Genomic DNA, 57,671 nt, shown 5'->3' with positions numbered 1-57,671 from the left:
CATCACCATAGCCATAGCCATAGTCATCATGATGCGCCTGTAGGTCGTTCAAATGATGGTTAATACCAGTGCTCAGCCTACTCAGTCTACCCAACTTGGACAGCTACTGATGCTGGCATCGAGCAATTTGCCGATTGGTAGTTATACCTATTCGCAAGGTGTGGAGTCAGCGATTGAGTCAGGGGTTGTCTCTGATGAAGCCAGTACGCTTACATTTATGCAGGACTATCTAGCGCTTGCAGTGATTGGCTACGAGTTGCCCGTATTAGGGCTAATAATGTGCGCGCTCAGCCAAGGTCATGAAGCGCTAGCGACAAATCTAGCACATGATTATCACGCTGGTCTCGAGAGTAAAGAGTTTGTACTGGAGTCGCAGCAGTTGGCACAAGCGATGGTGTCTTGGCTAAACGAAGTATTGAATCTTGGCATACCGGCCGAAATACCTGAAGATGGATTTTTGCCGCTATTTGCTCATATTGCTCAGCATTGGCAGCTGCCACTAGCGCAGTCAATGACTACTTATGGATTTGCACAATTAGAGAATATGGTACTCGCTGCTGTGAAGACAGTGCCGCTAGGACAAATGGCAGGTCAGCGTATCCTGTGGCAATTGCAAAGCGATCTGGGTGCTCAGGTTGATGCTCTAAGCGCTAATGTGCAACAGGCTTTCGATGCTTTAATCACATCGATAAATACTATGGATACCTTAGATACAAGTGAAGAACCAGACTGTCAGCAGCTATGCCAAGACCTCTATGAATCGCTTAATATCTCTAATAACTTGCCCAATTTGGCTATTCTCTCAAGCATGCATGAGGAGCAATACAGTCGGTTGTTCCGCTCATAACTGTACTTTTATTTCTATTTATACTTATTAATATACAAACTGTTTTAGGAAATTAATATGTCTCTAACTCCGCTCAAACCAAAAAACTCTAATGTTGCATCAGATGTACAAACTGATAGTGATAGCCAGAAACCATCTTCTGCCTTATCGTGCTTACGCCTTGGTATTGGCGGGCCAGTTGGTAGTGGTAAGACTGCTTTGACATTAAGACTATGCCAAAACCTGCGTGATACGGTCAATATGGCAGTCGTGACCAATGACATCTATACCAAAGAAGATTCAGAGTTTCTGACCCGTAAAGATGCCATGCCTGCTGAGCGTATCCGCGGTGTAGAGACGGGCGGCTGTCCGCATACAGCTATTCGCGAAGATGCTTCTATTAATCTGACTGCGATTGCTGAGCTACAAGCGACTTTTGAAGGTTTAGAGTTGATTATTATTGAGTCAGGTGGCGACAATCTAGCCGCAACATTTAGCCCAGAGTTGTCTGATTTGACCTTGTACGTCATTGATGTCTCTGCAGGCGATAAGATACCTCGTAAGGGTGGACCTGGCATTACCAAGTCTGATTTGTTGATTATTAATAAGACTGACCTTGCACCAATGGTTGGTGCGTCGCTTGAAGTGATGGAACGCGATGCCAAAAAAATGCGTGGCGACAAACCTTTTGTTTTTAGCAATATGAAAACGGGTGATGGGCTAAATGAGATTATCGCCTTTATTAAAGAACATGGCATGCTTGCCTAAAGAGCAGATGAGCTTTTACCATTAAAACATAAAGAATAAGGAAAAACCGCATGACACAGTATACAAAAGGTCTTCACATCGAAAAATCTCGTTTTTCACAAGTGCTCTCAGCTCGTCACATCGTTTCTGGTTCGGCTGTGATGATGGCATCACTAATGCTACCGTCATTGGCGCAGGCGCATTCAGGGCATATTCATTCGACTACCGCGCAAGCGTCATCGTCTTTAGGTACGTTACAAGCAGGACTGATGCATCCAGTGACTGGCCTTGATCATCTGTTTTTGGCCGTAGGTATGGGCATGTTGTTTTATGGGCTACAAAAGCAGCGCTTAGGCATGATGTCATTGACCGCAGGGTTGTCATTAGGCGCGATATTGGGCACGGCTGGCGTACTGATTGGCGGTATCGCGTTTGCTGCATCATCTGGGTTGATTGAAGTGGCGATATCACTGTCGGTAGTCGTATTGGCTATGGTCTTAATGAGCCAAAAAAGTAGACAAGAGGCATTCTCTGCGCAGACTCATACAGCACGCACGCCAAGCATTCAGCAGCTGTCATTGTTTGGTTTTGGTGGTTTGGCGGTGTTTCATGGCATGGCACATGCGATGGAAGTACCAGCGAATGTAGGTATGAGCGGACAGCTGGGTTTTTATGCAGGGATGATGGTCACGATGCTAGCGCTATATGCAGTTGGTACGCTGATTAGTCAACAGTTGCAGCAACGCTTTAGTGATAGCTTATGGTTACAGCGCGGGCTAGTGCTGCTAGGATTGAGCGCCGTATTCGCACCCGTTTTAGTATAAAGCGCGCTTTGCAGTACGAGTACGATGTTTGTAGGTTCGATAGTTGTGACTGATTTTATCTAGCTATCGAACAACATAAAAAATGCGCCCCCGATCAAAAGGTCGGGGGCGCATTTTAGTTTTGATAACCGACTACAGCATATCTCAAAAGACAGCTTGTCGTATCAACTACATTGCTTGCTGCTGTTGTTGCTGAGCAGCTAGCAAGTCTTGGTAGCTAACTTCTTTGTCAGTTACTTTACCTTGAGCGATCAAATAATCTACTACTTGGTCTTCTAGTACGACAGACTCAATGTTAGCGCGCTGCTGCTTGTCATTGGTGTAGTACTCGATGACCTCGCTTGGATCTTCGTAGTTTTCAGCGGCTTCTTTGATGAAGGTTTCTACACGCTCTTGATCTACTTCTAGGCCTTTAGTATCGATAACACGGGCAACGATGATGCCAAGACGGGCAGCACGTAGCGCTTGCTCTTCAAATAGCTCATTTGGCAGCATGTCTTTATCGAAGCTATCAGCATTTGCGCCGAACTGCTGAGAAAAACGTTGCATCATCATGTTGCGTTGACGCTCGATTTCTTGCTCTAGCATAGCGTTTGGTACATCAAACTCGTTCTTTTCTAATAATGCGTCAAAAGTCGCTTGCTTAACTTGGCTACGCGCAGCGTTTTTGATTTCGCGTTCCATGTTTTTGCGTACGTCTTCTTTCAACTTCTCAACGCCGCCTTCTTTTACGCCGAATAGCTCAAGGAACTCTTCGTTGATTTCAGGTAGCTTAGATTTTTCAACCAATTTTACGTTGATTTTGAACTGAGCTTCTTTACCAGCTAGGTTCTCAGCTTGGTAATCTTCTGGGAAAGTTACGTCGATAGTTTTTTCTTCGCCAGCTTTCATGCCTTTGATACCAGCTTCAAAACCTGGAATCATTTGGTTGCTACCGATAACTAGTTTGAAGTCTTCAGCAGAGCCGCCTTCGAATTTTTCGCCGTCGATAGAGCCTTCAAAGTCAAAAGTCACTTGGTTGTCTTTCGCAGCCATGCCCTTTTTCTCAACGAATTCTTCACGTTGCTTTTGTAGGTTTTCGATCATAGTATCAACGTCTTCTTCACTCACTTGTGCAGTGTGACGCTCAACTTCGATCTCATCGATACCTTGTACGTCAACTTCTGGGAAGATTTCAACAGTGGCTTGATATACCAAGAAATCGTCTTCAAGTTTTACGTCGTCGATGTTAGGCATGCCAACAGCGCGGATGTCTTCAGATTTGATCGCTTCAAATACAGTATCACGGATGACATCGTTGATAACTTCTTGTTGAATGCCAGCACCGTACTGAGAGCGGATGTGTGACATAGGGACGTTACCTTTACGGAAACCGTCAATCTTGGCAGTTTTCGCAACTTGGCGAATACGGCCTTCAACTTTGTTTTGAATTTTTTCAACGGGCACTTTAACCGTTAGCTGGGTTTCTTTATTAGATAGCTTATTGGTTGTGACTTGTAAATCTGTAGCCATGTTAATTACACCTTTAGGATTAAGTAGTACGTTTGATTAATGAAATAGTACTTAGGGTTAAATTGTAATAGACAGACCGCGCCTCAAATTACGAGCATGTACGACGGGCTGCCGTTGAAATAAATAGGGGATAGCGATAGCGCACAACGTCAAATTCAGTGCCAGTAGCAATCGCCGCTGATACCAAAAGGTGAACCTGCTGAGGTTGTCCATGCTATCAAATATCGATAATAAACCGTTAATGCACCGCATAATAACGCTTTTTGGTGAATTATACAGCCAAATAACGGATTTCAACAAAATTTTAAAAGTAGAACAGTATAATCTATCTGTTTATTAAAGTAAAAATTATCTCTTTGACAGCATGTTTCCTTATGTTGCTTACTCTTGTATGGCTTAATTTTATATAAAAATTTAGCCAGATTCGTATTCAATAAATCAGATAACGGACAAGAAACAGCGATAAGGTTGCAAGCGCATTATGAGCATTGAGCGCGCTTACGGATAGTTATGGATAGAACAGCTACAAATACTTATAAAGGTAGCTGCGCCAATAGCTGTTGGATTGCCTGACCACGATGGCTGATGCTGTTTTTATCAGCAGCGCTTAGACTAGCCGCACTGGCTTGCAAGTCAGGTAACCAAAACAATGGATCATAGCCAAAACCGCCGTCACCATGTAGCGTATCCAAGATTTCGCCATGCCATAATCCTTGGGCGACAATCGGTAGCGGGTCATCGGCATGACGCACCATTGCCAGTACGCAAACGAACGTACCTTTAATAGGAGCATCTGGCTTCGCTGCTCGGATAGGCTGCAAGTCAGCGATGAGCTTTGCATTGTTTTTGCCATCATTGCCGTGCTCGCCTGCATAGCGAGCAGAGTAAATGCCGGGTGCATTGCCCAATGCTGGTACGCACAAGCCTGAATCGTCGGCAATCGCAGGCAATCCGCTGATACGGCTGGCATGACGCGCTTTGATAATGGCGTTTTCCACAAAGCTTAGACCATCCTCGATGGCGTCTTCGATATCGAGCTGACCTTGCGGGACAATCGTCACGTCCAAGTTCGCTTCGGCAAATAATCGTTTAAACTCAGCCAATTTGCCCTTATTGTTACTAGCCAGTACCCATTGGTTGCCAGATGTCGGATGGGTAGCAGTTAACGAGGTATCAGTGGTGCTCATAGAGTCAGTCCATTATATAAAGATGATGAAAAACTATCATTCGAGTGGGCTTTATTTATCTTTTGTAGCGCTAATCGATAAATTATTTGACGATTGAAGTAGTTATACTAATAATGATAACGCATGAGTTTGGAGTGCGTGCAATTCCTGCTTAATAAATAACCAATCGCTATGTAGATTGTACGGGCTATAACATTTGGTAACTGATATTATTGGTTGCTATTGCTATAATAGGAGACAAGCTACAGTGAATTATATCTTATGGCTTGTGAATATTAAGTTAATAAAAGTCTATAAAGTCAGAGACTTGGCTTTTTGACGAAGAATAATAGCAATAAGTAACCGACAGGTTGATTTTGGATTCATAATGATACGTGATATTGTATTGAGCAGTACTGTGTATCAAGCGATAAAGTTCATTTCAAACAATAAACTCAGCCAATTTAGTCTGCTATTTTATAGTGTTTTTTGCGGTGTAAAAATAGCGTAAAATTCAGTTTCTATAAGCAAGTTTTTATAAACTAACGGCTAAACAGCAAGGATAAAATAATTATGTCAAACATTACTTTACCAGACCTACCATATGCAAAAGACGCACTAGAGCCACATATCAGTGCCGAGACGCTAGAGTATCATCACGACAAGCATCATAATGCATACGTGACTAAGCTTAACGATTTGCTACCAGGTTCTGGTCTAGAAGATAAAACATTGCCAGAAATCATCGTAGCGACTGCTAAAGATGACAGCAAGCAAGGTATGTTCAACCAAGCAGCTCAAGTATGGAACCACACGTTCTACTGGAACTGCATGACGCCAACGAACGGCGGCGGCGAACCTACTGGCGATCTAAAAGCAAAAATCGAAGAAGATTTCGGTAGCTACGACAAGTTCCGTGAAGAGTTCAAAAACGCAGCATTGACTCAGTTTGGTTCAGGTTGGGCATGGCTAGTTGCTGATAAAGTCGGTGGCAAATTGTCAATCGCCAAAACGGCTAATGCTGACACCCCACTTGCACATGACCAAGTCGCTGTATTGACTTGTGATGTATGGGAACACGCGTACTATGTAGATTATCGTAACCGTCGTCCTGACTATGTTGACACGTTCCTAGACAAGCTAGTGAACTGGGATTACGCAAACGCAAAATATAAAGGTCAAGATGCTGGCGTTGAAGAGTAATCTTTAACGACTAGGTATTTGATTGAAAAAAGGGACACCGCGAGGTGTCCTTTTTTTTGTGGTAGCTTTCTATATAGCTTTCTATTTCGATATTTGATTAAAACATATTTTTGATAGAGCATCGCCATTACGATATTAGGCGATACCGCCATTTGCGCCGATATTTTGTCCAGTAACCCAAGCGGCTTCTTCACTGACCAAAAATGCTACCACATGAGCAATATCGACTGGTTCACCGATACGATTAAACGGTGACATGCTAGCAAGTCTCTCTACCGTTTCATCTGCTTTACCTTGATGAAATAGCTCAGTGTCAGTAGGGCCAGGAGAGACTGCATTGACTGTAATTCCTCGCGCGCCAACTTCTTTAGAGAAGATTCTGGTCAGCTGATCTATGGCACCTTTGGTAGCACAGTAGGTGCCGTAACTAGGTAGCAGCATACGAGTGGTCGTACTTGAGAGGTTTACAACACGACCACCGTCATTGAGTTTAGTCGCGGCTTCACGCAATGTATTGAACGTGCCTTTTACATTGATAGCAAATATACGGTCAAAGTCTTCATCGGTGGTCTCGGCAATGGGTTTATTAATCATTATACCTGCGCTATTGACCAAAATATCTGGCTTACCAAACGCGCTGATAGTGGCATCAAACATTGCTTCGACTTGCTTGGTATTGCTGACATCAGCTTGAACGGCAATGGCTTCACCGCATGCGGATTTAATCTGACTTACGATATCATTGGCTGCTGAATCATCATTTGCATAATTAATGACGGTTTTAGCCCCTGATTCTGCAAGTGATAAGGCTATCTGTGCGCCGATACCTTTTGATGAACCGGTTACAATCGCGACTTTATTTTTTAGTGTTGTCATCGATACTTTCTCCAATAGTATAAGTGAATATCAGTACGCTTATATTGCGTTTTGACTGATATTTTTTGATTCATAGGATTATAATACCAAACCCAAAATATATAGTATAATCCACTTATGACTATACCAATCCATAACCTAGAAGAGCATGACTTTGGCAAACACTCAAAGACCGAGAGTAACCCCAGAGCCCGCCTACGCCTGCTTATCTTATACCAATATAGTATAGGCAAAGCCACTAACGATATTGCCAAAGATCTTTGTATTCACCCTCAAACTGCCAGGCGTACCTTGAAACGATATCATGAACGAGGACTTGAGAGTCTCTATGATCGTCATCGCAAAGGTCGGCATAGTAAACTGGCAGAAGCAGACACAGACGCTTTTAAAGCCATGATAGTCTCTGAACAAGACAAGCGAGCTGGCGGTCGTTTGACCGGTAAAGATATTCAGCAATTGGCTAAAGAACATTACAACGCCCACTATACCGTCAATGGTATCTACGAGCTGCTTAAACGTATTGATATGAGTTGGATAAGTGCTCGTAGTCAGCATCCAAAAGCAGACCCACAAGCTCAAGACGCTTTTAAAAAAACTTTATAGCACAGGTTGAGGCGTCCCTACCTACTGAGGTAAGCCTAGATCACGTAGATATATGGTTCCAAGATGAAACTCGAATAGGACAACAAGGGTCATTGACCAGAGTTTGGCATTACCGCGGTGAGCGACCTCGACTGATCAAGCAGCAGCAGTTTAATTCCGCTTATCTGTTTGGTGCCTTTTGTCCAGCGACAGCAGAGGCGGTAGGTTTAGTATTGCCTTCAGTCAATAAACATACAATGTTATTGCATATGCTTGAGATTAGTAAAGCCGTACCAAAAGGACGCCATGCGGTCGTAGTGATGGACGGTGCATTGTGGCATCAACCAAGCTTGAATCAGGGCAATGTCACTATGCTTAGATTACCGCCTTACTCACCTGAGCTTAATCCCTCTGAAAGAATATGGCAGTACCTTAAGCAAAATGAGCTATCTAATCGTTGTTATGAAAGTTATGAGGCTATTGTCGATGCTGCTTGCTTGGCTTGGAATAATCTGCTTAAACAGCCACAGAGGTTTCGGTCTTTAACTACTCGTACTTGGGCGCAACTTTAATTATTGGGATTGGTATAAGTTACCAGTGTGCAAGACGAATAAGTAGAGCGATTCTGTATGCTTGTTTTTAGATAAGTTTATCTATTGTGTCTATGCAGATGTAAAGCATAAAGGTTAAGAGGTTAGCGTTGAAAGGGAGTTTTTAGCTATTGAGGGTTTGGATAAGAAAAGGACACGGTGAGGTGTCCTTTTTTAGTTTGATATATAAGTTTGAGCTATCATGTCTTTAAACCATAATTGCAAGCTGACTATGAATCAAGGTCGAAAAGCTGTTCATGAACTAAATTATTAAAGTCTTCATCACTATGTCCAAGCTCCTTGTAATTAGCCTTAGCTGCTACCTTATCGTATTGAAGATAATCAATAGAAGCCTTCCTTATTTTGGGAATTGAAGAAAACTTTGAACTTTTCAAGGACTGAGCAGCCCATGCACCCCATTCTGCTGCCTTCATTATGTTAGCAACGAGCAAGAAAGCTTGTTCTTCTGTTAATGATTCAGATAAATAGCTGTCAATATCAGATACATTTCTTGAAAAATTATTTGCTATATTATAATCACCTGACCCCGCCTGAATATATGCTTCTTCTAAATAAAGTTTTGTTATTTCTTTATTACCTGACATGTGTGATATGAAGCTAATACTGAAAATGTTTTTCTGAAAAAGTTCAGTCAATTGATCTTTAAAATGGTTAATCACGAATTTTTCGCCACAGCTTTCTAGTATAGAGCTCAACACCATAGATGGATGAGAGAGTTCAGAGTCATTATAAGTTAGATCTAAGTTCTTTATTTTTTCGGAGATAACAGATCTCAATCTATCGTAAGTAACTGGTTCTAAGTTCAATAACAGAGAACCGTTAACTGATACTATTTGTAATATAAGTCCTGAGCATTTTGAGTCTGAACATTTAGATTCTATAACATATTTTTTCAAGCAGCTTGACAGTTGATCATCTTTTAAATGGGCGAGTCCATTTAAGAAAAAGCCGGAATTTTTATTAAGATCAGAGTTAGAGTTTAAATATTTATCTAAAAGTTTATTAACAAGATATGGAAATGTTTCCTGATGAATATTTAGTATTTCCTTTTTGACGATATCAGCTATTTTGCTTACGCTACTTGATGGGAAAAAATGCTGATCATCTAAACGAGCTAAAATATTGTCTACTAACTGAGTAGTGGTAAGTATAGGCTTAGATAAAAAGCGATTTATAGATTCATAGAATACAAATCTAGCTTCTTCTGCTGAGGCACTGTGTCCAGATGGATGAGCCGATTTATTCCTAAGCTGCCGAAGAATATTAAGAAAACTAGTGTCTAGCTTGGGAATTAATGAGTTTGAAGCTAGTTGCTCAATTAAGTAGTTCTCATAAACGTCTTGTTCATGAATTTTATTTTGAGCTTCATCATATATTCTTTTTGCTTTTTTATTTACTTTACCAAGCTCACCGAGTTTCTTAACAATATCATCAAAAAGAGCTAAATATGTTAGTACAATACAAGCTCTATATGCATTAGCCATATAACAAGACATAGCTTCTTTCATGTAGTCTTTAACTTGATTATCTTCGATGCTACTTATCAATTCTTCCATATCGTGTAAATGGGGCATTTTTTCTCAATCCTTAGACTAATGTTTCAACTATATATTGTTGTATTGTTAGGCCTATAGCACCTCAAACCCAAACTGACTCAACGCTTCTCGCAGCATCGCAATATTATAATAAGCGTGTGCATTGACGGTATTTTGAAAGAAAATATAGAGCGTATCAAAGTGCTGACGCTGATTAGCAATCGCTTGCGCCCAGTCCTGCATCTCAGCTTCGCTATAGCGATAATCATGGCGATCGGCCGCACTCATCGCATCCCACCAGTTTAGGTTATTGCCATGCATCCGAAGATAGCCAGTGCGTTCAGTGAATATCAACCGTGACGGCGGTAATCCGCTGACCTTAGGGTAATCAACACTACACCAAATGAGTCCTTGCCGCCGAAAGCTATCGACCACTTGCGGTGTGTGCCAGCCGTTATGACGAAACTCAACGGCGAGTGGATAGTCTTGAAACCAACTGACAAGCTCTGCCAGATAGAGACGATGCTCGCGAGTACGATCAAAGCCGTGTGGGAACTGGAGTAATAATGGCGCTAGAGCATTTGCTTCGATAAGCGGAGATAAGGCGTTTAGAAATGCTTGTGCGTGTTCGGCAGTGCCTTTACGTGCATGAGTAAAGTCTTGATGCAGTTTGACGGCGAACTTTAACTGGCTGTCGGCTTGTACATAAGCTTTATCAACAATACCTGCAAAGGCTTTTTGCCCGATAGGTGCGTAAAAGCTGCTGTTGATCTCGACCGCCCCGTATTGCTTGGCATACTCACGTAAGAAGTCTGTCTTCTTGGTGCCAGTAGGATACAGCGTACCGAGTAGGTCGGTATCGCTATAGCCACCAGTGCCAAGGTAAATACGCGGGGTAGGGGAACTGTCCATGTTGACCACTCACTGCCGTTTTGGGTAATAAAGTTTGCTACGATATCTGTTTTCAGCTGCTATTCGACAAGCTAATTTTTACGCGACCAGAGCCACTCAATTAATGCCAATAGTGCGTCGTTGTCTGTGTCAATGTTGTCGGTACTACTGTTCAAATCACCATTACTCATTTCGCGCATAATAGCAGCGCGCCCATCATTAAACAGCGATTGCGCATAGCTGGTCGCTTCATCGACGCCCATTAGTTTTACATAGGTAGATTTGTCTAGTTTTTCATCGCTACCCGCAGGCTTACCAAGCGTATCAGTCGTCATCGTGACGTCTAGCACATCGTCTTGGACTTGAAACGCTAGACCGATATGTTGCGCGCATTCTTGCAATGCCATGCGCTGCGGGGCAGTTGCACCAGCACAGACGCCGCCCATGAGCATCGCCGCTTCAATCAATGCCCCTGTCTTGTCACGGTGGATGGCTTCCAAATCATTCTGCGCGATACTGATGCTGGCTTCGGCATTGAGATCTAGCATTTGACCCGACACCATGCGTCTGGCGCGCGGCGCAAATATTGCCATGAGCTGACTTGCGATATTTGCATTAAATGGCGAAAAAGTTGGCATCTCTGCGGTTAATACTTCAAATGCTAGCGTTTGCAATACATCTCCTGCCAGCAGAGCCGTTGCTTCATCAAAGGCTATATGCGCGGTCGGCTGCCCACGGCGCAGCTCATCATCGTCCATACACGGCAAATCATCATGCACCAACGAATAGGTATGCAATAGCTCTACTGCCAATGCGGCACGGCGCGACATATCATAGTCTGAGTCGTTTTCTAGTAGCGCGTCCAGATCAGTATCGAGAGTGTCGATATCATCATTAAGCTCGTCTGTACGTTCATTATTACTGCTATTAATACTGGCAAAAGCGCTGGCAACCATCAGTGGGCGTACCAGTTTGCCTTGACCCGTCATGACATAACGGCAGGCATCTACTAGCGGGCTAGGAAGCTTGGCATAATCAAACAACACCTCAATATCTTGCGCCAATTGCTCGCGCACAGCACCATGAAACTGCTCAGTGCTTTGAAAAGAGACAAAGTTAGAAGGGATAACGCCAGTAGAGGTAGTGCTAGAAGTAAAGGAAACAGTCATAATCCAACCATTTATCAGGGATACAGTAAAACTTATTAGGGATAAGATAAAAACGCTATTAGTGTAGCATGATAGGTCTTATCGCTTATGTGACACACGGTATCAATTGATTGTTTTTTGCGTTTTTCTACCGAAGTTTATTTAAAAACAGTGCAATCTTAGCTGCAATATAACGACAAGATTTCGTTACCGATGGATGATGTCACTCTCTGGTTGAATATGTTCTGATAAAAGAGCAAGCTAGGCTGGCACGTTCATCTTATTACCGTAGAAAAATGGTACTAAATACTAGCACTGACCAAGTAGCATCGATCAATTGGCACTTATTAAGTAGCGCTAACGGACTATCATTCTAAAGATATCGTGCATTGAGCCAACAACACGAAATAAATCTAAATTAACAATTCAGTATACATTTATTCACTAAAACACTTTTAGCGCAAGGTAAATGCTTGCAAGTGATTTAAGAGTGACTTGCGAGTATGGTATTAGCTTGTGACAGTTAGGGGCATAATCCCCTACACTAATTGACGTGAAAATGGTCTGATGATGACCCTACTGGGTTTTTTCTCAGGATGTTCAATCGTCGATACCGAGTGTTAGACCAAGTCTCAGTCAATATTTTGAACATCAGTACCTGCAACAGCAGTATATAAATGAAGCGTCATATGATGTCATGCAAGAGACGCAAAATACGTGCATCATGATGAACGCTGGATAATAAAGACATCTTCACTTGTGAGCTGGTTATATGTTTGTCTTTATAACATGACAAGCGCACAGTGCTATTACCCATTTTACTAACAGTAACTGGCTATTTATTTTAATTCAAAACGTAGCTTTCGTTATATAGAAAGGAGTTTCAAATGGTATACCAAGGAAATCGCATCACGGTGACAATGCTAGAGGATGGCATCGCCAACATGCAGTACAACGCCGAAAATGAGAGCGTGAACAAATTTGATGCCGAAACCAACAAGCAGTTTGGTGAAGCAGTTAGTGCGTTAGAAAAAGCCGACAACGTAAAAGGTCTTATCGTTACTTCAGCCAAAGGCGTGTTTATCGCTGGTGCTGATATCACAGAATTCGTCGGTTCTTTCAAAAAATCAGAAAGCGAGATCAAAGATTGGGTCGTTCATGTTAATGACGCTTTCAATCGTTTTGAAGACCTACCATTCCCTAAAGTTGCGGCTATCAATGGCGCGGCAATGGGCGGCGGTTGTGAAATGACTTTGGTTTGTGAATACCGTGTCATGAGTGACAAAGCCATCATCGGTTTGCCAGAAACTCAGCTAGGTATCTTCCCAGGTTTCGGCGGTACAGTTCGTAGTACGCGTATCATCGGTATCGATAACGCACTTGAGCTGATCGCGACTGGTAGCCCAAAGAAAGCATTGGCAGCATTAAAACTAGGCTTGGTTGATGCGACGGTTCCTGCTGATGACTTGCAAGATGCAGCAATTGACCTAGTCAAAAAATGTATCTCAGGTGAGCTTGATTGGAAAGCAAAACGTGAAGAGAAATTGGCTCCAGTTAAGCTAAACCAGCTTGAGCAAGCGATGGCGTTCAACAGTGCCAAAGGTGCTATTTTCGCTAAAGCCAATCCTAAGCAATACCCAGCACCAGCAATCGCTATCGAAACGATTGAAAAGCACGTTAATTTATCACGTGACAAAGCAATCGAAGTAGAAGCGGCTGGTTTTGCAAAAGCGGCTAAAACCCCACAAGCAGAAAGCTTGGTTGGTTTGTTCTTAAACGATCAATTAGTTAAAAAGTTAGCAAAACAGCATAGCAAACAAGCACATGACATCAACGAAGCCGCTGTACTAGGCGCTGGTATCATGGGTGGCGGTATTGCTTATCAAGCAGCCAGCAAAGGCTTGCCAATCATCATGAAAGATATCAAGTCTGAGCAATTAGACCTTGGTATGGGCGAAGCAAGCAAACTGCTTGGCAAAATGGTAGAACGCGGCAAGATGACCCCAGCAAAAATGGGTGAAACCTTAAGCCGTATCCGTCCTACTTTGAACTATGGTGATTTTGCTGAAACTGACATCGTTATCGAAGCGGTCGTAGAAAATCCAAACGTGAAGCGTGCGGTACTTAAAGAAGTAGAAGGTCTAGTAAAAGACGATTGTATCCTAGCGTCAAACACCTCGACCATCTCTATTACGTTCCTAGCAGAAGCGCTTGAGCGTCCAGAAAACTTCGTTGGTATGCATTTCTTCAACCCAGTACATCGTATGCCATTGGTAGAAGTTATCCGCGGTGAGAAATCATCTGAAGAAGCCATCGCGACTACGGTTGCCCTTGCTTCTAAAATGGGTAAAGTGCCAGTAGTAGTTAACGACTGCCCAGGTTTCCTCGTAAACCGTGTATTGTTCCCATACTTTGGCGCGTTTGACTTGCTACTGAAGCAAGGTGCTGATTTTGCTCATGTCGATAAAGTTATGGAAAAATTCGGCTGGCCAATGGGTCCTGCATACCTAATCGACGTAGTTGGTCTAGATACGGGCGTACATGGCGCAGCAGTGATGGCAGATGGTTTCCCAGATCGTATGAAGCCTGATTATAAAGGTGCGATTCAGTATCTATATGAGAACGAGCGTCTAGGTCAGAAAAACGGTGTTGGTTTCTATAAGTATGAAATGGACAAGCGCGGCAAGCCAAAGAAAGTTGCTGATGAAGCCACTTATGAGCTGCTAAAAACCACAACAGACAGTGAAAAACAAGAGTTTGATGATCAAGCGATCATCGACCGCACTATGTTAGCCTTCTGTAATGAAACAGTACGCTGCTTAGAAGACAACATCGTGAGTACGCCAAGCGAGGCCGATATGGCGATGATTATGGGCGTAGGTTTCCCTCCATTCCGTGGTGGCCCATGCCGTTATATCGACCAAATGGGTCTAGATAACTACTTGGCACTATGTGAAAAATACGCACATCTTGGCAAAGCTTATGAAGCGCCACAAAAGATTCGCGACATGGCAGCCGCAGGCGAGACTTTTTACGCAACAGCGTAATAGTCAGTCATTACTAGGATGAAGTGCAGTACGTTTGCTATTTTGCATGAAAGCAATTGAGACATGAATCGTCTCCAATAGCGAACGTACGATCATAGTTGATTCAGTTTAAGACTATTACGAGTAAATCAAGCGCAAATGTACCTATTGTACTTTGAGTGGGATTAACAAGGTAATAGTCGTAAATTGGGTTGACTACACTGACAATAAAAATTGAAAAGGAATATGGTATGACAACTTTAAGTCCAAAAGATGTGGTCATCGTAGATGGCGTACGCTCGGCAATGGGCAAAACCAAAAACGGTATGTTCCGTCATGTACGTGCTGACAGCATGTCAGCGGAACTAGTACGTGCGCTAGTAGAACGTAATGACTTTGATACCAATGATATCGAAGACATTATCTGGGGTTGTGTCAACCAGACGCTAGAGCAAGGCTTGAACATCGGTCGTAACATCGGTTTGCTAGCTGGTATCCCAAAAACTGCTGGTGGCCAAACGGTTAATCGTCTATGTGGTTCTTCTATGCAGGCGCTACATACTGCTGCTGCACAAATCATGACCAACCAAGGTGATGTATTCATCATCGGCGGTGTTGAGCATATGGGTCACGTAGGCATGATGCACGGTGTTGATTTAAACCCTGCTGCTTCTAAGCATTATGCAAAAGCGTCAAACATGATGGGCTTGACTGCTGAAATGCTAGGTCGTATGAACAACATCACGCGCGAAGAGCAAGACGCGTTTGGTCTTGAGTCACATCGCCGCGCATGGGCTGCAACGGTAGAGGGTCGTTTTGACAATGAAATCATCGGTATCGAAGGTCATGATGCTGCTGGTCGTCTGCAACTATGTACGGTTGATGAAGTGATTCGTCCAGATGCAACGATGGAGCAAATGCAAAAGCTACGTCCAGCGTTTGATCCAAAAGGCGGTACAGTAACAGCGGCAACGTCATCTGCATTATCTGACGGTGCGTCAGCAATGCTAGTAATGAGCGCACAAAAAGCCAAAGATCTAGGTCTAAAGCCACGTGCTCGTATTCGTAGTATGGCTGTGGCTGGTTGTGATGCCGCTATTATGGGTTATGGTCCTGTACCTGCTACCCAAAAAGCATTGAAGCGTGCTGGCATGAGCATCGATGACATGCAAACCATCGAGCTAAACGAAGCATTTGCTGCTCAAGGTCTATCGGTATTAAAAGGTCTGAACCTATCTGACAAGCAAGACATCGTTAACATCAACGGTGGTGCCATTGCTCTAGGTCATCCACTAGGATGTTCGGGCGCTCGTATCACAGTGACATTGCTAAACGCAATGGAGCAGTCAGATACTGAAATCGGTCTAGCGACAATGTGTATTGGTCTTGGCCAAGGTATTGCTACTATTATCGAGCGTGTTTAATCTTATTTATATAAACAAGATTATTTGAACACTTAATAAATAGCTACTCGCTAACGAAAAACCTCTAGTCATAACGGCTGGAGGTTTTTTTATAGGTTAAATTAATGGTTGGTAAGCTAATAAAACACGGATTCAAAAAACACAGTATTACAGCGATTAAAAATTATCTCCATTGACGCATTCATGAAACTATGACTAAATAAGAGAAACATGAACCATGGCACTGTTTATGATAATTCTAAAATAGTTTTTAGTTGCAACTGTCAGCCGTACAAGGAGTGTACTATGTCTACTATGATTAATGATCGCACCTATCGAATCGCTCGTGAGAATACCCAAGCGATGATTGTCGATGTGCAAGAACGCTTAACGCCGCATATCTATGACCACGAAAATATCGTCAAAAAAACCGTTACCTTGATTAAAGGGCTGCAAGCGCTCAATATTCCAATCATGCTCAATGAACAATATAAAAAGGGCTTGGGCGATACCTTACCAGAGCTGCGCGACGTACTTGAAGGAGATAATGCCAAGAGCTTTGAAAAGGTTACTTTTAGTGCCTGTGATAATAATGATTCATGGCACCATCTAGCGCAGCAGAACCGTAGTACTGTTCTGCTTTTTGGTGCTGAGGCTCATGTCTGTATTATGCAGACGGCCCTGGATTTATTGGATAATGGTATGCAGCCTGTCATCATTGGCGACGCGGTGGGATCTCGTTTTCCTTATGATAAAAAGCAAGCAATTCGTCGTATTCGCCGTGCGGGCGGGGTAATCAGTACTGTCGAATCAATCTTATTTGAGCTGTGCCGTAGCAGCGAAGATCCTGCGTTTAAAACCATTATTAATTTGATCAAGTAGGTGGCTAATATCTAGGTGCTTAAAGGCTTGGATAAATGTCAATTTAACCATTTATCTTCTAATTTATAATAGATAGCGCTTGGTAAAATAAGCGCTATTTTTTTGGTAACGGTAATAGTCTTTTAACCATTGTTAGATATCAAACTAACTATAATATCTTGAACAATGAAATTTAAAATCGCCAGAACTCATAAATATTTAAAACCAATAACTAGAGAAAACCAGAGAAAATCAATGTCGCAAGCCAGCTCTATATCACTCACTAATTCCAAATCTACTTCACATATCGACATCGACGATGTCACTCATTTCTTATTGGAGTTAGATGCGCTCAAACGCGTGAATCGCCGTAGCTATGTGACACAGACCTCTCGTAAAGAAAACTCTGCCGAACATTCTTGGCATTTAGCGATGGCCTGTTGGTCGATTGCTGAATTATTTGCGCTAGACGTCAATCATGAAAAATTGCTGAAGATGGCATTGGTTCATGATTTGGGTGAGATTGATGCGGGCGATACTTTTTTGTATGCCGATACCCGTACTGATGCACACGTCGAAGAGCGTGCAGGCATTGCCAGATTGCAACGTGAGCGAGGCAATGGCATTAGTGATTTGAGTAAGGTTTGGGAAGCGCAGGAAACAGGAAGTAGCAAAGAAAGTCAGTTACTCAGAGTGGTCGACCGCTTATTGCCGTTTTTGCTCAATCTAAATACCAACGGTAAAACGTGGATTGAGCTTGGCGTTACGCGCTCGCAAGTGGCAGGTGCGCATGCATTTATCAAAGACAGCTTTCCTCCTATTCATGATTGGCTCTCACATAATATTGAGTATGCAACTCAGCAAGGCTGGCTGATTGATGCGTAAATCTGCATAAGTAGCAGGCATAAAAAAGCCCAATTAAGCATGATAATTTACGCTTAACTGGGCTGATACTTTAAGTGCTTTTATACAAGCATGTTATTAAGCGTTTGCCATTCCTAGCAATTGACCCATTTGCACGACGCTATTGGCTTGCATACCATCTAGCCAGTCAGCCTTTGCTGCTTTTGGTAATACTACGATAGCCGTTGAGCCTAGATAGAAGCGTCCGAGCTCTTCGCCTGCTGCAAACTGCATGTCATGATCAGACTCGAATATGTCGTCAGTACGAGCAATCTTGCCTGTCGCGACGGTTTCGATACCAGCGACAATCATAGCACCAACCATCACGACAGCTGCTTTGCCGTACTTGGTATCAAACATACAGACCAGACGTTCATTACGTGCAAACAAGTCCGGCACGTTAGCCGCCGTAGTATTGTTGACCGAAAACAGTGTACCAGGTACATAGCGAGTCTTGGTCAATGTGCCAGTAAACGGCATATGCACACGGTGATAATTGCTAGGTGCTAAGTAGATAGTTGCAAAACTACCATCAGCGAAATAACTGCCATCTTCACTATCAGCAAGCAATTGGCCGACATCATAGTGACGGCCTTTGGCTTGTAGTAGTTTATGGTCTTCGATTTGTCCTAGCTGAGAAATAATACCGTCCGCAGGACTCACGATGCCGTTTACAGTAGCGTCGATGGTACGAGCGTCTTCTTTTAACTCACGGGTAAAAAAGTCATTAAAACTTTCATAAGCGTTAAGGCTTTGGCGCTCGTACTCGTCTAAGCTGATATTATAAGCTTTGGCAAAGCTACGGATAAAGGTGCGTTTGACATAAGGGTGACGGCTGGCGGCCAAACGTCCAGCGACTTTACTGAGCTTTTGCTGCGGCACAAGCTGTTGTAAGGTGGTAAATACATTCATAATAAGGCTACCAAAATAAGGTGTAATGTAAGAAATAATAGTTAAGTTAATGACGGTATTTTATCATGGACAGCATATTATTGTATGGCCATAATCTGTTAAGGAATTAGTAAATGAAAGCACTCATACAACGGGTGAAGCAGGCTAGTGTGGTCGTCGATCAGCAGTGTATTGGTGAGATTGGGCATGGGGTATTGGCATATATTGGCTTAGGGCATGAAGACGATTTTGCCGCTGCACAGCGTATGATTGACAAAATATTGACCTATCGCGTTTTTGAAAATGACGATGATCCTGCTAAATTTGGTAAACTGGATAAAAACGTTCAGCAGGTTGCTGGTGGGCTATTATTAGTTTCACAATTTACCTTGATGGCAAAAACAGACAAAGGTCGCCGACCAGACTTCGGTGGTGCGATGGCACCTGCTGCGGCGCAAGCGCTATTTGAACAACTGGTCGATTATGCCAAAACTAAGCACCCAAATGTGGCAACTGGTCAGTTTGGTGCTGATATGCAAGTGTCGAGCGTCAATGATGGGCCGCTCAATTTTTTACTAGAAATCTGATTTTAGAGTGTCATCAAGCTGTCATAATTAATCCGTTTAATAGGTAGAGACTGGTGAGTATATATCGCCTTTTTACATGCTAGATTTTGTCCGCTAACACCGAGAATGTCCTATGTATAATGAGCAAATTTTGATTGTGGAAGATGAGCCTGCGATTCGTGAAATGGTTGTCATGACGCTAGAAATGGCTGGGTTTGATAGCTTGCAAGCGGCTGACGTGTCAGAGGCGCATCAGCAAGTGGTCGATCATAGACCGTCACTGATACTGTTAGACTGGATGTTGCCGGGTGACAAGAGCGGTGTGGATTTTTGTCGTATGCTTAAAAACGACGAGCTACTCTCTGAAATACCAGTCATTATGCTAACGGCAAAAAGTGAAGAAGACAGTAAAGTTCATGGTTTAGATGCAGGCGCAGATGATTATATGACCAAGCCTTTTTCGACTCGTGAGCTGATTTCTAGAATCAAAGCCGTACTACGCCGCAGTAGTGCTATGAGTAGCGATAAACCTATCGAAATTGGACAGTTAAGTTTAGATACCAAGAGTCAGCGCGTGACAGCTGCAGGTAAAATCGTTGATGTTGGGCCTACAGAGTATCGCCTATTAGCATTTTTTATGAGTCACCCTGAGCGCGCCTATACACGAACGCAGCTGCTCGATCAGGTATGGGGCGGCAATGTATATATCGAAGACCGAACCATTGATGTGCATATCAAACGTCTACGTAAATTACTACGACCTTATGACTGTGATACATTGATACAGACAGTACGTGGAACAGGCTACCGATTTTCTAGCCTGATTGAGCCAAGTTAATCTTGTACAAATAATGCCGCAGCAATATAAAGGCCGCGGATAGTGGTAAGGATAAAAAATGGACAAGATAGCGCCAGCACAGAGTGAGCAATCAGCTCTATTAGAGCAAATATCTACTCAAAGTACAGCGGAGCAACTCAAAAAAATCGGCAGTGCACTACGAGCCTTGCGCGATGCAGTGATTTTGCTCAACAATCATGATGGACTAGAATGGTGGAATCAGGCGGCACAAGACTTATTGCTGCTACAGCCAGAAGATAAAGGTCAAAATATTTTTGACTTTATTACTATACCTGAGTTCCGCCAGTATTATGAAGGTACAACGATACCTAACGACGGCGTCCATATAGAATCATGGCGAGATCCTAGTCGCTACTTAAAGTGTGAACTGACCCCTTTCGGTGATGAAAAACTGCTGTTTGTATATGATGTGACCCGCTTGCGGCACTTAGAGCAAATGCGTCAGGATTTTGTCGCAAATGTCTCGCATGAGCTTAGAACACCATTGACGGTAATGATGGGCTACCTAGAAAATTTCTCCGATCAGCCAGATATGCCGCCGCAATGGCGTCGCGGTTTTGAGCTGATGACCCAGCAAACAGCCCGTATGAACAGAATTGTGAACGATTTACTGCTACTGTCTAAGATTGAAATCGAAGAGTCACACGAGCTGCATTACATAGATATGACTAAGCTACTGACCAATATCTACGACGATGCACAGGCTTACAACCAAGCGTACAAACACATCATTCATTTGCATATAGATACGTACGATGGGCTGTACGGGTCAGAGATGTACTTGAATAGTGCGCTATCCAATTTGGTAATCAATGCAATCAAATATACGCCAAAGGGCGGTAATATCACTATCAGCTGGACAAGGACGTCTGATGGCTGCCGTTTCGCGGTCGAAGATGATGGGATCGGTATTGCGTCAGAGCATATCGCCCGTTTGACAGAGCGTTTCTATCGTATCGACAAAGGTCGTAGCCGTGCAACAGGTGGTACGGGGTTGGGATTAGCGATTGTAAAACACGTACTGCACCAGCACGAAGCGCAATTGCAAATCGATTCAGTAGAAGGGGAAGGATCGACATTTAGTGTGGTATTTCCCTCAAATTACGTCAGATCCGTCACAGCCAATTAATATGACTTCTAGTCTGTATTAGCGTTGTTTTTTCGGCTTAAGTTTTTTGATTAATCTAAACCTATCATTATTTCAAATTAGGTTAACGACATACTTTTCTGTGTTCGTTAATCCTTTTGCAAAAGCGGATAAGGATTGACCGCACTGCCATTAATATAGATACCATAATGGACATGTGTTGGTGTTCCTTTTGCATTACCGCTATCACCCACATAACCTATTACATCGCCCTGATTGACCCAGTCATTGGGAGAGATGTCAGCATAGTCTTCTAAGTGGGCATAGTAATGTCCTGCGCCACCAGGTCCTACCACCACAACCACGCGTCCACCCAATGTGTTCTCACCAACCTTGCTTACTACGCCTTGCGTGGTCGACTGTACGGGAGTGTTGCGCGGCGCAAAGATATCGATACCTTCGTGGGAGCGGCCTTGACTACGTGCCGCGCCCCAAGTGTCTGTCAGGTTTCGTTCTGGTAGTGGACTGGGTAAGCTGTTTTCTGTCGGCAGTTCTTGTTGCAATAGACTCAATTGCTGCCATTTGGCAACCACAAATGACTGCGTTTGTTGACTGATACTGGGTAGTAGCTTATCAAAGACAAATAACAGTGCTAGCAATACGATAGCCTTAATCAATAGGCTTATTAAACGACTAAAAAAAGAAGGTCTGGGAGGCTGGTTATTTCCATCTGCTAGCATTGATGTCTCATATATATTTGATGTCATTTGAGTTTTGATTATAAAAGCTTCGTCTAACAACGTATGTATCGCATTGTTATCTATCGTTTTTACCCCCATAGATATTCTTATGGTTAAGAATATAGACAGCAAATATAGTTTTATCTACTTAACATTTCTGCTGAGCATAGACAGTTGCTACTGATGGTTAATACTTTATGAATGATGCTTTTAAGCCTACTGATATTTCTGCCACGCGCGAAACAGCGCTGGTTATCGATACTGAAACAGATCAGGGCAGTGATCCTAGACCTATCCAAGTTGCTACTATCAATGTAGCAACTGGCTTTGAATGGATGAAATACTTTAACAGTGGTCGATCTATCTCACCCATTGTCATAAAGGTGCATGGTATTACCGATGATGATGTGGCTGGACTTGAGCGCTTTGAGTTGGAGCAGTTTGAATTACCAGAGTACTTGATTGGTCATAACGTACGTTTTGATTGGCGAGTGATTGGCAGTCCTTCTGCTAAGCTGATTTGTACAGTGAGACTTGCGCGGGTAGCTTTTCCAGAATGGCGCGCTTACGGTCAGTCTAAGTGTATCGAGCAGTTATTGGGCAAGGGTGAAGCGAGTGCAATGACGATTGCCGCTCATGACGCGCTTGGCGATGCTCGAATGTGCTATTTGCTGTATCAGGCATGCTGCGAGCGTCTAGAGATTGCGCCGACAGACTTTGCAGCGGCACATGCTATCTCTAATAAAGCGACCCCTGTGAGCAAAATGCCGTTTGGTAAACATAAAGGCAAACCTATCAAAGATGTGCCTATCAGCTATGTTAAATGGATGATAGGCAATATTCATAATATGCAGCCGTCGCTGTATTCGGCACTGACTAAACGCTTACAAATGGAAGAGGCAGAAAACGCAAAAAAGTAATCTAAGTTATTACGTAGCCAATATATAAGGGGCTACGTGACGATAAAATTATGGTTGGTCGTGCAACCATGTCACCGCCATCTGCCATAGCTGCGGCGCTTTGATATTGGTCTTACTGCTAAAATAGCGCATATGACCGATATGATTTAGACCAAAATCCTCAGGGTCCAAGAAACGCTTTTCTACGGGCATCTTTGTAAATACCCTTATCATATCGTCCATGTTTTCACTGTTGGCGATATCGTCATCGCTAAAGCCAAGCCACAATGCCGGCATGCTGAGCTCATCATAGAAATGCGTGTGTATGCTTTTGCCAAATGCGGTTTTGATATAGCCCGCGCCATTGCACCATTCACGCCATTGACGAGCCACGCCGCGTGGCAGCGGCTCACCCATACCGATTTTATCTGACGGCGTATAGCCCAGTGTTAAATTAGTGAATGGAATAAACGCATCCATAAAACCCATGGCTTTGAGTTTATAGGGCATGCCCATATTTTTGATACGCCCTGACGAGCAAGCGACATTGAACACTGAGCCAATCGCCTGATAGTTGGGCATCAGGCCAATGAGCTGACCACCCGCGCTATGACCGATGAGGTGATAAGAGGCATCAGGAAACTCATCTTGTAAAGCATCAAGTACAGCTGGCATGTCATGGCGACCCCAACTGATCAAGGAAGCGCTACATTTTGCCAGTTCGGTCGATAGTGACTCACCGATTCCTTCATTATCAAAGGTCAGCACTCCAAAGCCGCTTTCTGCTAGGTAGGTCGCAAAATTATGATAAAAGTGACGCTTAATACCTGTGGCAGGTGCCATCATGACGGCTTTTTTTGTTGCATCTTTAGGGCGATAGACCGTGGCTACCAATGCTTGGTTGCGATCGGTCATGATGCTTAATGAGTAAGTATCAATATTGCTCGCGTCATTCGTATTGCTTTTACTAGTGAGATTGCTATTAACCACAGAGCTTGATAGCTCGGCAGTAGGAGAGGTGTTGTGATTATCCATGGGTATACCTTAGTATTTTTATTAGTAGATAATGAATATCGAACTATGATGAACAATAAATGCGCATCTTGAAAGTGTAGTCGTTGCGTAGTGATAAATCGTTGTGACTATGTGGTAGCATTGCTTATGTTAAGATAAATACTGGCAAGACAGTTGCTCAAATATGACTTCCAAGTTTCGTATAGCTTGGCTGAGTTTGTCTTATGAATCATGTGCATGACAATATAAATGATAGGTGTCGGTATGCAGCCTTCACTAATAACAAGCACTCAATAAAAACTGACAGGTAATTAAGGAAGCTATATGCAAATGAAAATCAACGATGATACTTATGACGTAATCACAAGCAAAGACATTACAAACATTGAAAAAGCAGTCGACAAGTCTGCCCTATCAATGCCGCTCGTGGCTGTGTATTGCGGTTCACGCTTGGGCAATGGTGACGTGTATGAACAGGCGGCACGCGAGCTCGGCAGTGCATTAGCAAATAATGGCATGGGACTAGTATATGGTGGCGCTAGTATCGGTCTAATGGGCGCAGTTGCGGATGAAGTAATTAATGGCGGCGCGCAAGCAGTGGGCGTGATTCCAACCTTTATGCTCAAGCACGAAATTGCTCACGAGCAGCTGACTCGCTTGCATTTGACTGACACTATGCACACGCGTAAGACCGTCATGGCAGAGTATGCCGATGCCTTTATCACGCTACCGGGCGGGCTAGGAACGTTAGAAGAGATTATGGAAATTGCTACGTGGCGTCAATTGTACCAGCACGAAAAACCAATGATTATTCTAAATATCAATGGCTTTTATGACCGTATGATTGAGCATTTGAAATATACCACTGAGCAAGGCTTTATGAAGCAGGAAGATTTAGATCGTCTAGTGGTGTGCAATACCATCAGCGAAGCGATCGATATGCTACAAACAGTAGTGACCATAGATGATGCTGTGGATACGGAGAAAATGGCTGGTAGTAATAGTTAAGCCTTATAGCTATTCATACACAGTAAATGCTTAAATATTAAAAGCTATTGCAAAAAAGGAGCAGATAACCAAATCTCGGTTACTTGCTCCTTTGTCATATGTATTAACAACCTATCAGCGAATCATGCCTATTAGGCATCAGCAGGCGTGAGATCTTCCAATGCTACTTCACGAATGCTATGATTGACATGAGCCATCGCTATCGGGAATCCACGCTGCTCAGCGAGCTCACGTGCAACCTCATCGACAGCGAGGCTATCATTATGGACAAGGTACGACCACTCATGAGCATAGCGACTACGATTTAGAGGTGTATCGTTCTCTATCAAGCCTAGATCTGTTAGTTCATTAACGATTTGATCAGCGGCAATCAAGGTTGAAGATGCTTTGACGTTTTCTGCACGGGCATAGCGTATATTAGAGTACAAGCTCACGTCAGCGACTCGCAGCGTATCATCCTGTCCAGGAATCTGCTGCCCACCGTATAGCGCGTTACCAACAGTACGTGCGCTGTTGAATGTTGGTACAAACTCCGCCACATACTCAATCGCTTGCTGACTACGTGCCTGTAGGGGTGCTTTATCCCAACCGTCTTCAATATAATGCACGTATTGCTGCGGTAGTTTGGGCTGCGCACTGTCTTCACTTGATGCGACAAGACCATCATCAAACAGAGTAATGGCTTTACTCATACCGTGAATCTGAAAATATCCACCAGGGTAGGGAGTAAGCTGCGCCATGCCTTCTGGCGTTCCTCGTTGACCATAAACGATGATCTCTGGTATCTGTCCACCAGCATCGCCCCAATGAGTCACATAAGACGATTTGAACTCGACCATACGTGTTACTTCGACACCAACCATATCGTCGATGACACCTGTACGAAATCCGCAAGCGTTGACTAAATAATCAACTTCGATAGACTCAGGCTGAGAGGCGTGTTCTTGATTATGGATTTGTTGATAGTCGATACGCCATTTAGTGACATGATGGTCAGCGTTGGTACAGTTCTCACAATCTACTGGTACGACTTTTTGCACAGCAGTTTCGGTAAATACGTGCGCATTATCGTATTCTTCAAGTGCAAGTTTGGCAGAAGCGGCTAAACGAAAAATGTTCCAACCATATTCTTGGACAACAATTAACGGAAATTTAACTTTGTTTAAATCCAAGTATCTAGCGACTGGAATCATCCATTCATCAATCGTACTTGGTACAGCGACTTGCTCACGTTCAGACAGCTCAATCAATTGCTCATGGCTGTAGAGTTGATAGTAATCTTCAGGCTCACCCAATACCTTATTATTAGTATCTTGCTCGATCAATTCTTGATAAGCATCGGTCAAAATGTCTAAACGCGGTAGTAAATCTTCAGGCAGTCCTTCGTCACGTGTCGGTACAGCAAACACAGTAGGACGGACGTCAATAGTGTGCGGATACAAACGCAAAATATCGATACATTGCTTAAGCAGCGCTACGCAATCTTCGTCCGGTATTTCACGGTACAAGTTACCACCTGCATGCAAATGACACATAGGTGGTCCATCAATGAGAGATTTTTTCTTTTCAAATAAGTAGGTCTCTAATCCTAACGCAGCAAGTCGAATCGCAATCGTCGATCCCGCAGTACCGCCGCCCAAAATGCCAACGCGCTTTTTAGGTTGAGTGTTTTGTGCCCCATAAGTTAACACCCCAGAATGAGCATCACGATTAAAGGATTGAGCGTAATTTTTATCAAAAGACTGAGTCATTGTCGTCGTTGTATCCTTAATAGCATCTGTATTAGGCCGTACTCGGTATATTTATTCAATGTTCTATATTTCTTGATATGCGTGCGAAGGTAATTAAGTTCAACACACAAATCTGAACTTCAATAGTCATCTTTTCTATTGTTTAGCCATTCTTCATCTCTATAGGTTTATTTTACGAAGAACTACAGGCAATATGATGGGAAATACGTAAGAAGATGCATGAGTTTTGTCAACGAGTCGCTATATGTGTGAAGTTTTCCAGATGAATGAGTCTGTCTAAATATAGAGTAAACGAGAGAGGTGGCAAACTTGTGAAATCAAAAACAAGGTCGTTTTATTGTTTTGTAAAATTCGACCACTTTTGTAAGCGTGTATATTGATTATCAAGATAATATAAAACCATATGCTATATTTATTTTGCTTAGCAAGAAGTGTCGGTTCTGTTTTGAGAACTGTTCAAAATTACAAATGTCAAAATTAACAAAAGGGACAGTCGATAAAGTAAACGACAACAAGCTTATCGCTATAAAAAATACGACTAAAATTACAAGGAAGTTATGATGAAAAATATAATGATGTTATCGGCACTAACAGGTGTATTGGCACTAACTGGCTGTACTACCTTAAAAAACGTAGTCGGTAATGATATGTCAGGTACGCATGAAGTACAGGCAACGAGCAATAATACAGCACCAGTCACTAGCAAGAATGGGGTGTTGGTGGATGCTACCAACCATATGACGTTATATACGTTTGATAAAGACTCTATGAACCAGTCAGATTGCGGTGCAGCTTGCCAAGTTGTGTGGCCAATTTTCAAAGCGCCTAGTGATGCTAAAGCCTCAGGTCAGTTCGCTGCCTTTAAGCGTGAAGATGGCAAATATCAGTGGGCAATGAACGGTAAGCCTTTATACTTCTATGCTAATGACACAAAAGTTGGTGACAAAGACGGGGATGATAAACTTGGCGTTTGGCATGTTATCCCAAGTAAATAGTATGCATTAGATATAAACTGACTCGAAAACGTTAACGCAAAAAAGCAGCCTGCCCTCAATTATAGAGGCAGGCTGCTTTTTATTTTTTTGGTTCTATTTTCCGCTATCGAGAATACTACCGTGCGTATATTCTCTAATAATAGATGTGACTTGTATTATGTCACCTTTGCTAAAGGCTCAATCTGAATAGTCTCTAGCACTTCTTCTTTGCTAGGCTCTTTTCTATATAAAGGAAAAAAGTCTGAGAGCAGATCACTTTCCGTGAACCAGATATCCGTCACCAACTCTGTATATTTCGCTGCGTTGACGATGAGCCTGTAAGTCTTAAATAGTAACTCTTGTGAGCTAAAGCCTTTTTTATATTCATATAAAGAGTCTAAGTTGGAACCAACGCCGCCACCAAGATGTAGCACTTCATAACGGTTCTCTCGTCCCCAGTTGCGAGCGACATGAGTGATAAGTTTAGAAGGTTGTAGATGTGTATAGGCGTTCAGCGTACCGCCAAGATGAAACTGCATAATGCCTGACTCTTGGCAGAGCGTATATATAGAAGATCCGATTGGTTTATCGTCTTGATAGGCAGTTATCAATAGTATTTTTTCTTGAAGGTTTTCAAGCAAATTAAAAAAATAATCATCATCAAAGAAGTAATAATCACTGGCCTTGACGTGTCGCATTGTCTCTTTATAAATGTCTGAAAACACCATGGCGTTCTGTCGGGTCAAGAACTCTGTTTTTGTCACAACATCCATTTTCATGGCTTTTTTGATACCGCGGCGATGCCGATTTTGTGTCTCGCTCCAATGCTCTTCTTCTGACTTACTTAAATCAGACATCAAGGTCAGCCCGTGAGTCAGTGCTTTGCCAACTGTGGGTATCCATTCTTTATTAATAATCGGATGCAACCGCATAAACAAAGACACGCAGCCTCTCTCGCAAAGAAAAGCCCTTATCTCATCTAGTACGATGTCTAACTCGGCATCAGTGAGGGTTTTGTCCATCAACGGGCCACCGTAACCATAAGTGGAAGTAGCATCCCAGTGCTCTGAGTCAATGTCTCTAACTATAATAGGTAACAATACTTCCTTGTTTTTATAGTGAGCGATGATGCCTTGAGGTTTGCCCTTGTCGATGACAGCTGAGGCCGCAATCCAACCAGATAAGTGGTATATATCAAAATGATGATTTGATACCTTCTTATCCCACTCAGCATCTATCGCTATGTAATTAACTTGTACTGTATCCACGTTGCTGCTCCCTCAGTGTTGCGTTATATATTCGTAAATCCGTATATACGAATATAACAACAAAATATGAAGCCTTCAAGTATATAAAAACCTTTTATGTAAAATAATGAATATATAGGATTAGAGCGTAGACGAATCTATAGGAAATAAAAAAGCAGCCTGCCTCTATAAATGAGGATAGGCTGCTTTTCTCGTTCTGGTCGAAAGCTATTAGAGAGCTATAAGCTTACAGTTATTTCTTTTCTACCAGTTCACCATCAATTTGAATAGGAACATTGGTCGTAATACCAGCAGAGTAGGCTGTCATACCATAAGCTGCACGGTCTATAGTGCCAGTAGCACGGAAGCCAACGACTGGCTCTTTGGTCAGAGGGCTGTTATCGATTTTGTTCAGCGTTAAATTAAGAGTTAGCGGCTTGGTTTGACCCAGTAAAGTAAAGTCCCCAGTTACTTTTGCTTGCTGCGGATTTACAAAATTAACCTGAGTAGATTTAAAGCTCATAGTAGGGTATTTTTTAACGTTAAAGAACTCTTCCGTTTTTAAATGTTTGTCACGGGCAGCCCAAGCAGTATCGATACTGTCTGTATCAATGACAAAGTTCAGCTGGGTTTGGTTAGGGTTCTTTAGATCAAATTTAACGGTACCGTCTACATCGCTAAAGTGTCCCATGACCGTAGAAAATCCCATGTGATCAACTGAGAAACCGACACGAGTGTGAGAGTTATCTAGTTGCCACTGAGTCGGCAGTGCAGCGCTTGCCATGGTAGTGATAGAAAGTATTGAGCTGATCAATAGGGCTTTTGTAGTGGTTTTCATTGAATAGTCCTTACATAGTATTAGGGTATTGGTGCTCGCCGATGAACAAAGAAGAAAACATTTTTTGTAAAAAATGAGTAAATATATTGTAGCTATGTGTCCTAGAGTTGCGATAAATAAATAGCGCAGCCAACCTATATTTGGTTAGATTAACTACATATAAAAATGTAATTGATTAATATATCTAACCAAAACATTGTACTGGGTTAACTCATACATCTCAACACTATTTCTCTATTATTGACAACTTATCACATATCTCTATCACAACTGCTCCTTGCGTCTTACGTCAAAAACCGTTAAAATCGCGGTTTAATTTTCCCGCTGGGGAAAGGCTAAGCGAACAGAAGGGTGGTGTTGGGTGCTGGAATAAGCCAGTGACGCAGTTGCCATACTTGTAATGTCCTTAGTGCCTCAGTTACGTATGTCATTATTTGTTTGATACATCATCGCTGATGCTGTATTTAGACGTTGTACATACATCGGACCTAGAGAGTATATTATGCGTAAAGATATCCATCCTAATTACCAAGAAGTTTTATTCCACGACACTAACGCTGACGTGTTCTTTTTGACTCGCTCAACTGCTAAGACTAAAGCGACTCGTGAATACGAAGGTAAAGAATACCCATACTACCCACTTGATATCTCAAGTGCGTCGCATCCGTTCTATACTGGTGAGCAACGTAAAACTTCTACTGAAGGTCGTGTTGCAAGCTTCAACAAACGCTTTGGCGCATTTGGTGGCCGTAGCAAGAAAGCTGCAGACGCTGCTGAATAATTTACACTTATGGTGTAAATATATTTCGCTAAGCAATAAAAAACCGCTGATTATTCAGCGGTTTTTTATTGTGTTTTATTTTCTATTATCTAAAAATAAAGCTAACAGTCTTTTTAGCGCTCAAACTCAGTAGTAGATGAGTCCAATAACTGAATAGAATCTAGTAACTGAATAATAGTCTCTACGATTTGCTGCGCCCAATAGCCGTACATCAGACTGCTAGGATGAAATCCATCACTGGCAAACATCACATTGATATCGATAGCCGAGCCATTTGCATGCTCTTCTAGCATCCTTGTAAAGTCGGTTGCCATATATGTAACACCAGCATGAGCCGCACAGACCTGCTGTAATATCCCATCAAGTACCGATGCTTTTGCACCCACAAAGTTATTGAGCGGAGCAGGAATTGCAGGCATTTGCGCCATCGGCGGCAAACTTAAAAAAACCAGTTCTCGTACGCCAAATTTGCGCTGTGCGATATTGATAATGTCTTCAATTTGCTGTTGCCATTTATGCACAGAGACATTGGACGTCGTGTCATTGACCCCTACGCTTAGCAACATCACATCAATAGGCTGTTCAGGAGCAGGTAAGACATATAACCTGCGTAGAATATCAAAGCTGGTATGACCTGTTGTCGCTTGTAATGACCAATTGAGACGAGCAAAGTTCGATTGGATAGCTTTGTTTTGCTCCAGTATCGGTATGAGCTTACCGACCAATGCTTCTTGCTGCGTTTGACTACCCACACCTGCTGCTGCTGAGTCGCCCACGACCATTAAATTGAGCGTTTGCTTACGATCAGCCGATACGCTTGAGCAACTCAACTCAACTATTCCGTGCCGCTCGCCGTTTGGCTCAGGCAGGCGAACCGTATCACGTTTAATCTTACGACCCTGATAGAGATACACAGGGGCAAGTAAGACATCTCTTGCGACAGAAGTTAGTTTGCTGGTATCTACCATCCTGCACGTTCCCTAATAGTCGTGAGGCTGTCGTCAATCAACAGTTGGCCATCGATATAGACATCACGCAATAGGTTGTCCGCCACATCGCTCATTTCTTGCTGCTTGATGGTTTTGAGCTGGCCGCTGTCGTCTTTTACTAGTGCCAATCGTCCTTTTTTCGAACGCTTTGAGCGACTGGTGATAGGGTCTTTGTAGATATCTTTCCATACACCATCGATACAGATGGCGCTCGATTTCATAGCCCAGCTCATGGTGTCGCGGTTGACTTGCTGTAGCAATCCGCCGCCCACGCCAAATGTTACGTTTTCTGCGCTAAAGCCTGCTTTCATGACCACATTAATGATATTGCTCAAGCTTTGTGCACTAATACCATCCCCTTGGATAATCCGCACGTAATCGGGCAGTACTTTATAGCCCTTACTGTTTATAATCGTACCAAATTTCACCGCTAGACGCTCTAATGCTTCACGGACGACTTTAGTAGGCTCACCACTGTCTGGCCTGATGACCAGCGTACCACCCATGTTTTTGACGTCTTCTTTTAAAGTATCGCCCCAGATATTATCAATCGCGTTCCATAAGTCATAACTATCTGAGACAACTGAGAATGCTTTATCCTTACCGCCAAACTGCTCGATCATATTGTGAAAAGCAGCAGTCTCGCCATCACGTCCCCAAGCTGTCATCGTACTGTGCTCGGCCGCTGGAATAGAAAATGCAGGCATATCGTCGCCCATTTGATACCAGCGACTAGCAGCGATAAGCGCTGTCATCGAGTCAGTACCAGCAAAGTTGACCAAATGCGCTAAGCTACCAAGTGCAACTGTTTCTTGGCTCGATGCACCGCGCGCGCCAAAGTCATGCAAGCGAAAAGGCAGGGACTCTGTATTGTCCGCTGATTTTTCTAACGCTTGACGGATAATGTCTTTGCAATAGTGAGAGACACTAGCGACCGTGGATGGATACCAAATCGCACGTAATAGTGCCGTTTCGATATAGCTTGGCAGCCAATAAAACTCAGGGTCAGTATTGGTAATCTGACAAACCACGTTAGATACGGGTACTATGCTGCCTTCGGCGACGGCCTCGATGCGTAGTGGCAAGTAGCCGTCATGTTTATCGACCAGATGCTCCCATCCTGCTCGGTTGAAAGTCAAACCGTGTGCTTGAATGACCATCTCGGCCTCATCGATATCTTGATGGGTGATAGGCGTGCTTAGGTATTCTTTGATAAAGGCTTGCAGGCCAAAAAACACCACATCATAGTCACCTTTTCGCGCTTCGATATAGCTTGACAGATACTCACTACCGCTTGGGTATTGCACCCAATGTGAGGTTTTATAGCTGTCGCTGTTTAAGATTAGGTTGTTTAGGTTGCTGGTGTACATCACAGAACTCCTCTGCTTTGAGATGCCGCCCCTGCTTTAATAAAAGAACAGTGGCGGCGATAAACCCTTGTCGTCTATCGACTCGGGTGCTAATAAGTTGCATATAAAAGTGATAAATCATGATAGAAAATGATGCTATAACCCAACCATTTTGGTGATAATTGCATAGTGATCTTCGAACATCATGGTTGCGTTAAGCTCCGCCAATGGTAACCAAAACGCCTTGGCAGCGTCATCACCGCCTTTTACTTTTGGCAAGCCTTTTGGATCATTTTTCAGTTGAAAATAAAACGCTTGGGTGATCGTACGACCGCGTGCCGAGCGATATGGATCATCAAAAGTATGCTGACTGTGGCAAGAGCCACGCAATACAGCCTCAGGCACTTTGAGGCGTGTCTCTTCACGTAGCTCACGGATACAGGCGTCAAATAACGTTTCTTTTGGGTTCAAAAACCCGCCCGGTAGTGCCCACAATCCGCGACCTGGCATACTGCGCCGCTCAACTAAGAGGATATGACCTGACTGTACAATCAACGCATCGGCAGTCATAAAGGTGGGTGGATAAGGTGCTGATTCCCATTGTCTTTTGTATTTATCGATAAAGTCGGCTTCTTCGTGCAACTGATGATAGTCGTCAGTTTTTTTGAAATCGTTGAGCACTTTGCGTGTTGACTCAGGCGTGCGCTCAGGGGTCGGCGTGGCACCCATCAGGTAGCTGTCGCGGATAGGGGTGGCCGATAAGTTATGGTAATTGGGCACTGACACCGATGCCCAGTTGGGGAATAATGACAAATAGTAGGAGGAGCTGTCTTTTGAATGCCCAATCAGGCCTATATCTGTCTGCAAGTTACCCGTGACAGATTTTACACCCGCTTGCACATACTGTAGCCAACGCGTGTCGTTGTAGAGGGCATCGTCTAGCCCGACGCAGTGGATACGGGCAGCGTCTGCTGCTGAGTAAGCGCCCTTAATCATCGTAGCACGCTCAGCGACGCTAAACGGATTGCGTAAGCTGCGTGGCAAATTGGCCGAGCCAATGAGCATGATGACCTCATCCGAACGTTTGAGCGCCTCATCAATAACGGCTTTATGGCCCGCATGAAATGGCTGAAAGCGACCGATAAAGACTAGATAACGGTAGTGTTTACTGCTTTTCTGATCTAGGTTCTGCTTATCTGACTGTTGCTCTGATAATTCACTCATAGACGCCAACTTCCTACGACTTATTTTTATTGATTAAAAATTAATGACGCTAATACTGACACAGCCCATGACTTTCTGACAAGTGCAAAGATGTTTAGGGGTGTGTCATTATCGAAATCGTCCAATAGATATATTTACTTAACTGGCATGCTTTTCTATCCATGCCGTTACTGTTGGCCAAATCTCTGTGGCTGCGTTACGACTGATCATGATGCGACTGTGTGTATAGTCATCTAAATCGCCGTTACTAATCGAGTACTCTCGAAAGACATTGGTTGAATTGTTAAAGCCTTCAAAAAACAAACGACAGCCGCGAGTAGGGGAGATGAAGGCATCACCTTTTGCACTGATAGAATAAACAGGAATGGTAATCTGTGGCATATGATGACGATAGTCGATAAAGTCATCACCAGTACTTTTCTGCTGATTAATGCTTTCGTTCATTTCTTCTGTATTTGTCCTGCCTTTATCGAAATTAGCCTTTTTCAAAAAGCTACTTTTAAAGTTTTTACGCAAATTCCAATCATACCATTGGGTCATCGTATAGTAGCTTTCGTTAAAAGGGCCTACCTTGAACTGCTTAGCGGGTATAAAGCCGACCAATCGCGTAAGTACCTTGGCTGTAAGGATTTTCGTGTAGCTGGTCGAGTCTTGCGCCGCGCCAAAAGCTTGGCAGGCAAACATACTGATGCTATTGACCTTATCGATATAGCTTGGGTTTTGGACAAGAAACATGGTCAGGCCAACACCGCCACCACTATGAGTGACGCAATGCAGGTTATTGAGCTTTAATTCTTCAAAGAAATAGCGAAAAGTCGCTTCATAGTCATAAGTGGCGACAGTCTCAAAGTTGAATTTTTCTTTCGGTAGCGAGCTATTACCATGCCCGCGCCATTCCATGATGTAGCAATGATGACCAAGCCCTGCAAAATATTCGGCGATTTTGAGGCAAGTTTGCTTGTCAGAAAACGTACCATGCGTCAAAAATATGTTTTGCGGTGTGATGTCAGGCAGGCTGTTTTCTGACGTATTGGCTATCGTATCTTTGTCTGAATTATCAACTACTTTCCAAACGGCAATTTTCTCATCGTCCTTGGTATTTACTAGGTGCAACGTCCGTGTCATCATAAAATGATCCTATCCAAAAAATACGTAATCTTTATACAAGTCGATATTTATACAAGCTGATATTTATATAAGGCAATTAAAAGCTACCATGCTCATAACACTAATGAATAAAATCATTCAAATTATCAATACTACGTCAAAACCAGCTGACTTGCTCGGACTAGATGTGAACGGTATGGCATATAGAAAATGCTGAGTGCGCTTGATAAATGGCACAGCTGTCTTTATATAGAGAATAACTTGGCAGCCTACACAATCATTCAGCGTGTTTATCTGTCATGGTTTAAATATGAAGTTACTTTACCACCTGTTAGCATCATTAAAAAAACCAATGACGACCATTTACAACTGTCGCTATTCAATTCACAGTAGCGTGGTCGGAATTGATGTGTGATTCAGGTATAATGACTGCTATAGACGGATTAAACTTTATACTCATGTCGGCCAATGTCATACAATAATAAATACCAATCATTGCCAGTCTGCATGTCTTATATAAATCGTAAACATTTTAAAAATCCAAATTCACGACACAGTAGCCATAATAGATATAGCGTTTGTGTCATAACGCATAGGAAACATTATGAGTGAGCAAAACCAAGCTGATAACCAACTAGACCAAACTGCTGGCTATGAATCAGCCCTAGATACCGAGCAAGTCGAAGCGAAAAGCAACATCACTATCACTGAGTCAGCTCAGGGCTACTTGGCAGATTTGTTATCTAAGCAGGATACCGATGGTATCGGTGTGCGTATTTTCGTTGAGCATCCTGGTACGCCGCGTGCAGAGTGTTGCATGGCTTATAATCAGCCGGGCGAAGAAGACAGCGCTGATTTGCGTTTTACGTATGAAAACTTCTCTGCCTTTATTGAAGCGGCGTCAGTACCTTATCTAGAAGACGCGGTCATCGACTATAACAAAGACCGTTTCGGTGGTCAGCTGACTTTCCGCGCGCCAAACTCTAAAGTACCTAAAGTAGGCGCTGATGCCAGTGTCGAAGAGCGCATCAACTATGTATTGCAGTCAGAGATTAACCCTGGCTTGGCAGCACATGGCGGTGACGTACAGTTGCTTGAGCTGATTGATGAAGAAGGCATTGGTTTAACCGCTGTATTGAAATTCGGCGGTGGTTGCCAAGGGTGTTCAGCGGTTGATATGACTTTACGCCAAGGTGTTGAAGTACAGTTGAAACAGCAAATTCCAGAGTTGACCCAAGTGGTTGACGAGACTGATCATACTCGTACAGAGAATGCTTACTATAAATAAAATGAAAAATAGTTAAAAGCAATTGGCTGCTATAAAGGTGGCCATATCTCTAGTATAGATATGCCTGTTTGGTTTGCTGCTTATGAATATTTGTCATGAAGAGATGAGTATTTTGCTATTCTTTTAATAAAGAAGCTGAGTTATGATGAACTCAGCTTTTTTTATTGCTATGATTTAGCAGACAGTTTTTTAAGATGACTTTTGAGCGATACGTCGTCAATAAATCATCTTTTATCAAAATAAAGGAATGTACTATGAGTGATGGATCAGCAGACCAGCAAACAGCTCAACAATTAGAAACCCCTCAACGTCTTGAGACCTTAGCGATTCATGCCGGCTATAGTGTAGAGCCAACGACCAAAGCAGTCGCTGTGCCTATTTATCATACCAGTTCATATGCGTTTGATAATACTCAGCATGGTGCAGATCTGTTTGATTTAAAAGTTGCAGGCAACATCTATACTCGTATCATGAATCCGACCAACGCGGTGCTAGAAGAGCGTGTGGCTGCGTTAGAAGGCGGTATCGGTGCGCTTGCCGTAGCTTCTGGTATGGCTGCCATTACTTATGCGATTCAGACTATTTGCGAAGCAGGCGACAATATCGTCGCTGTATCAACGCTATATGGCGGTACTTACAATTTATTTGCCCATGCATTGCCGCGTCAAGGTATCGAAGTGCGCTTCTTTGATCATAAAAACCCAGAAGCCATTCGTGATCTAATTGATGACAAAACTAAAATGGTGTTTGCCGAGAGTATCGGTAACCCACTAGGTAATATTGTGGATATTCAAGCGCTCAGTGATGTCGCTCACGAATACGGCGTACCTGTCGTGATTGATAATACGGTGGCAACCCCTGCGATATGCCGTCCATTTGAGTTCGGTGCAGATATCGTGATTCACTCATTGACCAAGTATATGAGTGGAACAGGTACATCAATTGGTGGTGCGATTGTCGATAGTGGCAAGTTTGCTTGGGGCGATTATCCTGAGCGTTTCCCACTGTTGAACACACCAGATCATAGTTACCACGGTGTGAACTTCGTCAAAGACGTAGGCGCGCCAGCCTTTATCGCTCGTGCCCGCGTTGCGCCACTACGTAACACTGGGGCAGCACTTAGCCCGCTAAATGCCTTTGGTATCTTACAAGGTATGGAGACGCTAAGTCTACGTATGGAGCGTCATGTGCAAAACGCACAAGCCGTCGCAGAATATCTGCGTGACCATAACAAAGTTGCGTGGGTGAAATACGCAGGTCTGTCTGACCATCCTGAGCACGAGCTTGCCAAAAAATACATGAAAGGCACGCCTTCTGCCATTTTGACCTTTGGTGTTAAAGGTGGACTAGAAGCTGGTGCGCGCTTTATCGATGCGCTGCAACTGATAACTCGTTTGGTAAACATCGGTGATGCGAAATCATTGGCCTGTCATCCAGCGACGACGACCCATCGTCAGTTAAATGAGCAAGAGCTAGCAAATGCAGGCGTGAGTACTGATATGGTACGACTATCGATTGGTATCGAACATATCGAAGACATTAAAGCCGATCTCGCGCAAGCATTAGCTTCTGCTTAACAACAAGCGCTTATTAAATTGAGCCAACTGTTTAAGCAAGTCTAATATAAAAAAAGCCCATATCGATTTGATATGGGCTTTTTGTTTTGCGTCAAATATGTATTTAACGATTAAGCAGATAGTACACGCTGCGCGATATCTCGATAATCCTGCGAGGCAAGACGCGGTCCAAACTGTTGAATAACTTGTGCTGATATTTCGCTGGCAAGACGACCGCATTCGGGCAGACTATACTGCTGCGATAATGCATATAAGAAAGCACCAGCGTAGTTATCGCCTGCACCGTTGGTATCGATGACGTTGGCCACTGCTGGCGTTGCAACGTCATGGACTTCAACTTCTGCATCGTCATTAGGCTGGTGGGCGATGACCGCACCATTGGCACCATCAGTGACGACGGCAATTTGGCAATATTCAAGCAGGGCACGCGCTGCTGCTTTGACTTGTTTTTTATCAGTGAATAGCTTGGCTTCTTCGCTATTGCAGAATATCACAGCGACTTTGTTGCCGAGCATATTAAGCAAGCCATCTTTGGCAAATTTTACTACCGCAGGGTCAGCAAAGCTCACCGCAATTTTTGCATTATGAATGCCGGCTTGTTGACGTAATTGAGTCATCGCTGGTTGGATGCTCTCAGACATCGCCAGATAGCCTTCGATATATAGCCAATCTGCTTGCGTCAATGCGTCAAAATCAACATTGTCAGCGGCAATCTCACTTGAGGTGCCAAGATAGGTCTGCATGGTACGCTCGCCATCTTCGGTAACGGCAACCACACATGAGCCGGTCACGCCGCCTGCATAAATAGATTTGTCTGAAGTCGCGACACCTGCTTCGTGCAAGTCTCTGAGATAAAACGCCCCTTGATCATCATCACCAACGCGGCAAGCATAAAAAGGTTTACCGCCTAAGCTTGCAAAGGTAAACATCGTATTGGCTGCTGATCCGCCGCCTGCTTGTTTTGATGGCTCAATTTCGGCCAGTTTAAAGTAAGCCAGTAGTTGCTGCTGCTCTTCAATACCAGCCAGCGTCATATTACCTTTGGTCAGCTCGGTCTCTTCTAGTGCCGCATCTGATAGCACATATTCGTGATCAACCAACGCATTGCCTATTGCCATTACATCGTACATTGCTTATCTCTCCTCAATTCATTTATAAATGGTTGTCTTTCTTATTATTAAAAATTAGTCTGCTTGCAACTCTAGTAGGCGCTGATAAAGTGCATTTTTCTTCACGCCAGTGATGTCAGAAGCCAGTGCAGCTGCTTTTTTGACTGACAAATCCTCTAGCAAACGCTGTAGCAATTTATCATGCGTACTGATGTCGTCAGTATCCTTTGCCACACCGACGCCAGCGACGACCACGACTATTTCACCACGTTGCTGGTTATCATCTGCTTTGACAAACTCAACCAACTCACCAAGGGTACTCTTATGTACCGTTTCAAACGTCTTAGTCAATTCCCGACAAAAAGTCACTGCACGGTCTGCACCAAATATCGTTGCCATGTCTTCTAGGCTAGCTACGATGCGATGCGGCGCTTCGTAAAAGATTAAAGTTTCGGTACGTGCGATTAGATCGCTCAGCTGTTTTTGACGACCATGTGTTTTGGCTGGCAAGAACCCAATAAAGCTAAATCGATCAGAGGGTAACCCTGCTACTGACAATGCGCCAATTGCAGCAGAAGCCCCCACGATAGGTGATACGGTTACGCCAGCTTCATGCGCGGCTTGTACCAGTTGATAACCTGGATCGCTGACTAGAGGTGTGCCTGCATCACTAATCAAGGCAACCGAATGACCTTGCTCAATCATTTCGATAATTTTGGGCGTTTGAATGGCGCTATTGTGTTCGTGATAGGCCCATAGCTTATTGTGACCTTTTTGCTTTGTGGTCGTGTCATCATTTTCGATACTGCTTTTGGCAGGACGAGTCTCTGAGTCTTTTGTCTCGTCAGCCTTACTGCCTTTGGTATCGATGCCAAAATGTGACAGTAGTTTACCTGAGGTGCGGGTGTCTTCGCAGGCAATAATGGCGACCTGCTTTAAGACATCAATTGCATGCGTTGTCATGTCGGACATATTGCCAATCGGCGTGGCAACGATATAGAGACAAGCTGGCATCGCAGTAGGGGTAGACATGAAAACCTCGGGTCGTTAAAAAGACGTTAGAAAATAATAATGCGCTAGTATGTACAGTCGTTGTCTATGGTTTTTCAGCCAAATAATGAGTGAGGAAATCAATAGATTGTGAGAGTAGAATGCGCAGAAGTGGCTAGTTTAGCATGTTGTGCTATGATAATTCTCAAATGTTAATCAGACCAATCAACCTTATGCCGAACCATAAGCATTTAATTTTAACCTCACCAAAACAGCGTCAAGGCAGCCTGTTTGAGCAGCAGGCGTGTGAGTATTTACAAGCTCAAGGGTTAAGGTTAGTCTCGCAAAATTGGCAACAGCCAAAAGTAGGTGAGCTGGATCTGGTCATGATTGAGACAGGTTCAGCATGGTCAACACTGGTATTTATTGAGGTTCGTCAGCGCAAGTCCTCGAATTATGGCGATGCAGCACTCAGCGTGACAGCAAGCAAACAGCGCAAAGTTATTAAGACAGCGCAGTCCTTTTTGCAGCAGCATCCTGAGTATGCTCATTATGATTGCCGGTTTGATGTCATTGCTTACGACACGATGAGTAAGTCAAATTCAAGAAATGAGCAGTTAGACCATCAACCAGAATGGATTCAAAATGCTTTTATAGCCAGTGCATGGTAATAGAGTAAATAAGATAGATGCTGCCAAGTAAAGCATCTAACCACATCTGACAAGTAAGGTTCGTTACTAAAAAGCTAACCACTGATGGCCAAAATTAAGTAAAGTAGCGGTTATAGTCAAGTTCCTATAAATCAGATACAGTATTAGCTTATTGCTACGTTTAGCTCGTCACTACTAGAGCGTGTTTTCTCCAAAATAAAAACACGGCCTAGATTAAGGTTTGTTTAATTTATAAAATTGTCACAACCATGTTCTAAGAGGTAAATAATGACACGGATGCATTTGCGCACTGCTATTTTCGGTTCATCACGCCGTATTACGACTGGCATTATGATTGCTGTCTGCGTTGTCAGTACAGGTTGTGCCACCAACTATCTGACCAACAGTACAGAAGGGACTTATGGTGTGCCAATGACTGAGCGCACGATTCCGCAGCGTCTGCTCGATCGTAGTATTGAACATACTGCCAAAATCAATATATACGGGCTAAAAGAAGACTTGCAGCAAACCAGCCGTATGGGTATCGATAGTTTCAATAGCGAAGTGCTGCTCACAGGTGAAGTACCAACTGAAACGCTCAAAGCAGAAGTAGAAAAAGTCGTTAGCTCTATGCCAGATGTACGCCGTGTCTACAATGAGATGGAGGTGAGTGCGTCAAAAGGGTATAGCTCAACGGTTCATGATGGTTATATCACCTCAAAGCTGCTTGCCAAAATAGCCGCCAGCGATGGTGTGAGTGCGTCACAAATTAAAGCCGTTACCAATAATGGTGTGGTCTATATTATGGGCCGTATGACACCCACTCAGCAGAGTCATCTGATTGATATCGCCAATAGTACTGTTGGGGTCACCGAGTTGGTATTGCTGACAACTGTCGTTGACGATAGAGGGGTGAAAATAAATAATGATGACATCATGTATGAGAATAATTTGGCCAACCCTGCAGTAGCGCCAGCTGCCCAAGATACTACTATCAGCACAGCAACGCCTATTATCATAACGGAAGAAGAGGCCACTACTACGCAGCCGTCATCAAGCCCTTATATTGACCTTTATCAGAATCAATAGAAAACCTTAGTTCGCCAAGCGATAAATGACGTTAATCACAATAAGCCTAAATAGTAATAACAGTAAAGGCACGAGAAATCTTCGGCCAGTGAGTATTATGTCAATAGCAAAAGGTAGCAGAGTCAGTGCATTAGCCAACGGTACTAATATCAAACACCTCATTGGCTAATGGATGAACCATTATCGCTGTTAGCCTGTTACTACTGATTGATAAATAAATATAATAGGATACTGGTCATGAAGGATTCACAGGCAAATATACAACCAAATGAAGAAACAAGCGTCATTAGTAATATAGGGATACACAATAAACCTGCTCATAAGAAAACACGAACATTGAGATTTGGTGGTGCGGCACTATTGGCATTGGGCAGTATCGCGTTAGCCACGCAAAACGCACAGGCATTATCACCGTTAGCTATCGTCAATGGGATTACTTCTAGTGGTGGCGTTGGGGTAAGTAAGGATATCTTATATGGTGATCAGCCTTCACAAGACTTAGATATCTATTATCCAAAACCGCTAGCGCAAGCAATGAAATCTCAGAGTGCTATCAACACTAGCTATCCTATGGTGGTATTTGTCCATGGTGGTTCATGGGAGAGCGGCAATAAAGAACAATACGCCTTTGTCGGTCAGAGCTTAGCCAAAGCAGGGTATGTCACCGCAGTGATTAATTACCGTAAAGCGCCTGAACACGTCTATCCTGATTATGTCAAAGATGCGGCTCAAGCGATTGCTTGGAGTATTGAAAATGCGACCAGTCTCCATGCTGATCCGTCACGCCTAGCGGTAATGGGGCACTCTGCTGGCGCGTTTAATGCCGTTGCAGCCGTTGCCAACGAAGACTTTTTGGCACCTTATGGTATTAAGCCAACAGATATTGCAACCGTTATCGGAATTGCGGGTCCTTATAGCTATGATTTCCGCAAGTTCAGTAGTGCAACAGCGTTTGGCCCCAATGCCACACCTGATGAGGTGATGCCAGATCGCCAGATTAAAGGCGCGCAGCCACCGTATTTATTATTAACCGCAGAAAAAGACAAAATTGTACATGTGACTAATACAATCAAAATGACAGAAGCGTTTAAAAAAGCAGGCGCAACGGTTGAGACGGGTGAGATCGAAGGGGCCAGTCACGCAACCAGTATAGGCGCTATGGCACCGCCGCTACGCTGGGTAAATGATGTGCGTGCGCAAGTGTTGACGTACTTGGATAAAACGCTCAAATAGCTTATCACTATGCATGTCTATCACTTTTGACCGTTTAATTGATAGCACTGTCTCAATGCTCAAACACACTTGAGTAAGACAGTACTGTAAGATATGCAAACTCTTGTTATAATGTCATCACTTTAAATCTATACCCTATTCTAAACTTTAAGGCAGACCATTCTATGAGCATGAACGCTGACGATTTGATCGCATTTTTACAGACTCACTTCCCAGACGCTTTTATTCAAGCTGCCAACCAAGGTAATAAGTTTGACGTACGCGTGGTCGATGCCAGCTTTGAAGGCAAACGCGCGGTTCAACGTCAGCAAGCAGTATATGCGTTAGTCAATGATAAGATTGCGAGTGGCGATATTCACGCACTCAATATCCAAGCGCTGACGCCTGCTGAGTGGGACGTTCAATCAAAAGGCTAATCAAATAGCTGTCTATATGACTAGATATTACTGAATCGGCCATATGTATGGTTGAGCGCTGTAGTTCTGGTTTTCATAATTTTCTATACTCATCGCTAGGTTGTCACCTTTATGGATCAATTTTTAATCACTGGTAGTAGTCGTATCGCAGGGGAAGTCACCATCTCAGGCGCCAAAAATGCCGCTTTGCCTTTACTCGCAGCTATGATATTGGCTGAGACGCCAACGACACTGCATAACGTGCCGTCACTACAAGACGTGCGAACGTTGATTGAATTGATCGGTGGCATGGGTATCAAAATCCAGAAGCAAGATGATACGGTCACTTGCGATACCAAGAGTATCGATAACTTTTATGCCCCGTATGATTTGGTAAAAACCATGCGCGCGTCAATCTTGGTACTAGGGCCGTTATTGGCACGTTTTGGCGAAGCCGAAGTCTCATTGCCAGGTGGTTGTGCGATTGGTTCACGCCCTGTTGATCAGCATCTAAAAGCGTTTGAAGCGATGGGTGCTGAAATCAGTGTGGAAAATGGCTATGTAAAAGCTCAAGCACCAAAAGGTGGCAAGCTGTTAGGCTGTAATTTCTCATTTGATATGATTACCGTTGGCGGTACTGAAAACGTCATCATGGCAGCAGCATTGGCCAAAGGCACAACAGTCTTAGGCAACTGTGCGTTAGAGCCAGAAGTGGTTGATTTGGCCAATATGTTGGTTGCGATGGGTGCCAAAATAAGCGGTATCGGTACATCAACGATGACCATCGAAGGGGTAGAGCGTCTACACGGCTGTGAGTACTCAGTGGTCCCTGACCGTATTGAAACAGGCTCATACCTTGCTGGTGCCTTGATGACACGTGGCGATGTATTGACCAAAAAAACATCTGCTCTATTATTGACGCCAGTGCTAGAGAAATTCGAAGACATGGGTGCAACTATTACGAGCGGCGATGATTGGATTCGCGCACAAATGAAAGGCCGTCCAAAGGCGGTTGATATTCGTACACAGCCACATCCTGGTTTCCCAACGGATATGCAAGCTCAGCTAATGGCGATTGCTTGCTTAGCTGACGGTACAAGTACTTTTATCGAAAATATCTTCGAAAACCGCTATATGCATGTTCCAGAGCTCAATCGTTTGGGCGCGTCTATTCAGGTTGATGGTCATACTGCGGTAGTAAGAGGTGTCGAAAACTTTACCGCAGCACCAGTGATGGCGACGGATTTACGTGCGTCTATGTCATTGGTAATGGCAGCGGCGACTGCTGAAGGCGAGAGCCTGATTGACCGTATTTACCACATCGACCGTGGTTATGAGCATGTTGAAGACAAGCTGCGTAGCTTAGGCGTGAACATCGAGCGTATTAATACCAATGCTTAATATTGATTGACTCAATATCGACTGTTACCCATATTACATTATAAATTAAAAACTCCCCTTTCAATAGGGGACTGCACATGGACACGATGTCATTATGACTGAGACAAGCAAATCTTTACCAGCCAGCGGTTTATTAAACGAAGTAAACGATGAGTTTTCAGGTCTAACCTTGGCTTTATCAAAAGGTCGCATTCTAGAAGAGACCATGCCACTGCTACGTGCAGCTGGCGTTGATCTTTTAGAAGATCCTGAAGCCTCACGTAAACTTATTTTTCCAACCTCAAATCCAAATGTGCGTGTATTGATTTTGCGTGCCAGCGACGTGCCGACCTATGTCGAACATGGCGCTGCTGACTTTGGGGTGGCGGGTAAAGATGTGCTGCTTGAGCATGGTGCCAATCATGTTTATGAATTGCTCGATTTGCAGATTGCTCAGTGCAAACTGATGACTGCGGGTGTGAAAGATGTACCACTGCCAAATCGTCGTCTGCGTATCGCGACCAAATATGTCAATGTCGCTCGTGCTTATTTTGCGAGCCAAGGTCAGCAGGTTGATGTCATTAAACTCTACGGTTCGATGGAGCTTGCGCCATTGGTCGGCTTGGGTGATCTGATTGTCGATGTGGTCGACACAGGTAACACATTGCGCGCTAATGGACTTGAAGCCCGCGATCACATTTGCGATGTTTCATCACGTCTGATCGTCAATCAGGTCAGCTATAAGCGCAAATTTGCACTACTAGAACCAATCTTAGATAGCTTTAAAAATAGTATCGCCAATGGCTAATTGTCCAGTGCAAGTCATTGGTAAAATAAAGCATGGTTATACAAATTTTTAAACCAGTTTAGCAGGCTATGAGTGACGTAGCGTGCTAAACTGGTTTTGTTGTCTTAGCTTGCGAAAATATAAAATCACCATAAAATTTAGATAAGAAGCCATCGAATAAGTCACAATGCTCTTACCGTACAAATCTACTTTACTCAGTTCCAAACCGTTCATTTTTAGCACTACTTTATGCTCAGATATAGGATTAGGTCATGCGCCAGTTAAGTACCCAAGATGCCGATTTTGATAGTCAATTAACACAATTGCTTGCCTTTGAAACAGTCAATGATGCTGAACTATTACATACCGTCGATAATATCATCGCCCAAGTACGTGCTGATGGTGATAGCGTCGTATTGGCATTGACTCAGCAGTTTGACCAACATCCAGCAACGTCGATGCAAGAGTTAGAGCTGTCTAAAGAAGCGCTTGCTGAAGCATTTGCCAATCTTGATGAAAAAGTAAAAACAGCGTTGACCACAGCCGCAACTCGGGTACAGACATTCCATGAGCGCCAAGTACAAGAAACATGGCAGTATGAGGATGAGCTAGGCAACCGACTGGGTCAAAAAGTCACACCACTTGATCGCGTTGGGATTTATGTACCGGGTGGTTTGGCCTCTTATCCCTCGTCAGTATTGATGAATGCTATTCCTGCTAAGGTAGCTGGCGTCACTGAAGTTATCATGGTCGTACCAGCGCCTAAAGGCGTGCTCAATCCGTTAGTGTTGGCAGCGGCTCATTTGGCCCAAGTCGATCGCGTCTTTACTATTGGTGGCGCTCAAGCAGTAGCAGCTTTAGCTTACGGCACTGAAACGATTCCAGCCGTGGACAAAATCACAGGACCAGGCAACAAATATGTCGCTGCAGCCAAACGCGCAGTATTTGGTCAAGTTGGTATCGATATGATTGCTGGACCTTCAGAAGTATTGGTATATGCAGAAGGCGAAGCACAAGATAGAGCGGACTGGCTAGCAATGGATCTATTGTCTCAAGCTGAGCATGACCGTATTGCACAAGCTATTTTTGTGACGACTAGCGAAGAGCAGCTCAACGAAGTCGCGTTAGAGATAGAAAGAGCACTGACTGAGCTGCCAAAAGCTGATATCGCGCGTGAATCATTGCAGAACCGCGGTGCACTGATTTTGGTAAAAGATCGTAGCGAAGGTATGGCGCTTATCAATCGTATCGCTCCTGAGCATTTAGAGTTATCTGTTGATAATCCTGACGCACTATTGAATGATATTCGTCATGCCGGCGCTATTTTTATGGGTCGTCATACGCCTGAAGCTATTGGGGATTACTGTGCAGGACCGAACCATGTACTGCCAACATCAGGCACAGCGCGATTTTCTTCGCCGTTAGGTGTTTACGATTTTCAAAAGAAATCATCCATCATTTATTGCAGTGAATCCGGTAGTAAGCCTTTGGCTGAGACAGCTGATATTTTAGCGCAGCGTGAGGACTTAGAAGCCCATGCGCGTTCAGCTCGTTATCGTTATCAGTAATGGATTTTGAATTTTTAGCTTTTACTTTTGATATTTATTTTTAATAGTCTTTGTGGCTAATAGTAGGATAATTTATGAGTGAGTCAAAGATAGACACCAGACTATGGTCGTCTAAAGCGCGCAACTTGTCACCTTATGTTCCAGGTGAGCAGCCGCAACACGACAATCTATGCAAACTAAATACTAATGAAAACCCGTTTCCACCCTCGCCAAAAGTAGGGGAGGCTATTGCTAAGGTTTTGGAACAGCAAGCTGATGAGTTACGTTTGTATCCTGCTCCTGAATCTAATGACCTACGTGCTGCATTAGCACAGTCATACAACCTTGATATCAATCAAGTATTTGTCGGTAATGGCTCAGACGAAGTCTTGGCGTTAGTATTTGCTAGCTTCTTTCTAAAAGAGCGTCCGCTGCTATCACCTGATATTGGTTATAGTTTTTATCCAGTATATGCGCAGACGTTCGGTGTAGAGCTTGTACAGATTCCTCTAGAAGAAGACTTTAGCATTGACCCTGATGCTTATCGTCAGCCTTGTAGCGGTATCATCATCGCCAACCCTAATGCACCAACAGGCTTACTGCTGTCGCTTGCTGATATTCGAAAACTTGCGAGTGAGCATTCTAATGCAGTCATTGTTATTGACGAAGCGTATATCGATTTTGCTCAGATAGACGAGAGCAATGCAGATGCTCCAGTCTCAGCAGTTAGCCTAATCAATGAATGTGATAACGTCATCGTGACCCAAACCTTTTCAAAATCACGCTCGCTTGCTGGATTGCGCGTTGGTATGGCTTTTGGTAATGCATCGTTGATTGAAGCACTAACACGTATGAAAAATAGCTTTAACAGCTATCCATTGGATAAGTTGGCTCAAGCTGGGGCGACTGCGAGTGTGTTAGACACTGATTACTTTGAGCAGACCCGTCAGCAAGTCATTGATTTACGTATGTCGCTGACAGCAGAGTTGACTACATTGGGCTATAAGGTCCTACCGTCGCATGCCAACTTCGTATTTGCTCGTCCAAAAGATGGCAATGCTAGCGCTGTTGCGAGTGCGTTACGCGAGCAGGGTATTATTGTTCGCCATTTTGATAAGCCGCGTATTGCAGAGTACTTGCGTATTACTATCGGTACGGCAGAGCAGAACAACCGTTTGATTGATGCTCTCAAAGCCTTGCAAGTTGATGCTAGCGTTGCTGAATAATATTATATTGATAGCTTAATATAGAATATGAATAGGTAAGCCTATTTATTCAGAACGCAAAACAACATTAATAAGTATTAAAAAAAGCCTGCTAACATAACGTTGGCAGGCTTTTTTTTGCTTTAAATTAATAAGAAGATTTTAGTTTACTATTTTAGGTTTTTGAGCCAGTACTGATAATAAATTACCTACTTTATCTAAGCATTCTTGGTATTCAGCATCACAATCGGACGCGACCGTAATACCGCCACCTGCCCACAAGTTGATGTGTCTTTCTTCATTAAGGCTATTATCTGACGAAGCATTGGCTTGCAGTGTACGAATAAGTACATTCCATTGACCACTACCATCAAAGTTCATATAACCCATAGTGCCGCAATAAGCACCGCGTGGCGTAGACTCCAGTTCAGCAATGATCTCAACGGCGCGTTTTTTTGGTGTGCCAGTGATAGAGCCAGCAGGCAGACTACCAAACAATACAGCCAATGGATGAGTATCAGTTTTTAGCTCAGCAGTAATAGTACTAACCATATGATGCACATTGCTAAAGCTCTCAATCGCAAATAACTGTGGTACTTTTACACTGCCAATTTTGGCGTATTTGCCCAAATCATTGCGCAGTAAATCCACAATCATGACATTTTCGGCGCGGTCTTTTTCGCTATTGACCAGTTGCTGCTTATACATCTCATCTTGCTCGTCAGTAGTACCTCGCGGCATCGTTCCCTTGATAGGCTTTGTGCGAATAGAGTGTTTGCCAGTGTCGACCTCTCTAGTGAATGTGAAAAACAACTCAGGTGAGCAGCTTAGCAATTCAAAATGATTGCTGTCTGCGTTAAAGCTGTTGCTTCTATTTAGATAATCACCATCATTGCCCTTAACGCTCACATATCCTGCAAAAGGCGCTTTTGTATTGCGATATAGCGCAGGCAAATAGTCAATAAGCGAAAAGGCTGATTGAACATCGTTATTTTTACACGCTAAACTGCCAGACCATTTCTGTGTCAGGTTTATTTGATAGCAGTCGCCTTGCTGTAGATAGTCTTGTGTGCGATTAAATGCTTGTTGATAATCAAGCTTACTCCATCGTGGACTTAAAACTAGGGGAGTGATGCTTGATGCATCTTTAAACTGTGGTTTATTGAGATATTTATCAGACAGTTTTCGATCCAGTTCGTCTAGGTAAGAGGTAAGAGTCGTTATAAAATTATCGTTTGTCTTATGACCAATACTCTCAGAAGTGTCATCGTTAGTTAGATGAGTCTTTAACGCCCAACCTGTATCAGTATGTGCCGTAGGTGTTAGATAAATATCATAATGTCCCAACGAGGCACACGGCTGCATTGCCAATTCAATCCTATCGGCAGGACTTAGCTCATGAGCTGCAATATCATAACCAATAAAACCGATTAGCCCATGATTATAACTAGGTTTCGAGCTTTCTTCGCTATTGATATATGACGTGTCGTGATTGGCTTTTTGAGTATTGCTATAAGCGATTAGTTCCTCTTGCCATTGTAGATAGCTCATATAAGCTGTCGTGCCAGCATAACTATTGTTATCGCTATTTACATCAATATCGCGACGCACGCCAGTACTGCGACAACTCTTAATCACCTTATAAATATTGGGTGAACTATTAAGAGCTTGCTCATCATTGGGATAGACAGACCAGCTGACTTTTGGGAGTAAGCCGATTATTGGTCGACCATCGTTATTGAGCCAAACAAGCTGCCAGTTTGCTTTAATATCTTGGTCGAGCAAGTGACGCTGTAGCTGCGGCATCAGCTCTGCAGCAGACAAATCACCAAAACGCCAGCTAGGTTTGCTAGCTGGCGATGGCGCAGAATCTGTCTGCTCAGTTGTATTGTGATTTGATACAAGCATGGGTTAAGCGTCAAACTTTTTGATAATTAGCGTAGCGTTAGTACCACCAAAGCCAAAGCTATTACTCATCAAAGTTTCAAGATTTGCTTCACGCATTTCGGTGACGATATCAAAACCTTCAGCAGCAGGATCTAAGTTATCAACATTGATACTCGGAGCGATAAAGCCGTCCTGTAGCATTAGTAGACAATAAATCAGCTCTTGTGCACCAACAGCACCCAAGCTATGACCTGTCATTGATTTGGTTGAGCTGATAGCAGGTACCTTACTGACGTCATTATCAAATACTTTAGCAATCGCTTTAAGCTCAGTAATATCACCTAGCGGTGTACTAGTACCATGACTATTGATGTAATCGACACTTTCTAGACCCGCTTCGGCCAAGGCTTGTTGCATACAGCGAACAGCACCTTCACCACTTGGCGCAACCATTTCTGCACCATCAGAGCTGGCACCATAGCCAACGATTTCAGCCAAAATATTGGCACCGCGTGCTTGAGCATGCTCCAGACTCTCTACAACCACCATCGCGCCACCAGCAGCAATCACAAAACCGTCACGGTCTTTGTCATAGGCTCTTGAGGCAAGTTTTGGTGTGTCGTTATACTGAGTACTAACTGCGCCCATAGCATCAAACATACAAGACTGCGTCCAATGCTCAGCTTCACTACCACCAGCCAATATCACATCCGCTTTACCCAGTTGGATAAGCTCAGCAGCATGACCGATACAGTGTGTTGAAGTCGCGCAAGCAGAGGCGAGCGAGTAGGAGACGCCTTGGATTTTTAGACCAGTTGCTAAAGCGGCTGATACCGAGCTGCCCATTGTTTTTGGTACGGCCATTGCGCCGACACCGCGTAAACCTTTTTCGCGCATAGCATCGATAGCATTGACGATATTTTCTGTTGAGGCGCCGCCCGAGCTTGCCACTACACCCACTCGTGGGTTGTTATTAATAGTACCAAGCGATAGTCCTGAGTGCTCAATCGCATTTAGCGCACTGACGTAAGCATAGAGACTGGCGTCACTAAAGAACCTTTTCAGCTTACGATCGATACCACTGGTATCAAGTTCTGATTGATTGATGCTACCGCTCACGTGTGATTTAAACTCGTGCTCAGCATAAGAATCATTAAATGTGATGCCAGACTGACCTTCTTTAAGGGCAGTGGTGACAGTGTCTAAATCATGTCCGATACAAGAGACAATCCCTGCTCCAGTAATAACTACGCGACGCATATTCTATTCCTTATGAGTAACAATCCTTCAGAATTGCTTTCAATAATCGTTTTTAAATATTGGTTCTATTAATTAAATATTGGTTCTATCAATCGATGTTAAGTGCCGTCGTACTTTATCGCCATCATATAAACCATAGAAAAATCGATGCTCTATAAATGGTAATCTATAAATAAAGTACAAGTGTACTGTGAATTATGGCACATGATAACGTATCAAGCTTTCGAAATCTTTGCGCAAGTGCAAAATAACGACAAAATAACGCTTATGACCCAATACTGAATGAAAAAATGAGAAGTAAGCCTAGCTACTGGCTATGGACGGAATTATACTTTAGATACAAAATTTGTGATTCTAATAACATTGTTCGCACTGACACCAGTTACGATAACTGGCTAAAATCATAGATTCATTATTATTAATAATTAACTATCATATTAAAATACAACTATATTAAAAAACCAACTCATTATATTAAGGACATCACGATGGCAAAGCGTAGTATTCTTTCTAAAAGCATCAATACCATTGGCTCTTTTACTCGAAACAATCTAGAGCGTGTAGGGGCTATGATTGATAGCGTAAACGCTAAAACCGGCAAACCGCGTCAATATAAAGCCGTCGACCTAGGCGATGAAGACTACCAACAAGACTTGTTTCGTGAGCAAACGTTGAAGGCGACGCAGCAACTTTTAGGACCACGTTTTGCTACTTATGGTAAATATGCCAAGAAAGTCGTGCCGAATAGTTTTTTCCAGTCGACAGTTGACGGTGCATTTGCCCAAGTTGCCAATCTCGCTGCCAACTGGAGTCAACTTGACTTACCTAATGAACATCGCTTTGCCAATATTGCTACTTTAGATGACGAAGAGCGTTATGCGCTAGCTACTGATATCGCTAATCAAAACCGTGCGCTTGCGATGATGGGTGGTTTGACGGGTTTGGCAGGTCTACCAGGTTTGCTCGCTGATACACTATGGCTATTACTGGTTTCATTACGTACGGTTTATCAGATTGCTGCTGTATATAATAAGCCGCTGACAGGTAAGCAAGGCGTCAAGATGGCGTACGAGTTACTATCAAACGCTGATTTGAGCAAAATGCAAGAAAAACAAGCGCTACTAGCTGGTCTAGGTATCGGTAAAGGTTTGCTCGATAATGCTCAAAGCAATGGACTACATAGTGAACTTAAAAATCTCGGTCTAAAAAATAAAAATGTAAATTTCTATGCTGAGCAAATAGACAAAGTCGCCAGTCAAGTAGGTGTAGATTTAGATCAGATCAACTTATCATGGATTCGTCGTTTTATTCCTGTCACTGCAGTAGCGATCGGCATGCACTATAACAGCCAATTGATTGACGAAGTTATTGGCGTTGCTCAAGCGACTTTTGCACCAGAAGCAAAATTGGCCAATCGTGCTATTACTGATGACAGCAGTAGTGAGGCTAAAGTAGAAAAGGCTGATACTGATGAGGCGAAAGAAGACACAGAGCGCCAAGAAAAAAGCAGTAACTCAGAAAAAGTTACTGATAAAGAAGAAGCTAGTAAAGAAGAAACTAGCAGTAAAAAAGACGCAGACAAGTAAACGTCTGATAAAAAAGCCAAGTAATAGACATATTATTTGCTAGTTGGGTTATATATTTATAAGCACGATGGTATTTATCTTAGTTTGATTGAGCAACATGACTTGAAAATTAGGATAAATACCACCACTTAGTTACTATCAAGTACCATTTCAATGTTAAACATCTTTTCTTAATGATGCTTGAGCTCACTTTGTTTACTTTATTTATTACGCTATTTTTCGGCGAAAAAACGATAAAGTGATACAATGAGAGGCTGAATGCATATCTATCAAATGTTGTAAAGCGAAACCATTCATAAGTGGTTGAAATAGCAGCAACAACTCTTTATAATACACTGTCCTAAAAATGGGTGCCCCGAAATCTGCAATTATTGTCAGATAGATGGTGCATTGGCCCATTTTTTTGTTTTATACCAAACGGGAGAAGGATGCCTTATGGCAACAACTAACCAATTGATTCGTAAAGGTCGCAAAACCATCAAGGAAAAGTCAAAAGTTCCTGCGTTGGAAGCGTGCCCACAGCGTCGCGGTGTATGTACTCGTGTATATACTACCACGCCAAAAAAACCTAACTCTGCCATGCGTAAAGTATGTCGTGTACGTTTGACTTCAGGCTATGAAGTATCAAGCTACATCGGCGGCGAAGGTCATAACCTACAAGAGCACAGTGTTGTTCTAATCCGTGGTGGTCGTGTAAAAGATCTACCAGGTGTACGTTATCACACTGTTCGCGGTGCATTAGATTGCGCAGGCGTTAAAGACCGTAAGCAAGGTCGCTCTAAGTACGGTGCTAAGAAGCCTAAAGTTTAATAACTAAACGTTATTAGATAAGCTTTTTGCACTACCCAATAACTGTGCATGGGTTTGGTGTCAGTAGTAATATCGCTTTTATATAAATATATATCTGGGATTTACTCTTAAAACATACCACCATGCAGTAAGGCTAACTGATAACTCACTGCTATATCCTAATGGTAAGTAGTCGATGTTGTGAATGTTAGACACTCCTGAAGATAAGGAAATTTATTATGCCAAGACGTCGCGTCGTTGCTGCCCGTGAGATCCTACCGGATCCTAAGTTTGGTAGCCAAACTGTTGCAAAATTCATCAACCATGTAATGAGTGATGGTAAAAAATCTACTGCTGAGCGTATCGTTTACGGTGCACTTGAGACAGTAAGTGAGAAGCGTAAAGTTGAAGATCCAGTATCTTTCTTCGAAGAAGTGCTAGAAAATGTACGCCCAATGGTAGAAGTAAAAGCTCGCCGCGTTGGCGGTGCAACCTATCAAGTACCAATGGAAGTACGCCCCTCCCGTCGTACTGCATTGGCTATGCGTTGGTTAGCTGAAGCTGCTGCTAAGCGTTCTGAAAAATCAATGGCTTTGCGTTTAGCTGGCGAATTGAATGATGCTGCTGATGGCAAAGGCGCTGCTATGAAAAAGCGTGACGAAGTTCACCGCATGGCAGATGCTAACAAAGCATTCTCTCATTACCGTTTCTAAGCTACTTTTTAATAGTAGCTTGAGATTAGAGGCTCATGCCATCTAATCTTACATTGTTGTTTATTCTATTGATTGCCGCCATCATCATTGGTCATATATAAATGTTATTTATTGATGACTGAGGTGGCGGACATCTATCCAGATGTCTCTCTTAACAAATACAGTTTTTGCTGGAGAGCATCCCAAATTTGATGCCGCACTATTCTTAGTATTTGCTCTTTTTTTGTCCGTATTAGGCTCAATAATCAGTAAGTAATATTACGAAGCTGAACGCTTTGTCATAGAGTATGAGGTAGAGACACAATACATTATTATATACACGACTTTTCCTAGGAAAACACTATGGCTCGTAAAACTCCCCTAAAACGCTATCGCAATATTGGTATCTCAGCGCACATCGATGCTGGTAAGACAACCACTACAGAGCGTGTTTTATTCTATACCGGTGTTAGCCACAAAATTGGCGAAGTACATGATGGCGCAGCCACTATGGACTGGATGGAGCAAGAACAAGAGCGTGGTATTACTATTACCTCAGCGGCAACAACTTGTTTTTGGTCAGGTATGGCTAAACAGTTTGACGAACACCGTATCAACATCATCGATACCCCAGGTCACGTTGACTTCACGATCGAAGTCGAACGTTCTATGCGTGTACTTGATGGCGCTTGCATGGTTTACTGTGCAGTAGGCGGCGTTCAGCCACAGTCTGAGACCGTATGGCGTCAGGCGAACAAATATAAAGTACCACGTCTTGCATTTGTAAACAAAATGGATCGTGTTGGTGCTGATTTCTATCGTGTTATCGAACAGATCAAAACTCGCTTAGGCGGTAACCCTGTACCATTGGTTATTCCAATCGGTAAAGAAGATGACTTCGAAGGCGTTGTTGATCTAGTGACCATGAAAGCTATCTATTGGGACGAAGCGTCTCAAGGTATGCAGTATGATGAGCGCGAAATCCCAACTGAACTACAAGAAAAAGCAGCAGAATACCGCGAGCATCTTGTAGAAAACGCTGCTGAAGCAAACGAAGAGTTGATGAACGAATACCTAGAAAACGGTGAATTGACTGTAGAACAAATTCACGGTGCTATTCGTCAGTTAACTATCGATAACGAAATCATCCCGCTTCTTTGTGGTACTGCCTTTAAGAACAAAGGTGTACAGAAGATGCTAGATGCCGTTATTCAGTATCTACCTGCACCAATTGACGTACCTGCTATTAAAGGTATTCTTGATGACAAAGACGAAAGCGAAGGCAGCCGTGAAGCATCAGATGAAGCACCTTTCTCAGCACTAGCGTTCAAAATCATGAATGACAAATTCGTTGGTAACTTAACCTTCGTACGTGTTTATTCTGGTGTAATGAAGCAGGGTAGCAGTGTTTATAACCCAGTTAAAATGAAGCGTGAGCGTGTTGGCCGTATCGTACAGATGATGGCAAACTCTCAAGAAGAGCTTGCAGAGATTCGTACTGGTGATATCGCAGCTCTAGTCGGCATGAAAGATGTGACTACTGGTGATACGCTATGTGATGAAGACAACGTGATCACTCTTGAGCGTATGGAATTCCCAGATCCAGTTATCTCTCTAGCTGTTGAGCCAAAGACCAAAGCTGACCAAGAAAAAATGTCAATCGCTCTTGGCCGTTTGGCAAAAGAAGATCCATCGTTCCGTGTACACACTGACGAAGAATCTGGTCAGACGATCATCAGTGGTATGGGTGAGCTACATCTAGAGATTCTTGTTGACCGTATGAAGCGTGAATTCAACGTTGAAGCAAACATCGGCGCACCTCAGGTTGCTTATCGTGAGACGATTCGTAACACTGTTGAACAAGAAGGCAAATTCGTACGTCAAACAGGTGGTCGTGGTAAGTTTGGTCACGTTTGGTTACGTCTTGAGCCACTTGATCCAGCTGGCGACACTGAATATGAATTCGCTGAAGAAGTTGTTGGTGGTACTGTACCAAAAGAATTCCACGGTGCTGTTGATAAAGGTATCCAAGAGCGCATGAAAAACGGCGTACTTGCAGGCTACCCAGTAGTTGGCGTAAAAGCGACCTTGTATGATGGTTCTTATCATGACGTTGACTCTGATGAATTGTCATTTAAGATGGCTGGTTCTATGGCCTTCAGAAAAGGTTTCTTAGCAGCTGATCCAGCGCTACTTGAGCCAGTAATGAAAGTAGAAGTTGAAACACCTGAAGACTACATGGGCGACATCATGGGCGATCTTAACCGTCGTCGTGGTTTGGTACAGGGTATGGAAGATCTACCTGGCGGTACTAAACAGATTCGTGCTGAAGTACCATTAGCGGAAATGTTTGGTTATGCCACTCAAATGCGCTCTATGTCACAAGGCCGTGCAACTTACTCAATGGAATTCCAAAAGTACGCTGAAATTCCAAAATCAGTTGCTGCTGAAATCATCTCTAAGTTCAACTCTAAAGATGATGACGAGTAAATAAAACTTACTGAAAGTGACAATATAGAGTACGTCTGTGTATTGTCACTAAAGAATACGCCAATAACTTGTTAAAAGACTTGTTATTGGCCGCGATTTTCTTATAATATCTGCACATTAGTATGTGCAACCTTTTAACAATTATCTTAATGTGGTCAAAATCGTCTTAATAATCGTATTTATATGAGTTAAGTCTTGAACCCCAAAAAAAGAGGAAATACCCATGGCAAAGGCCAAGTTTGAACGTAACAAGCCACACGTCAACGTCGGTACAATCGG

Annotated in this window: 52 protein-coding genes (1 of these 52 running past the window's edge); 32 read left to right on the top strand and 20 right to left on the bottom strand. The window is 43.2% G+C overall.

Annotated features, from left to right (window positions below):
• The 4 genes in view from ureE to HCZ91_RS11445 are tightly spaced (at most 57 nt apart) and all read left to right on the top strand, a layout consistent with a single transcriptional unit that may run on beyond the window.
• On the top strand, positions 1-63 hold the end of the coding sequence (ureE, locus tag HCZ91_RS11460) for an urease accessory protein UreE (protein WP_179799496.1). The gene continues 582 nt to the left of window position 1, outside the view; only the last 63 of its 645 coding nucleotides appear in the window; the start codon falls outside the window, past its left edge; the stop codon is at positions 61-63.
• A complete protein-coding gene (locus HCZ91_RS11455; RefSeq protein WP_179799495.1) occupies positions 53-847 on the top strand; it encodes an urease accessory UreF family protein in 795 nt (264 codons plus the stop codon). The genes ureE and HCZ91_RS11455 overlap by 11 nt, the downstream gene beginning before the upstream one ends.
• A gap of 57 nt (positions 848-904) precedes the next feature.
• Positions 905-1,594: an urease accessory protein UreG gene (ureG, locus tag HCZ91_RS11450; protein WP_179799494.1), complete on the top strand. Its 690-nt coding sequence runs from the start codon at positions 905-907 to the stop codon at positions 1,592-1,594.
• Positions 1,595-1,644: 50 nt separating this feature from the next.
• Complete coding sequence (locus HCZ91_RS11445) at positions 1,645-2,397, top strand: HupE/UreJ family protein (protein WP_179799493.1); 753 nt, start codon at positions 1,645-1,647, stop codon at positions 2,395-2,397.
• Positions 2,398-2,565: 168 nt separating this feature from the next.
• On the opposite strand, the gene tig is transcribed toward HCZ91_RS11445, so the two are convergent.
• Complete coding sequence (tig, locus tag HCZ91_RS11440; RefSeq protein WP_179799492.1) at positions 2,566-3,909, bottom strand: trigger factor; 1,344 nt, start codon at positions 3,907-3,909, stop codon at positions 2,566-2,568.
• Between the two features lie 533 nt (positions 3,910-4,442).
• Positions 4,443-5,096 carry an RdgB/HAM1 family non-canonical purine NTP pyrophosphatase gene (gene rdgB / locus HCZ91_RS11435; RefSeq protein WP_179799491.1) on the bottom strand — a complete coding sequence of 218 codons (654 nt, stop codon included), beginning with the start codon at positions 5,094-5,096 and terminating at the stop codon, positions 4,443-4,445.
• Between the two features lie 552 nt (positions 5,097-5,648).
• On the opposite strand from rdgB, the gene HCZ91_RS11430 reads away from it, so the two are divergent.
• A complete protein-coding gene (locus HCZ91_RS11430) occupies positions 5,649-6,278 on the top strand; it encodes a superoxide dismutase (RefSeq protein WP_179799490.1) in 630 nt (209 codons plus the stop codon).
• A gap of 135 nt (positions 6,279-6,413) precedes the next feature.
• Here HCZ91_RS11430 and HCZ91_RS11425 read toward each other — a convergent pair whose 3' ends face one another.
• Positions 6,414-7,154 carry an SDR family oxidoreductase gene (locus HCZ91_RS11425; RefSeq protein ID WP_179799489.1) on the bottom strand — a complete coding sequence of 247 codons (741 nt, stop codon included), beginning with the start codon at positions 7,152-7,154 and terminating at the stop codon, positions 6,414-6,416.
• A 117-nt stretch (positions 7,155-7,271) separates the two neighbouring features.
• Here HCZ91_RS11425 and HCZ91_RS11420 point away from each other — a divergent pair, with 117 nt between their 5' ends.
• Together HCZ91_RS11420 and HCZ91_RS11415 are read left to right on the top strand one after the other, a co-directional pair.
• Positions 7,272-7,757 (top strand): winged helix-turn-helix domain-containing protein, encoded by a 486-nt coding sequence (locus HCZ91_RS11420; RefSeq protein WP_101211932.1) that lies wholly within the window; start codon positions 7,272-7,274, stop codon positions 7,755-7,757.
• A complete protein-coding gene (locus HCZ91_RS11415) occupies positions 7,754-8,308 on the top strand; it encodes an IS630 family transposase (RefSeq protein ID WP_179799522.1) in 555 nt (184 codons plus the stop codon). The genes HCZ91_RS11420 and HCZ91_RS11415 overlap by 4 nt, the downstream gene beginning before the upstream one ends.
• Positions 8,309-8,556: 248 nt before the next feature.
• Here HCZ91_RS11415 and HCZ91_RS11410 read toward each other — a convergent pair whose 3' ends face one another.
• The 3 genes from HCZ91_RS11410 to HCZ91_RS11400 all read right to left on the bottom strand — a co-directional run bounded on the left by HCZ91_RS11410 (position 8,557) and on the right by HCZ91_RS11400 (position 11,942).
• The gene (locus HCZ91_RS11410; protein ID WP_179799488.1) at positions 8,557-9,921 is read right to left on the bottom strand and encodes a hypothetical protein; all 1,365 of its coding nucleotides are present in this window, start codon (positions 9,919-9,921) and stop codon (positions 8,557-8,559) included.
• 54 nt (positions 9,922-9,975) lie between these two features.
• Positions 9,976-10,794 (bottom strand): DUF72 domain-containing protein, encoded by an 819-nt coding sequence (locus tag HCZ91_RS11405; RefSeq protein WP_179799487.1) that lies wholly within the window; start codon positions 10,792-10,794, stop codon positions 9,976-9,978.
• A gap of 71 nt (positions 10,795-10,865) precedes the next feature.
• Positions 10,866-11,942 carry a polyprenyl synthetase family protein gene (locus HCZ91_RS11400; protein ID WP_179799486.1) on the bottom strand — a complete coding sequence of 359 codons (1,077 nt, stop codon included), beginning with the start codon at positions 11,940-11,942 and terminating at the stop codon, positions 10,866-10,868.
• 866 nt (positions 11,943-12,808) lie between these two features.
• On the opposite strand from HCZ91_RS11400, the gene fadB reads away from it, so the two are divergent.
• The 4 genes from fadB to HCZ91_RS11380 all read left to right on the top strand — a co-directional run bounded on the left by fadB (position 12,809) and on the right by HCZ91_RS11380 (position 18,096).
• On the top strand, positions 12,809-14,968 hold the full coding sequence (gene fadB, locus HCZ91_RS11395) for a fatty acid oxidation complex subunit alpha FadB (RefSeq protein WP_179799485.1): 2,160 nt from the start codon (positions 12,809-12,811) through the stop codon (positions 14,966-14,968).
• A gap of 230 nt (positions 14,969-15,198) precedes the next feature.
• Positions 15,199-16,371 carry an acetyl-CoA C-acyltransferase FadA gene (fadA, locus tag HCZ91_RS11390; RefSeq protein WP_179799484.1) on the top strand — a complete coding sequence of 391 codons (1,173 nt, stop codon included), beginning with the start codon at positions 15,199-15,201 and terminating at the stop codon, positions 16,369-16,371.
• A 285-nt stretch (positions 16,372-16,656) separates the two neighbouring features.
• Positions 16,657-17,232 (top strand): isochorismatase family protein, encoded by a 576-nt coding sequence (locus HCZ91_RS11385; protein WP_101205330.1) that lies wholly within the window; start codon positions 16,657-16,659, stop codon positions 17,230-17,232.
• Between the two features lie 234 nt (positions 17,233-17,466).
• Positions 17,467-18,096 (top strand): HD domain-containing protein, encoded by a 630-nt coding sequence (locus HCZ91_RS11380; protein ID WP_179799483.1) that lies wholly within the window; start codon positions 17,467-17,469, stop codon positions 18,094-18,096.
• 96 nt (positions 18,097-18,192) lie between these two features.
• On the opposite strand, the gene asd is transcribed toward HCZ91_RS11380, so the two are convergent.
• A complete protein-coding gene (gene asd, locus HCZ91_RS11375; protein WP_179799482.1) occupies positions 18,193-19,026 on the bottom strand; it encodes an archaetidylserine decarboxylase in 834 nt (277 codons plus the stop codon).
• A 113-nt stretch (positions 19,027-19,139) separates the two neighbouring features.
• Between asd and dtd the strand changes: the two genes are divergently transcribed.
• From dtd to phoR, 3 genes are all read left to right on the top strand, one after another.
• Positions 19,140-19,592: a D-aminoacyl-tRNA deacylase gene (gene dtd, locus HCZ91_RS11370; protein WP_179799481.1), complete on the top strand. Its 453-nt coding sequence runs from the start codon at positions 19,140-19,142 to the stop codon at positions 19,590-19,592.
• A gap of 112 nt (positions 19,593-19,704) precedes the next feature.
• Positions 19,705-20,409: a phosphate regulon transcriptional regulator PhoB gene (phoB, locus tag HCZ91_RS11365; RefSeq protein WP_057761786.1), complete on the top strand. Its 705-nt coding sequence runs from the start codon at positions 19,705-19,707 to the stop codon at positions 20,407-20,409.
• Positions 20,410-20,467: 58 nt separating this feature from the next.
• Positions 20,468-21,559: a phosphate regulon sensor histidine kinase PhoR gene (gene phoR / locus HCZ91_RS11360; protein WP_179799480.1), complete on the top strand. Its 1,092-nt coding sequence runs from the start codon at positions 20,468-20,470 to the stop codon at positions 21,557-21,559.
• Between the two features lie 107 nt (positions 21,560-21,666).
• Here phoR and HCZ91_RS11355 read toward each other — a convergent pair whose 3' ends face one another.
• Positions 21,667-22,257, bottom strand: coding sequence for a M23 family metallopeptidase (locus HCZ91_RS11355; protein WP_101205360.1), 591 nt, complete (start codon positions 22,255-22,257; stop codon positions 21,667-21,669).
• Between the two features lie 197 nt (positions 22,258-22,454).
• Here HCZ91_RS11355 and HCZ91_RS11350 point away from each other — a divergent pair, with 197 nt between their 5' ends.
• Complete coding sequence (locus HCZ91_RS11350; protein ID WP_179799479.1) at positions 22,455-23,177, top strand: DUF3820 family protein; 723 nt, start codon at positions 22,455-22,457, stop codon at positions 23,175-23,177.
• 48 nt (positions 23,178-23,225) lie between these two features.
• Here the strand turns inward: HCZ91_RS11350 and HCZ91_RS11345 are convergent, their stop codons facing one another.
• Entirely contained in the window at positions 23,226-24,071 is an 846-nt protein-coding gene (locus HCZ91_RS11345) for an alpha/beta fold hydrolase (protein WP_346342196.1), read from the bottom strand.
• A 423-nt stretch (positions 24,072-24,494) separates the two neighbouring features.
• Between HCZ91_RS11345 and HCZ91_RS11340 the strand changes: the two genes are divergently transcribed.
• A complete protein-coding gene (locus tag HCZ91_RS11340) occupies positions 24,495-25,178 on the top strand; it encodes a TIGR00730 family Rossman fold protein (RefSeq protein ID WP_057761780.1) in 684 nt (227 codons plus the stop codon).
• 131 nt (positions 25,179-25,309) lie between these two features.
• Here HCZ91_RS11340 and HCZ91_RS11335 read toward each other — a convergent pair whose 3' ends face one another.
• The gene (locus HCZ91_RS11335) at positions 25,310-26,929 is read right to left on the bottom strand and encodes an FAD-dependent oxidoreductase (RefSeq protein WP_179799477.1); all 1,620 of its coding nucleotides are present in this window, start codon (positions 26,927-26,929) and stop codon (positions 25,310-25,312) included.
• A gap of 557 nt (positions 26,930-27,486) precedes the next feature.
• Here HCZ91_RS11335 and HCZ91_RS11330 point away from each other — a divergent pair.
• Positions 27,487-27,924, top strand: a complete 438-nt coding sequence (locus tag HCZ91_RS11330) for a hypothetical protein (protein WP_257020054.1) — start codon at positions 27,487-27,489, stop codon at positions 27,922-27,924.
• Between the two features lie 155 nt (positions 27,925-28,079).
• On the opposite strand, the gene HCZ91_RS14065 is transcribed toward HCZ91_RS11330, so the two are convergent.
• Together HCZ91_RS14065 and HCZ91_RS11320 are read right to left on the bottom strand one after the other, a co-directional pair.
• A complete protein-coding gene (locus HCZ91_RS14065; RefSeq protein ID WP_179799476.1) occupies positions 28,080-29,171 on the bottom strand; it encodes a GNAT family N-acetyltransferase in 1,092 nt (363 codons plus the stop codon).
• A gap of 232 nt (positions 29,172-29,403) precedes the next feature.
• Positions 29,404-29,988: a YceI family protein gene (locus HCZ91_RS11320; RefSeq protein WP_179799475.1), complete on the bottom strand. Its 585-nt coding sequence runs from the start codon at positions 29,986-29,988 to the stop codon at positions 29,404-29,406.
• Between the two features lie 502 nt (positions 29,989-30,490).
• Here HCZ91_RS11320 and HCZ91_RS11315 point away from each other — a divergent pair.
• Positions 30,491-30,769, top strand: coding sequence for a type B 50S ribosomal protein L31 (locus tag HCZ91_RS11315; protein WP_057761772.1), 279 nt, complete (start codon positions 30,491-30,493; stop codon positions 30,767-30,769).
• Between the two features lie 113 nt (positions 30,770-30,882).
• On the opposite strand, the gene HCZ91_RS11310 is transcribed toward HCZ91_RS11315, so the two are convergent.
• From HCZ91_RS11310 to HCZ91_RS11295, 4 genes are all read right to left on the bottom strand, one after another.
• Positions 30,883-31,737: an SGNH/GDSL hydrolase family protein gene (locus HCZ91_RS11310; protein WP_179799474.1), complete on the bottom strand. Its 855-nt coding sequence runs from the start codon at positions 31,735-31,737 to the stop codon at positions 30,883-30,885.
• Positions 31,731-33,128, bottom strand: coding sequence for a nicotinate phosphoribosyltransferase (locus HCZ91_RS11305; RefSeq protein ID WP_179799473.1), 1,398 nt, complete (start codon positions 33,126-33,128; stop codon positions 31,731-31,733). Before HCZ91_RS11305 ends, HCZ91_RS11310 begins: the two co-directional genes overlap by 7 nt.
• A gap of 135 nt (positions 33,129-33,263) precedes the next feature.
• A complete protein-coding gene (locus HCZ91_RS11300) occupies positions 33,264-34,331 on the bottom strand; it encodes a bifunctional nicotinamide-nucleotide adenylyltransferase/Nudix hydroxylase (RefSeq protein WP_179799472.1) in 1,068 nt (355 codons plus the stop codon).
• A gap of 138 nt (positions 34,332-34,469) precedes the next feature.
• On the bottom strand, positions 34,470-35,459 hold the full coding sequence (locus HCZ91_RS11295; protein ID WP_179799471.1) for an alpha/beta hydrolase: 990 nt from the start codon (positions 35,457-35,459) through the stop codon (positions 34,470-34,472).
• A gap of 583 nt (positions 35,460-36,042) precedes the next feature.
• On the opposite strand from HCZ91_RS11295, the gene nfuA reads away from it, so the two are divergent.
• Positions 36,043-36,726, top strand: a complete 684-nt coding sequence (gene nfuA / locus HCZ91_RS11290) for a Fe-S biogenesis protein NfuA (RefSeq protein WP_057761762.1) — start codon at positions 36,043-36,045, stop codon at positions 36,724-36,726.
• Positions 36,727-36,980: 254 nt separating this feature from the next.
• Complete coding sequence (locus tag HCZ91_RS11285) at positions 36,981-38,303, top strand: aminotransferase class I/II-fold pyridoxal phosphate-dependent enzyme (RefSeq protein ID WP_179799470.1); 1,323 nt, start codon at positions 36,981-36,983, stop codon at positions 38,301-38,303.
• Between the two features lie 110 nt (positions 38,304-38,413).
• Here the strand turns inward: HCZ91_RS11285 and HCZ91_RS11280 are convergent, their stop codons facing one another.
• Positions 38,414-39,433, bottom strand: a complete 1,020-nt coding sequence (locus tag HCZ91_RS11280) for an adenosine kinase (protein ID WP_179799469.1) — start codon at positions 39,431-39,433, stop codon at positions 38,414-38,416.
• Between the two features lie 54 nt (positions 39,434-39,487).
• Positions 39,488-40,444: a 16S rRNA (cytidine(1402)-2'-O)-methyltransferase gene (rsmI, locus tag HCZ91_RS11275; protein ID WP_257020053.1), complete on the bottom strand. Its 957-nt coding sequence runs from the start codon at positions 40,442-40,444 to the stop codon at positions 39,488-39,490.
• A gap of 143 nt (positions 40,445-40,587) precedes the next feature.
• On the opposite strand from rsmI, the gene HCZ91_RS11270 reads away from it, so the two are divergent.
• From HCZ91_RS11270 to hisC, 8 genes are all read left to right on the top strand, one after another.
• Positions 40,588-41,073, top strand: a complete 486-nt coding sequence (locus tag HCZ91_RS11270) for a YraN family protein (protein ID WP_179799468.1) — start codon at positions 40,588-40,590, stop codon at positions 41,071-41,073.
• A gap of 267 nt (positions 41,074-41,340) precedes the next feature.
• The gene (locus HCZ91_RS11265) at positions 41,341-42,141 is read left to right on the top strand and encodes a BON domain-containing protein (RefSeq protein ID WP_179799467.1); all 801 of its coding nucleotides are present in this window, start codon (positions 41,341-41,343) and stop codon (positions 42,139-42,141) included.
• A gap of 237 nt (positions 42,142-42,378) precedes the next feature.
• A complete protein-coding gene (locus HCZ91_RS11260; protein WP_179799466.1) occupies positions 42,379-43,374 on the top strand; it encodes an alpha/beta hydrolase in 996 nt (331 codons plus the stop codon).
• 164 nt (positions 43,375-43,538) lie between these two features.
• Complete coding sequence (locus HCZ91_RS11255; RefSeq protein ID WP_102091608.1) at positions 43,539-43,790, top strand: BolA/IbaG family iron-sulfur metabolism protein; 252 nt, start codon at positions 43,539-43,541, stop codon at positions 43,788-43,790.
• Positions 43,791-43,901: 111 nt separating this feature from the next.
• Positions 43,902-45,170 carry a UDP-N-acetylglucosamine 1-carboxyvinyltransferase gene (gene murA / locus HCZ91_RS11250; protein WP_114701832.1) on the top strand — a complete coding sequence of 423 codons (1,269 nt, stop codon included), beginning with the start codon at positions 43,902-43,904 and terminating at the stop codon, positions 45,168-45,170.
• A gap of 94 nt (positions 45,171-45,264) precedes the next feature.
• Complete coding sequence (gene hisG / locus HCZ91_RS11245; RefSeq protein WP_179799465.1) at positions 45,265-45,957, top strand: ATP phosphoribosyltransferase; 693 nt, start codon at positions 45,265-45,267, stop codon at positions 45,955-45,957.
• Positions 45,958-46,208: 251 nt separating this feature from the next.
• Complete coding sequence (hisD, locus tag HCZ91_RS11240) at positions 46,209-47,504, top strand: histidinol dehydrogenase (protein ID WP_179799464.1); 1,296 nt, start codon at positions 46,209-46,211, stop codon at positions 47,502-47,504.
• 74 nt (positions 47,505-47,578) lie between these two features.
• Entirely contained in the window at positions 47,579-48,709 is a 1,131-nt protein-coding gene (gene hisC / locus HCZ91_RS11235; RefSeq protein ID WP_179799463.1) for a histidinol-phosphate transaminase, read from the top strand.
• A gap of 141 nt (positions 48,710-48,850) precedes the next feature.
• Here hisC and HCZ91_RS11230 read toward each other — a convergent pair whose 3' ends face one another.
• Together HCZ91_RS11230 and HCZ91_RS11225 are read right to left on the bottom strand one after the other, a co-directional pair.
• Entirely contained in the window at positions 48,851-50,596 is a 1,746-nt protein-coding gene (locus HCZ91_RS11230) for an anthranilate synthase component I family protein (RefSeq protein ID WP_179799462.1), read from the bottom strand.
• A 3-nt stretch (positions 50,597-50,599) separates the two neighbouring features.
• Positions 50,600-51,835 carry a beta-ketoacyl-ACP synthase II gene (locus HCZ91_RS11225; protein ID WP_179799461.1) on the bottom strand — a complete coding sequence of 412 codons (1,236 nt, stop codon included), beginning with the start codon at positions 51,833-51,835 and terminating at the stop codon, positions 50,600-50,602.
• A gap of 488 nt (positions 51,836-52,323) precedes the next feature.
• Between HCZ91_RS11225 and HCZ91_RS11220 the strand changes: the two genes are divergently transcribed.
• From HCZ91_RS11220 to fusA, 4 genes are all read left to right on the top strand, one after another.
• Positions 52,324-53,421 (top strand): EcsC family protein, encoded by a 1,098-nt coding sequence (locus HCZ91_RS11220; protein ID WP_179799460.1) that lies wholly within the window; start codon positions 52,324-52,326, stop codon positions 53,419-53,421.
• Positions 53,422-53,856: 435 nt separating this feature from the next.
• Complete coding sequence (gene rpsL, locus HCZ91_RS11215; RefSeq protein WP_011281154.1) at positions 53,857-54,231, top strand: 30S ribosomal protein S12; 375 nt, start codon at positions 53,857-53,859, stop codon at positions 54,229-54,231.
• A 218-nt stretch (positions 54,232-54,449) separates the two neighbouring features.
• Positions 54,450-54,923, top strand: coding sequence for a 30S ribosomal protein S7 (gene rpsG, locus HCZ91_RS11210; protein ID WP_057761735.1), 474 nt, complete (start codon positions 54,450-54,452; stop codon positions 54,921-54,923).
• Positions 54,924-55,265: 342 nt separating this feature from the next.
• A complete protein-coding gene (fusA, locus tag HCZ91_RS11205; RefSeq protein ID WP_101205359.1) occupies positions 55,266-57,392 on the top strand; it encodes an elongation factor G in 2,127 nt (708 codons plus the stop codon).
• Positions 57,393-57,671 lie beyond the last annotated feature (279 nt).

Origin of the sequence: Psychrobacter sp. BI730 (assembly GCF_013414195.1) — a bacterium.
Taxonomy (GTDB): Bacteria; Pseudomonadota; Gammaproteobacteria; order Pseudomonadales; family Moraxellaceae; genus Psychrobacter.
The sequence above is the reverse complement of the archived record's forward strand: the minus strand, read 5'-3'. Positions and strand labels throughout refer to the sequence as shown.

Coding starts and splice junctions, on each gene's coding strand:
- HCZ91_RS11345 (WP_346342196.1), bottom strand. CDS start 24,071: ATGACCGATCGCAACCAAGCATTGGTAGCCACGGTCTATCGCCCTAAA.
- HCZ91_RS11340 (WP_057761780.1), top strand. CDS start 24,495: ATGCAAATGAAAATCAACGATGATACTTATGACGTAATCACAAGCAAA.
- ureG (WP_179799494.1), top strand. CDS start 905: ATGTCTCTAACTCCGCTCAAACCAAAAAACTCTAATGTTGCATCAGAT.
- HCZ91_RS11220 (WP_179799460.1), top strand. CDS start 52,324: ATGGCAAAGCGTAGTATTCTTTCTAAAAGCATCAATACCATTGGCTCT.
- HCZ91_RS11410 (WP_179799488.1), bottom strand. CDS start 9,921: ATGCCCCATTTACACGATATGGAAGAATTGATAAGTAGCATCGAAGAT.
- HCZ91_RS11350 (WP_179799479.1), top strand. CDS start 22,455: ATGAATGATGCTTTTAAGCCTACTGATATTTCTGCCACGCGCGAAACA.
- HCZ91_RS11405 (WP_179799487.1), bottom strand. CDS start 10,794: ATGGACAGTTCCCCTACCCCGCGTATTTACCTTGGCACTGGTGGCTAT.
- HCZ91_RS11425 (WP_179799489.1), bottom strand. CDS start 7,154: ATGACAACACTAAAAAATAAAGTCGCGATTGTAACCGGTTCATCAAAA.
- rdgB (WP_179799491.1), bottom strand. CDS start 5,096: ATGAGCACCACTGATACCTCGTTAACTGCTACCCATCCGACATCTGGC.
- HCZ91_RS11270 (WP_179799468.1), top strand. CDS start 40,588: ATGTTGTGCTATGATAATTCTCAAATGTTAATCAGACCAATCAACCTT.
- HCZ91_RS11255 (WP_102091608.1), top strand. CDS start 43,539: ATGAGCATGAACGCTGACGATTTGATCGCATTTTTACAGACTCACTTC.
- HCZ91_RS11315 (WP_057761772.1), top strand. CDS start 30,491: ATGCGTAAAGATATCCATCCTAATTACCAAGAAGTTTTATTCCACGAC.
- HCZ91_RS11280 (WP_179799469.1), bottom strand. CDS start 39,433: ATGTACGATGTAATGGCAATAGGCAATGCGTTGGTTGATCACGAATAT.
- fadB (WP_179799485.1), top strand. CDS start 12,809: ATGGTATACCAAGGAAATCGCATCACGGTGACAATGCTAGAGGATGGC.
- rsmI (WP_257020053.1), bottom strand. CDS start 40,444: ATGTCTACCCCTACTGCGATGCCAGCTTGTCTCTATATCGTTGCCACG.
- HCZ91_RS11335 (WP_179799477.1), bottom strand. CDS start 26,929: ATGACTCAGTCTTTTGATAAAAATTACGCTCAATCCTTTAATCGTGAT.
- dtd (WP_179799481.1), top strand. CDS start 19,140: ATGAAAGCACTCATACAACGGGTGAAGCAGGCTAGTGTGGTCGTCGAT.
- fadA (WP_179799484.1), top strand. CDS start 15,199: ATGACAACTTTAAGTCCAAAAGATGTGGTCATCGTAGATGGCGTACGC.
- HCZ91_RS11300 (WP_179799472.1), bottom strand. CDS start 34,331: ATGAGTGAATTATCAGAGCAACAGTCAGATAAGCAGAACCTAGATCAG.
- murA (WP_114701832.1), top strand. CDS start 43,902: ATGGATCAATTTTTAATCACTGGTAGTAGTCGTATCGCAGGGGAAGTC.
- HCZ91_RS11420 (WP_101211932.1), top strand. CDS start 7,272: ATGACTATACCAATCCATAACCTAGAAGAGCATGACTTTGGCAAACAC.
- HCZ91_RS11380 (WP_179799483.1), top strand. CDS start 17,467: ATGTCGCAAGCCAGCTCTATATCACTCACTAATTCCAAATCTACTTCA.
- HCZ91_RS11305 (WP_179799473.1), bottom strand. CDS start 33,128: ATGTACACCAGCAACCTAAACAACCTAATCTTAAACAGCGACAGCTAT.
- fusA (WP_101205359.1), top strand. CDS start 55,266: ATGGCTCGTAAAACTCCCCTAAAACGCTATCGCAATATTGGTATCTCA.
- HCZ91_RS11230 (WP_179799462.1), bottom strand. CDS start 50,596: ATGCTTGTATCAAATCACAATACAACTGAGCAGACAGATTCTGCGCCA.
- HCZ91_RS11310 (WP_179799474.1), bottom strand. CDS start 31,737: ATGGTAGATACCAGCAAACTAACTTCTGTCGCAAGAGATGTCTTACTT.
- HCZ91_RS11385 (WP_101205330.1), top strand. CDS start 16,657: ATGTCTACTATGATTAATGATCGCACCTATCGAATCGCTCGTGAGAAT.
- tig (WP_179799492.1), bottom strand. CDS start 3,909: ATGGCTACAGATTTACAAGTCACAACCAATAAGCTATCTAATAAAGAA.
- hisG (WP_179799465.1), top strand. CDS start 45,265: ATGACTGAGACAAGCAAATCTTTACCAGCCAGCGGTTTATTAAACGAA.
- HCZ91_RS11260 (WP_179799466.1), top strand. CDS start 42,379: ATGAAGGATTCACAGGCAAATATACAACCAAATGAAGAAACAAGCGTC.
- rpsG (WP_057761735.1), top strand. CDS start 54,450: ATGCCAAGACGTCGCGTCGTTGCTGCCCGTGAGATCCTACCGGATCCT.
- HCZ91_RS11400 (WP_179799486.1), bottom strand. CDS start 11,942: ATGACTGTTTCCTTTACTTCTAGCACTACCTCTACTGGCGTTATCCCT.
- hisC (WP_179799463.1), top strand. CDS start 47,579: ATGAGTGAGTCAAAGATAGACACCAGACTATGGTCGTCTAAAGCGCGC.
- HCZ91_RS11355 (WP_101205360.1), bottom strand. CDS start 22,257: ATGCTAGCAGATGGAAATAACCAGCCTCCCAGACCTTCTTTTTTTAGT.
- HCZ91_RS11455 (WP_179799495.1), top strand. CDS start 53: ATGATGGTTAATACCAGTGCTCAGCCTACTCAGTCTACCCAACTTGGA.
- HCZ91_RS11445 (WP_179799493.1), top strand. CDS start 1,645: ATGACACAGTATACAAAAGGTCTTCACATCGAAAAATCTCGTTTTTCA.
- HCZ91_RS11295 (WP_179799471.1), bottom strand. CDS start 35,459: ATGATGACACGGACGTTGCACCTAGTAAATACCAAGGACGATGAGAAA.
- HCZ91_RS11225 (WP_179799461.1), bottom strand. CDS start 51,835: ATGCGTCGCGTAGTTATTACTGGAGCAGGGATTGTCTCTTGTATCGGA.
- HCZ91_RS11265 (WP_179799467.1), top strand. CDS start 41,341: ATGACACGGATGCATTTGCGCACTGCTATTTTCGGTTCATCACGCCGT.
- hisD (WP_179799464.1), top strand. CDS start 46,209: ATGCGCCAGTTAAGTACCCAAGATGCCGATTTTGATAGTCAATTAACA.
- nfuA (WP_057761762.1), top strand. CDS start 36,043: ATGAGTGAGCAAAACCAAGCTGATAACCAACTAGACCAAACTGCTGGC.
- HCZ91_RS11320 (WP_179799475.1), bottom strand. CDS start 29,988: ATGAAAACCACTACAAAAGCCCTATTGATCAGCTCAATACTTTCTATC.
- phoB (WP_057761786.1), top strand. CDS start 19,705: ATGTATAATGAGCAAATTTTGATTGTGGAAGATGAGCCTGCGATTCGT.
- phoR (WP_179799480.1), top strand. CDS start 20,468: ATGGACAAGATAGCGCCAGCACAGAGTGAGCAATCAGCTCTATTAGAG.
- HCZ91_RS11430 (WP_179799490.1), top strand. CDS start 5,649: ATGTCAAACATTACTTTACCAGACCTACCATATGCAAAAGACGCACTA.
- rpsL (WP_011281154.1), top strand. CDS start 53,857: ATGGCAACAACTAACCAATTGATTCGTAAAGGTCGCAAAACCATCAAG.
- HCZ91_RS11285 (WP_179799470.1), top strand. CDS start 36,981: ATGAGTGATGGATCAGCAGACCAGCAAACAGCTCAACAATTAGAAACC.
- asd (WP_179799482.1), bottom strand. CDS start 19,026: ATGAATGTATTTACCACCTTACAACAGCTTGTGCCGCAGCAAAAGCTC.
- HCZ91_RS11330 (WP_257020054.1), top strand. CDS start 27,487: ATGATGAAAAATATAATGATGTTATCGGCACTAACAGGTGTATTGGCA.